Origin of the sequence: Acidovorax sp. A1169 (genome assembly GCF_030704685.1) — a bacterium.
In the GTDB taxonomy this organism is placed as follows: domain Bacteria; phylum Pseudomonadota; class Gammaproteobacteria; order Burkholderiales; family Burkholderiaceae_C; genus Acidovorax.
Genome location: NZ_JAUZDX010000015.1, coordinates 115,343 through 173,013, shown reverse-complemented (window position 1 = coordinate 173,013; position 57,671 = coordinate 115,343). Strand labels below are relative to the sequence as shown.

48 protein-coding genes and 1 pseudogene (2 of these 49 running past the window's edge) are annotated in these 57,671 nt (G+C 66.7%); 31 read left to right on the top strand and 18 right to left on the bottom strand.

From position 1 onward, the window contains the following. From QYL93_RS22380 to QYL93_RS22345, 8 genes are all read left to right on the top strand, one after another. Positions 1-836, top strand: the 3' portion of a protein-coding gene (locus tag QYL93_RS22380; protein ID WP_305745725.1) for a hypothetical protein. It extends 328 nt beyond the left edge of the window; only the last 836 of its 1,164 coding nucleotides appear in the window; its start codon lies beyond the left edge, outside the window; the stop codon is at positions 834-836. A gap of 106 nt (positions 837-942) precedes the next feature. Then, positions 943-2,154, top strand: coding sequence for an N-methyl-L-tryptophan oxidase (solA, locus tag QYL93_RS22375; RefSeq protein ID WP_305745724.1), 1,212 nt, complete (start codon positions 943-945; stop codon positions 2,152-2,154). A gap of 141 nt (positions 2,155-2,295) precedes the next feature. Continuing rightward, entirely contained in the window at positions 2,296-2,787 is a 492-nt protein-coding gene (locus QYL93_RS22370; protein WP_305745723.1) for a rhodanese-like domain-containing protein, read from the top strand. A gap of 58 nt (positions 2,788-2,845) precedes the next feature. Continuing rightward, the gene (gene epsC, locus QYL93_RS22365; protein WP_305745722.1) at positions 2,846-3,781 is read left to right on the top strand and encodes a serine O-acetyltransferase EpsC; all 936 of its coding nucleotides are present in this window, start codon (positions 2,846-2,848) and stop codon (positions 3,779-3,781) included. Beyond that, the gene (locus QYL93_RS22360) at positions 3,778-4,050 is read left to right on the top strand and encodes a helix-turn-helix domain-containing protein (RefSeq protein WP_305745721.1); all 273 of its coding nucleotides are present in this window, start codon (positions 3,778-3,780) and stop codon (positions 4,048-4,050) included. Before epsC ends, QYL93_RS22360 begins: the two co-directional genes overlap by 4 nt. Before the next feature lie 75 nt (positions 4,051-4,125). Then, positions 4,126-5,058, top strand: coding sequence for a family 2A encapsulin nanocompartment shell protein (locus tag QYL93_RS22355; protein WP_057204241.1), 933 nt, complete (start codon positions 4,126-4,128; stop codon positions 5,056-5,058). A gap of 9 nt (positions 5,059-5,067) precedes the next feature. Then, a complete protein-coding gene (locus QYL93_RS22350) occupies positions 5,068-7,173 on the top strand; it encodes a family 2A encapsulin nanocompartment cargo protein cysteine desulfurase (RefSeq protein ID WP_305745720.1) in 2,106 nt (701 codons plus the stop codon). Positions 7,174-7,323: 150 nt separating this feature from the next. Next, a complete protein-coding gene (locus tag QYL93_RS22345) occupies positions 7,324-7,872 on the top strand; it encodes an NADPH-dependent FMN reductase (protein WP_179680155.1) in 549 nt (182 codons plus the stop codon). 72 nt (positions 7,873-7,944) lie between these two features. On the opposite strand, the gene QYL93_RS22340 is transcribed toward QYL93_RS22345, so the two are convergent. Next, entirely contained in the window at positions 7,945-8,589 is a 645-nt protein-coding gene (locus tag QYL93_RS22340) for an FMN-dependent NADH-azoreductase (RefSeq protein WP_305745719.1), read from the bottom strand. 124 nt (positions 8,590-8,713) lie between these two features. On the opposite strand from QYL93_RS22340, the gene QYL93_RS22335 reads away from it, so the two are divergent. From QYL93_RS22335 to QYL93_RS22290, 10 genes are all read left to right on the top strand, one after another. Then, positions 8,714-9,661: a LysR substrate-binding domain-containing protein gene (locus tag QYL93_RS22335; protein WP_305745718.1), complete on the top strand. Its 948-nt coding sequence runs from the start codon at positions 8,714-8,716 to the stop codon at positions 9,659-9,661. 139 nt (positions 9,662-9,800) lie between these two features. After that, positions 9,801-10,670 carry an HDOD domain-containing protein gene (locus tag QYL93_RS22330; protein WP_305745717.1) on the top strand — a complete coding sequence of 290 codons (870 nt, stop codon included), beginning with the start codon at positions 9,801-9,803 and terminating at the stop codon, positions 10,668-10,670. A 29-nt stretch (positions 10,671-10,699) separates the two neighbouring features. Further along, the gene (locus QYL93_RS22325) at positions 10,700-11,434 is read left to right on the top strand and encodes an AAA family ATPase (protein WP_305745716.1); all 735 of its coding nucleotides are present in this window, start codon (positions 10,700-10,702) and stop codon (positions 11,432-11,434) included. Between the two features lie 112 nt (positions 11,435-11,546). Continuing rightward, positions 11,547-12,188 (top strand): peroxiredoxin, encoded by a 642-nt coding sequence (locus QYL93_RS22320; RefSeq protein WP_007857275.1) that lies wholly within the window; start codon positions 11,547-11,549, stop codon positions 12,186-12,188. Between the two features lie 46 nt (positions 12,189-12,234). Next, positions 12,235-12,816, top strand: a complete 582-nt coding sequence (locus tag QYL93_RS22315; RefSeq protein ID WP_305745715.1) for an alpha/beta hydrolase — start codon at positions 12,235-12,237, stop codon at positions 12,814-12,816. A gap of 138 nt (positions 12,817-12,954) precedes the next feature. Continuing rightward, the gene (locus QYL93_RS22310; RefSeq protein ID WP_305745714.1) at positions 12,955-13,959 is read left to right on the top strand and encodes a sulfate ABC transporter substrate-binding protein; all 1,005 of its coding nucleotides are present in this window, start codon (positions 12,955-12,957) and stop codon (positions 13,957-13,959) included. Positions 13,960-13,962: 3 nt separating this feature from the next. Next, positions 13,963-14,853 (top strand): sulfate ABC transporter permease subunit CysT, encoded by an 891-nt coding sequence (gene cysT, locus QYL93_RS22305; protein ID WP_305745713.1) that lies wholly within the window; start codon positions 13,963-13,965, stop codon positions 14,851-14,853. Next, positions 14,850-15,764 carry a sulfate ABC transporter permease subunit CysW gene (gene cysW / locus QYL93_RS22300; RefSeq protein ID WP_305745712.1) on the top strand — a complete coding sequence of 305 codons (915 nt, stop codon included), beginning with the start codon at positions 14,850-14,852 and terminating at the stop codon, positions 15,762-15,764. The genes cysT and cysW overlap by 4 nt, the downstream gene beginning before the upstream one ends. 19 nt (positions 15,765-15,783) lie before the next feature. Continuing rightward, on the top strand, positions 15,784-16,908 hold the full coding sequence (locus QYL93_RS22295) for a sulfate/molybdate ABC transporter ATP-binding protein (RefSeq protein ID WP_057204261.1): 1,125 nt from the start codon (positions 15,784-15,786) through the stop codon (positions 16,906-16,908). Positions 16,909-17,082: 174 nt separating this feature from the next. After that, positions 17,083-17,619 carry a disulfide bond formation protein B gene (locus tag QYL93_RS22290; protein ID WP_305745711.1) on the top strand — a complete coding sequence of 179 codons (537 nt, stop codon included), beginning with the start codon at positions 17,083-17,085 and terminating at the stop codon, positions 17,617-17,619. Positions 17,620-17,679: 60 nt separating this feature from the next. Here the strand turns inward: QYL93_RS22290 and QYL93_RS22285 are convergent, their stop codons facing one another. The 7 genes and pseudogenes from QYL93_RS22285 to QYL93_RS22260 form a co-directional block, all read right to left on the bottom strand. Continuing rightward, positions 17,680-17,949: a hypothetical protein gene (locus QYL93_RS22285; protein WP_305745710.1), complete on the bottom strand. Its 270-nt coding sequence runs from the start codon at positions 17,947-17,949 to the stop codon at positions 17,680-17,682. A gap of 18 nt (positions 17,950-17,967) precedes the next feature. Continuing rightward, positions 17,968-18,092: pseudogene (locus tag QYL93_RS32015) on the bottom strand (LysR family transcriptional regulator); the annotation flags it as partial. Between the two features lie 182 nt (positions 18,093-18,274). Continuing rightward, on the bottom strand, positions 18,275-18,736 hold the full coding sequence (locus tag QYL93_RS22280; protein WP_305745709.1) for a hypothetical protein: 462 nt from the start codon (positions 18,734-18,736) through the stop codon (positions 18,275-18,277). A 52-nt stretch (positions 18,737-18,788) separates the two neighbouring features. Continuing rightward, positions 18,789-19,847: an asparaginase gene (locus tag QYL93_RS22275; protein WP_305745708.1), complete on the bottom strand. Its 1,059-nt coding sequence runs from the start codon at positions 19,845-19,847 to the stop codon at positions 18,789-18,791. A 314-nt stretch (positions 19,848-20,161) separates the two neighbouring features. Continuing rightward, entirely contained in the window at positions 20,162-21,688 is a 1,527-nt protein-coding gene (locus QYL93_RS22270; RefSeq protein WP_305745707.1) for a hypothetical protein, read from the bottom strand. Positions 21,689-21,716: 28 nt separating this feature from the next. Then, positions 21,717-22,391, bottom strand: a complete 675-nt coding sequence (locus QYL93_RS22265) for a glutathione S-transferase (RefSeq protein ID WP_305745706.1) — start codon at positions 22,389-22,391, stop codon at positions 21,717-21,719. Continuing rightward, positions 22,388-23,368, bottom strand: coding sequence for a rhodanese-related sulfurtransferase (locus QYL93_RS22260; protein WP_305745705.1), 981 nt, complete (start codon positions 23,366-23,368; stop codon positions 22,388-22,390). Before QYL93_RS22260 ends, QYL93_RS22265 begins: the two co-directional genes overlap by 4 nt. A gap of 91 nt (positions 23,369-23,459) precedes the next feature. On the opposite strand from QYL93_RS22260, the gene QYL93_RS22255 reads away from it, so the two are divergent. Then, complete coding sequence (locus QYL93_RS22255) at positions 23,460-25,100, top strand: HD family phosphohydrolase (protein WP_305745704.1); 1,641 nt, start codon at positions 23,460-23,462, stop codon at positions 25,098-25,100. Positions 25,101-25,104: 4 nt separating this feature from the next. Here QYL93_RS22255 and QYL93_RS22250 read toward each other — a convergent pair whose 3' ends face one another. Then, on the bottom strand, positions 25,105-25,962 hold the full coding sequence (locus QYL93_RS22250; protein WP_305745703.1) for a LysR family transcriptional regulator: 858 nt from the start codon (positions 25,960-25,962) through the stop codon (positions 25,105-25,107). Between the two features lie 99 nt (positions 25,963-26,061). Here QYL93_RS22250 and bla point away from each other — a divergent pair, with 99 nt between their 5' ends. Then, positions 26,062-26,955 (top strand): class A beta-lactamase, encoded by an 894-nt coding sequence (gene bla / locus QYL93_RS22245; protein ID WP_305745702.1) that lies wholly within the window; start codon positions 26,062-26,064, stop codon positions 26,953-26,955. A gap of 8 nt (positions 26,956-26,963) precedes the next feature. On the opposite strand, the gene QYL93_RS22240 is transcribed toward bla, so the two are convergent. From QYL93_RS22240 to QYL93_RS22215, 6 genes are all read right to left on the bottom strand, one after another. Next, positions 26,964-28,085, bottom strand: a complete 1,122-nt coding sequence (locus QYL93_RS22240) for an acetate/propionate family kinase (RefSeq protein ID WP_305745701.1) — start codon at positions 28,083-28,085, stop codon at positions 26,964-26,966. After that, entirely contained in the window at positions 28,082-29,014 is a 933-nt protein-coding gene (locus QYL93_RS22235) for a bifunctional enoyl-CoA hydratase/phosphate acetyltransferase (protein WP_305745700.1), read from the bottom strand. The genes QYL93_RS22240 and QYL93_RS22235 overlap by 4 nt, the downstream gene beginning before the upstream one ends. A gap of 63 nt (positions 29,015-29,077) precedes the next feature. Next, positions 29,078-30,424 carry an amino-acid N-acetyltransferase gene (argA, locus tag QYL93_RS22230; RefSeq protein ID WP_305745699.1) on the bottom strand — a complete coding sequence of 449 codons (1,347 nt, stop codon included), beginning with the start codon at positions 30,422-30,424 and terminating at the stop codon, positions 29,078-29,080. A gap of 90 nt (positions 30,425-30,514) precedes the next feature. Continuing rightward, complete coding sequence (locus tag QYL93_RS22225) at positions 30,515-32,590, bottom strand: AAA family ATPase (protein WP_305745698.1); 2,076 nt, start codon at positions 32,588-32,590, stop codon at positions 30,515-30,517. Between the two features lie 8 nt (positions 32,591-32,598). Next, a complete protein-coding gene (locus QYL93_RS22220) occupies positions 32,599-32,844 on the bottom strand; it encodes a hypothetical protein (RefSeq protein ID WP_305745697.1) in 246 nt (81 codons plus the stop codon). 316 nt (positions 32,845-33,160) lie between these two features. After that, on the bottom strand, positions 33,161-35,044 hold the full coding sequence (locus QYL93_RS22215) for a serine hydrolase (RefSeq protein ID WP_305745696.1): 1,884 nt from the start codon (positions 35,042-35,044) through the stop codon (positions 33,161-33,163). Between the two features lie 198 nt (positions 35,045-35,242). On the opposite strand from QYL93_RS22215, the gene hrpA reads away from it, so the two are divergent. From hrpA to QYL93_RS22195, 4 genes are all read left to right on the top strand, one after another. Next, complete coding sequence (gene hrpA, locus QYL93_RS22210) at positions 35,243-39,337, top strand: ATP-dependent RNA helicase HrpA (RefSeq protein ID WP_305745695.1); 4,095 nt, start codon at positions 35,243-35,245, stop codon at positions 39,335-39,337. Between the two features lie 100 nt (positions 39,338-39,437). Continuing rightward, positions 39,438-40,004, top strand: a complete 567-nt coding sequence (locus QYL93_RS22205) for a TetR/AcrR family transcriptional regulator (RefSeq protein WP_305745694.1) — start codon at positions 39,438-39,440, stop codon at positions 40,002-40,004. 19 nt (positions 40,005-40,023) lie between these two features. Further along, complete coding sequence (locus tag QYL93_RS22200) at positions 40,024-40,365, top strand: SMR family transporter (protein ID WP_305745693.1); 342 nt, start codon at positions 40,024-40,026, stop codon at positions 40,363-40,365. A gap of 36 nt (positions 40,366-40,401) precedes the next feature. Further along, the gene (locus tag QYL93_RS22195; protein WP_305745692.1) at positions 40,402-41,130 is read left to right on the top strand and encodes a pentapeptide repeat-containing protein; all 729 of its coding nucleotides are present in this window, start codon (positions 40,402-40,404) and stop codon (positions 41,128-41,130) included. Between the two features lie 53 nt (positions 41,131-41,183). Here the strand turns inward: QYL93_RS22195 and QYL93_RS22190 are convergent, their stop codons facing one another. Further along, a complete protein-coding gene (locus QYL93_RS22190; protein WP_305745691.1) occupies positions 41,184-42,251 on the bottom strand; it encodes an AI-2E family transporter in 1,068 nt (355 codons plus the stop codon). A gap of 259 nt (positions 42,252-42,510) precedes the next feature. Here QYL93_RS22190 and QYL93_RS22185 point away from each other — a divergent pair, with 259 nt between their 5' ends. From QYL93_RS22185 to QYL93_RS22165, 5 genes are all read left to right on the top strand, one after another. Then, on the top strand, positions 42,511-45,390 hold the full coding sequence (locus tag QYL93_RS22185) for a 2-oxoglutarate dehydrogenase E1 component (protein ID WP_305745690.1): 2,880 nt from the start codon (positions 42,511-42,513) through the stop codon (positions 45,388-45,390). Between the two features lie 52 nt (positions 45,391-45,442). Next, positions 45,443-46,723: a 2-oxoglutarate dehydrogenase complex dihydrolipoyllysine-residue succinyltransferase gene (odhB, locus tag QYL93_RS22180; RefSeq protein ID WP_305745689.1), complete on the top strand. Its 1,281-nt coding sequence runs from the start codon at positions 45,443-45,445 to the stop codon at positions 46,721-46,723. 90 nt (positions 46,724-46,813) lie between these two features. Further along, on the top strand, positions 46,814-48,241 hold the full coding sequence (gene lpdA, locus QYL93_RS22175) for a dihydrolipoyl dehydrogenase (RefSeq protein ID WP_305745688.1): 1,428 nt from the start codon (positions 46,814-46,816) through the stop codon (positions 48,239-48,241). Positions 48,242-48,334: 93 nt separating this feature from the next. Then, complete coding sequence (gene zapE / locus QYL93_RS22170) at positions 48,335-49,432, top strand: cell division protein ZapE (protein ID WP_305745687.1); 1,098 nt, start codon at positions 48,335-48,337, stop codon at positions 49,430-49,432. Then, on the top strand, positions 49,429-50,121 hold the full coding sequence (locus QYL93_RS22165) for a hypothetical protein (protein WP_305745686.1): 693 nt from the start codon (positions 49,429-49,431) through the stop codon (positions 50,119-50,121). The genes zapE and QYL93_RS22165 overlap by 4 nt, the downstream gene beginning before the upstream one ends. Positions 50,122-50,157: 36 nt before the next feature. Here the strand turns inward: QYL93_RS22165 and QYL93_RS22160 are convergent, their stop codons facing one another. Next, on the bottom strand, positions 50,158-50,991 hold the full coding sequence (locus tag QYL93_RS22160) for a PP2C family serine/threonine-protein phosphatase (RefSeq protein WP_305745685.1): 834 nt from the start codon (positions 50,989-50,991) through the stop codon (positions 50,158-50,160). 190 nt (positions 50,992-51,181) lie between these two features. Between QYL93_RS22160 and QYL93_RS22155 the strand changes: the two genes are divergently transcribed. Further along, the gene (locus tag QYL93_RS22155) at positions 51,182-53,221 is read left to right on the top strand and encodes an ATP-dependent DNA helicase (RefSeq protein WP_305745684.1); all 2,040 of its coding nucleotides are present in this window, start codon (positions 51,182-51,184) and stop codon (positions 53,219-53,221) included. Positions 53,222-53,234: 13 nt separating this feature from the next. Here the strand turns inward: QYL93_RS22155 and QYL93_RS22150 are convergent, their stop codons facing one another. Continuing rightward, the gene (locus tag QYL93_RS22150; protein WP_305745683.1) at positions 53,235-54,032 is read right to left on the bottom strand and encodes an outer membrane protein assembly factor BamD; all 798 of its coding nucleotides are present in this window, start codon (positions 54,030-54,032) and stop codon (positions 53,235-53,237) included. Positions 54,033-54,221: 189 nt separating this feature from the next. On the opposite strand from QYL93_RS22150, the gene dnaE reads away from it, so the two are divergent. Then, positions 54,222-57,671, top strand: partial view of a DNA polymerase III subunit alpha gene (gene dnaE / locus QYL93_RS22145; protein ID WP_305745682.1) — the 5' portion only. It continues 102 nt past the right edge of the window; 3,450 of the gene's 3,552 nt are visible here — the first part of the coding sequence; its start codon is at positions 54,222-54,224; its stop codon lies beyond the right edge, outside the window.

Below are 57,671 nucleotides of genomic sequence, written 5' to 3'. Positions count from 1 at the left end.
ATGCACCCCAGCGGACGCAGTCGGCCTTCGCACTGCGCTACGGCTCGGCGCCGTTGCGCGAGGCGGCCCTGAGCGGTGCGGAATACCAGAAAGCCCAGAGCGGCGAGCGCATCGACAGCGCGTTCTCGCGGCTGGTCAACGATCGCAGCACCGACCAGCTCATTGTGCACGACGGCGGCGGCACCTTGCGCTTCGTGGGTGGCCAGTTCGATGCCAACCGCGGCAGCACCAGCGAAGGCAACTGGCTCTACGTGCGCCAGCTGAGCGGTGCACCGCTGTACGACGTGCAGGGGGGCATCGATGTGGACATGGCCAGGTACGCGGCCGGCTACGCCAGGATCGTCTGGACCACCAGCAACTACCCCGACCCTGTGGACACAGCCAGCCCGGGCGGCTCAGGCACGGGTACAGGCACGGTCACCCCGCCAAACAACGCGACGACCCTGCCGGTTCCGGCCACGGTGGCCACCGCGGTGCTCTCCGCAGCCGGCCAGCCCCTGCGGCTCGACATCAGCATGGCGCAGGCTGCAGCGGATGTCGCGGCCAACCCGAAGATCAGCGCCTGGGTCGCGGCGTTCGTTCCAGCCAATGGCCTGTCGTTCCCGGCGGATGCCTGGTTCTTCCGCCTGGCCAACGGCACCTGGGCCAGCCAGATACCGGCCGACGTGGAGGGCATCGCCTTCGCCAGCCAGGTGGCCAACGCCGCCAGCCTGAAGTTCACGCCCGCGCTGGACTTCACGGACGCCGAGCTGCGCGCGTTCAACGTGCAGGTCCACTTCGGCTACAAGACCGGCACCGGCAGCTTCGTGAGCAAGGGCAAGGTCTGGCCGCAGTGAGGGCCGTGCCTGGGGGTTTCGTCATGAGCTCATGCGCAATGCGGCTTTGGAAGATGGGATGCCGGCCTTTAAGCTGCTGCCTTGACTTTCAGCCCGCGTCTCGCGCATGCCCCCACACTTCGACACCATCGTCATCGGCCTCGGCGCCGTAGGCTCCGCCACCCTCTACCAACTGGCCCGGCGTGGGGCGAATGTGCTTGGGCTGGACCAGTTCCAGCCACCACACAGCCTGGGCTCCTCGCATGGGCAGACGCGCATCACGCGGCTTGCCGTGGGGGAGGGCGACGAATACGTGCCCCTGGTGCGCCGCTCGCACGAGATCTGGCGCGAACTGGAGGCCGCGACCGGCCAGTCGATCTACACCCGCACGCACGGCCTGGTGCTCGGGCCGCGCGATGGCGCGCCGCTGCACCAGGGGCGCCGCCTGGACTTCGTACACAACACCATCGAGATCGCGCGCCGCCATGGCATAGCCCACGAGGTGCTGGACCATGGCGACCTGCGCCGGCGCTACCCGCAGTTCCAGCTCAACTACAACGAATTCGCCTACTGGGAGCGCGACGCCGGCTTCGTGCGGCCCGAGGCCGCCATCAGCGCGCAGCTGCAACAGGCCCAGTTACACGGCGCCAGCCTCCAGACAGGAGTGCGCGTGACCGGCCTTGTGCGCGAAGGCGAGCACCTGCGCGTGGACACCACCCAGGGCAGCTTCCATGCAGGGCAGGTGGTGCTGGCAGCCGGCCCGTGGCTGCCGGGCCTGCTCGGCCAGGAGCTGCAGCATGCCTGGGCACCCCAGCTGGCGGTGTACCGCCAGGTGATGTTCTGGTTCGACGTGGGCGCCGCCACACCATCGTTCGAGCCCGGCGCCTTCCCGGTCTTCATCTGGACCTTCCGTGACGGACCGGACGATTCGATCTATGGCTTTCCGGTTGCGGACCCGGGTGCGCCGGCCTTCAAGGTGGCCACCGCGCAGTACCTTGAGACCACCACGCCCGAGGCAGTGGACAGGGTCGTGGCCGACGCGGAGAGGGATTCCATGCTCCAGCGCCATGTGCTGCCGCGCTTTCAGGCCCCGGGCGCCCGCTGCACGGACGCGCGGGCCTGCCTCTACACCGTGACGCCCGACCATGGCTTCGTCGTGGACCGCCTGCCCGGTTGGCCGGGCGTGCATGTGGCGTCGGCCTGTTCGGGCCATGGCTTCAAGCACTCGGCCGCCCTGGGGGAGGCGCTGGCGCAGCAGGTGCTCGACCTGCCGGAGCGCCTGGATCTGCGACCCTTTGGCCACGCCCTGCACGGGTTGGCCGCCGCCGAGGTGGCCTGAGCCATTGCAAGGATGTTTTGGTTTTATAGAAACCAATTTTTATTCTTTTGGGTTTTATGGGAAGGGTTCTAGAGTGGACCCATTGTTCACAGCAGCCCCGCCAACGAGGCCGTGACAACCCCTCTCCCCAAGGACCCCACCATGTCTTCATCCGCTATTCAGGACACCCAGGACGCTGTGCTCGCACAGGAATTGGAATCTGCCCGCTCGGTCGCACTGGCCTCCGGCCTGCCCTATGCGGGCGGTGTGTCGCCCACCGTGGCGTGGAAACTCGTGTCCGCTGGCGACGCCGTGCTGGTGGACGTGCGCTCTGCCGAAGAGTTGAAGTTCGTTGGCCACGTGCCGGACAGCCTGCATGTACCGTGGGCCACAGGCACCGCCCTGCAGCGCAACCCGCGTTTCGTGCGAGAGCTCGAAGCCCGCCTGGCCAGCCATGGCGGCAAGGAGGCCACGGCCCTGCTGCTGTGCCGCAGCGGCAAGCGCTCGGCCCTGGCAGCCGAAGCGGCGGCCAAGGCCGGCTTCACCCAGGTCTTCAACGTGCTCGAAGGCTTCGAGGGCGAAATCGACGAACGCCAGCAGCGCGGCGGCTCGGATGGCTGGCGTTTTCACGGCCTGCCCTGGATTCAGGATTAGCCTGACCCCTGCTGCCACGGCCGATCCCACGACTGAACCACTGCACCCCACACCCTCCATGGCCGTCTTCAACATCGAACCCATCGTGCAGTCGCTGCATGCCGTGCGCCGCGACTGGCGCAGCCTGCAAAAACGCTCGCAAGAGCCCGGCGGGCGCGAGTTCCCCTCGCGCGATGCGCTGGCCGACATCGTGGAGCAGCTCAAGGGCGTGCTTTTTCCCATGCGCCTGGGCCCGCCCGATCTGCGCCAGGAGAGCGAGGACTTCTACGTGGGCCACACGCTGGACGCGGCCCTGCACGGCCTGCTGGCGCAGATCCGGCTGGAGCTGCGCTATGTGCACCGCCACCAGCCGGTGGAAGAGCAGCACATCGAAAAACGCGCCGTGCAGGCGGCCCGCAGCTTCGCCGCATCGCTGCCCGACATCCGCAGCCTGCTCGACAGCGACGTGCTCGCCGCCTACCACGGCGACCCGGCCGCACGCAGCGTGGACGAGGTGCTGCTGTGCTACCCCGGCATCCTGGCCATGATCCACCACCGCCTGGCACACCGGCTGTACCAGCTGGAGCTGCCGCTGCTGGCGCGCATCGTGGCCGAGCAGGCCCATTCGCTCACCGGCATCGACATCCACCCCGGTGCGCAGATCGGCGCGGGCTTCTTCATCGACCATGGCACGGGCGTCGTGATTGGCGAGACGGCGGTGATCGGCGAGCGCGTGCGCGTGTACCAGGCCGTCACGCTGGGCGCCAAGCGCTTTCCCACCGACGATGACGGGCACCTGCAAAAGGGCCTGCCGCGCCACCCGGTGGTGGAGGACGACGTGGTCATCTATGCCGGTGCCACCGTGCTGGGCCGGGTGACCCTGGGGCGCGGCGCCACCATTGGTGGCAATGTGTGGATCACGCACGACGTGCCTGCGGGCGGCAACGTGACGCAGGCCCTGTCGCGCCACGATGCCAGCCGCAATGGCGAGTCTTCGGGAACGGTGGCGGCATGAGCGACGTGCTGGTACGCAGCTTCGGCACGGCCGTGCGGCGCCTGCGCGAAGCGCGCGGCTGGTCGCAGGAGCTGCTGGCCGAACACGCCGACCTGAACCGGTCCTACGTGGGCGAGATCGAGCGCGGCCGGGCGATTGCCTCGCTGGTCACCATCGACAAGCTCTCGCAGGCCCTGGGCGTGAGCAGCGCGACCTTGCTCGGGCATTGCGACGAATTGAGCAGCGCCAATGCACTGAAAGGCAGGCCTTTGGCGGCTATAGCATGTTGAAGCGCTAGTCCCTGCATCGGACACTGGTCGGGAATCGTTTCTCATCCATCCCACCTTTTCGATACGGAGCCTCACATGACGGCAACAGTGGGCGGCACGACCGCCCTGGGCGACAACGCAGCACGGCAACTCGCCAATGCGACCAAGACCACCGCACAACTCTCGACCATCTCGCCACGCTGGCTCACGCACCTGCTGCAATGGGTGCCGGTCGAGGCGGGCATCTACCGCCTCAACACGGTCAAGAACCCCGAGCTGATCAAGGTCACCTGCACCGCCCGCGAGGAAGAGAACCAGCTGCCCCGCACCTTCGTCGATTACGAAGAGAACCCGCGCGAGTTCTTCCTGAACGCCGTGAGCACCGTGCTCGACGTGCACACCCGCATCTCCGACCTGTACAGCAGCCCGCACGACCAGATCAAGGAGCAGCTGCGCCTGACGATCGAGACGATCAAGGAGAACCAGGAGAGCGAGCTCATCAACAACCCCGACTACGGCCTGCTGGCCCAGGTGACGGAAGAGCAGCGCGTGTTCCCGCTCACGGGTGCGCCCACGCCGGACGACCTCGATGAGCTGCTCACCAAGGTATGGAAGGAGCCCGCCTTCTTCCTGGCGCACCCGCTGGCGATTGCCGCCTTCGGCCGCGAAGCCACGCGCCGCGGCACGCCGCCGCCCACGGTGAGCCTGTTCGGCTCGCAGTTCATCACCTGGCGCGGCATTCCGCTGATCCCCTCGGACAAGGTGCCCGTGGCAGACGGCAAGAGCAAGATTTTGCTGCTGCGCGTGGGCGACAAGCGCCAGGGCGTGGTCGGCCTGTTCCAGCCCGGCCTGCCGGGCGAGCAGAGCCCGGGACTGTCGGTGCGCTTCATGGGCATCAACAACCATGCCATCGCCTCGTACCTGATCTCGCTGTACTGCTCGCTGGCCGTGCTCACGCCCGACGCCCTGGCCGTGCTGGACGACGTGGAGATCAACAAGTACCACGACTATCCCGACACCTACAAGTAAAGCAGCCGCGTGGTGACCACTCCTTCTTTCACCCCTGCCGGCGTGCCCGCCACGCTGCAGCCACCCATCGATACGGCGCTGCTGGCCAGCCTGGCGACGGCGCTGTTTGCCGCCGCCCCCGGCGAGCAACCCCGTTTCGTTGGGCCAGCGGGTGCCTTGCCGTCCACGCCACCAGGCTCGCTGCCTGGTGCAGGGCAGGGTACGCCCTGGCCGCCCGGCGTGCAGGCGCCCGTCAACATCGCGCCGGCCGGCTCGCCACTGGTGAGCCCGGCGGGCTTCGGCCCTGGCGTGCCCGGCACGCCCATACCGCAAGGGCTGGTGCCGGGTGCCAACCTGGTGCCTGCCTCGCCCACGCCGCTGGCATCGCTGGCGCACCGCGCGCCGGCCCTGCTGCCGCATGCTGTGGCGGGCAATGGCGTGCCCGATTCGGTGATCAGCACCTTGCCGGCCTACGAGCCGCGCTTTGGCAGCGCCGTGCTGGGTGTGCCGCAGGCCGCGCACCCGCAAGCGGCCCTGCCTCCGAGTCCATCTGCGGCAGTACCAGCCCAGGGTGCATCGCCGTACTACTTTCTCGGCGATCGCCACGACCATCCGCTGGCGGCAGACCGCGCGCCCAGGCTGACCCCGCCCGACGGGCATGGCGCCGCTCCTGGCGGGCTCGATGCCCTGGCACGCCTGCCGTTCGCGGCGCCCGAAGTGCCGCGCGTGGGCTCGCCCACGGCCGGTACCGGCGTGCCCAGCACCGTGCCATCGACCGAACCCCGGTTCTACTTTGCCGACGCCGTGGTGCTACCGGGTGGTTACACCACGCCCGGCCGTGCCCCAGCCGCCAGCAGCAATGTCCCCCATGCCGACCGCAGCGCCCACCCGGCCTTCGACGTGCATGCGGTGCGCCGCGACTTCCCGGTGCTGCAGGAGCGGGTGAACGGCCGCCAGCTCGTCTGGTTCGACAACGCGGCCACCACGCACAAGCCGCAGTCGGTCATCGACCGCATCAGCCACTTCTACGCGCACGAGAACTCCAACATCCACCGCGCGGCACATGAGCTGGCTGCCCGTGCCACGGACGCCTACGAAGGCGCACGCCAGCGCGTGCAGCGCTTCATCAACGCGCCCGATGTGAACGAGGTGATCTTCGTGCGCGGCACCACCGAGGCCATCAACCTGGTGGCCAAGAGCTGGGGCGCGCAGCATGTGGGCGAGGGCGACGAAATCATCGTCAGCCACCTCGAGCACCATGCCAACATCGTGCCCTGGCAGCAGCTGGCGGCCGCCAAGGGCGCGCGCCTGCGCGTGATTCCGGTAGACGACTCGGGCCAGGTGCTGCTCGATGAGTACCAGAAGCTGCTGAACGACCGCACCAGGATCGTCGCCGTCACCCAGGTCTCCAACGCCCTGGGCACCGTGGTGCCGGTCAAGGAGATCGTGGCGCTGGCCAAGCGGGCGGGCGCCACGACCTTGGTCGATGGCGCGCAGTCGGTCTCGCACATGCGGGTGGACGTGCAGGACCTGGGGGCCGATTTCTTCGTCTTCTCGGGCCACAAGGTTTTCGGGCCCACCGGCATCGGCGTGGTCTGGGGCAAGCGCGCAGTGCTCGAAGACATGCCGCCCTGGCAGGGCGGCGGCAACATGATTGCCGACGTGACCTTCGAGAAGACGGTGTTCCAGCCCATCCCGAACAAGTTCGAGGCCGGCACCGGCAACATCGCCGATGCCGTGGGCCTGGGCGCCGCCATCGACTACGTGAACCGCGTGGGCATCGAGAACATCGCGCGCTACGAGCACGAGCTGCTGGTCTACGGCATGCGCCACCTCTCTGCCATCCGCGGGGTGCGCCTCATCGGCACGGCCGACGACAAGGCCAGCGTGATGTCCTTCGTGCTCGCGGGCTACGCCACCGAAGAGGTGGGCAAGGCGCTCAACGAGGAAGGCATTGCCGTGCGCACCGGCCACCACTGCGCCCAGCCCATCCTGCGCCGCTTTGGCGTGGAGACCACGGTGCGGCCGTCGCTGGCGTTCTACAACACCTTCGACGAGATCGACCGCCTGGTTGGCGTGGTGCAGCGCCTGGCCGGGCAAAGGCGGGCGGGGTCAGCAGGGGGGGTCAGCCCCTAGCGCAATTGCTATACAAAATATAGCAATTGCGCTGAGCCTGCTTCATCCTCAGGCCACGGTCTGTGGCTATCATGGCAAGCGCTTCGTGCTGTGGGGTTGGGAGACCCTGCAGTGCTTTTCTCCGTGTCGTCCCACTCACAAGGAGTTTCCATGAGCAATGTCCAGATCGCCGTCATCGTCGGCAGCCTTCGCAAGGATTCGTTCAACCGCAAGCTGGCCACCGCCATCGAGCGGCTGGCCCCGGCCGATTTCCAATTCACCCACCTGCGCATCGATGACCTGCCCCTGTACAACCAGGACGACGATGGCCAGCAGGCCGCGTCCGTGGTGCGCCTCAAGGGCGAGCTCAAGGCCGCCCAGGGCCTGCTGTTCGTGACACCCGAGTACAACCGCTCCATCCCCGGCGTGCTCAAGAACGCGCTCGACCATGCCTCGCGCCCCTACGGTCAGAGCGCCTGGGGCGGCAAGCCTGCCGGCGTGATCGGTGCCTCGGTCGGCGCCATCGGCACCGCCCTGGCGCAGCAGCACCTGCGCAACGTGCTGGCCTACCTCGACGTGCCCACGCTGGGCCAGCCCGAGGGCTTCATCCATGCCAAGGAAGGCCTGTTCGACGCCGACGGTAACGTGGGCGAGGGCAGCAAGAAATTCCTGCAGGGCTGGGTGGATGCCTATGTTGGCTGGGTCAAGAAGCACATCTGAGCTTCTTCTGAACGCACCATAAAAAACGCCGCCCTTTGAGGCGGCGTTTTGCTGTGTGAACCGTTGGCCGGATCAGGCTGCTTGTGCCACTTGTGGCTGGTTGGCAGGCACGGCGGTTTGTGCGGCGATGTCCTTGTCGGCATTGGCAAAGGCCAGGGCCTTGGCGTCAGGGCCCATGCCCACGCCTTCGGCACGCACAAAGCGCACGTCGGTGATGCCGAAGAAGCCGAAAACGACCTTCAGGTAACTTTCCTGGTGTTCCATGGCCTGGCCACCTTCGCTGGTGGAGTACACGCCGCCGCGGCTCGATGCCACGATCACCGTCTTGCCGCCGGCCAGGCCCACGGGGCCCTTGTCGGTGTACTTGAAGGTGCGGCCGATCTGCGCCACGCGGTCGATCCAGGCCTTAAGCTGGCTGGGGATGGTGAAGTTGTACAGCGGGGCGCCGATCACGATCACGTCGGCCGCCAGGAACTGGCTCACCAGGGCTTCGGACAGGGCGTTTTCAGTGCGTTGCACATCGGTCGAGGCTTCCTGTCCGGTGCGAAAACCCATGGCGTCGGCCGTGAAGTGGGCAGGTGCCTGAGCAGCCACGTCCAGGTACTGCACCGTGGTGTTGGCGTGGCCGGCCTTCCAGGCGGCGACGATGCGCTTGGTGAGTTCGCGCGAAACGGATTGTTCGCCGGTGATGGCCGAGTCGATGTGAAGCAGTTGCATGAGGGAATCTCCTGTGGGTGGTAGCCACAGCGTGTGGCCATGGGTGAATTGTGGAGACGCACTCATTTGTTGATAAGGTATTGAACTTGCGATAGATTGTCCTATCAGTAGAACGATGTATTTTATGCAAGACCTCAACGACATGCTGTATTTCGCCGAGGTGGTCGAGCGCGGTGGCTTTGCCGCCGCCGGCCGCGCCCTGGGCATTCCCAAATCGCGCCTGTCGCGCCGCGTGTCGGACCTGGAGGCACAACTGGGTGTGCGCCTGCTGCAGCGCACCACGCGCAAGCTCTCGCTGACCGAGGTGGGCGAGGCCTACCTGCGGCACTGCCAGGCCATGCGCGAGTCGGCCCAGGCCGCGGCCGACACCGTGGCCCAGGTGCAGACCGTGCCGCGCGGCACCGTGCGCGTGAGCTGCCCGGTGACCCTGGCGCAGACCGTGCTGGCCGAGATGATGCCCTCCTTCCTGGCGCGCTACCCCGAGGTGCGGGTGGACATGATGGTCAGCAACCGCGCCGTGAACGTGGTGGAGGAGGGCATCGACGTGGCCCTGCGCGTGCGCCCCTCGCTGGAGGACAGCGGCAGCATGGTCGTCAAGCGCCTGGACATGACCAGCACCATCCTAGTGGCCAGCCCTGATTTGCTGATACGCCAGGGCACTCCCACCACGCTCGAAGACCTCTCCCGCATGGACAGCGTGGCCATGTCGGCCCCCGATGGCCGCGCCACCCTGAACCTGATGGGGCCCGGCGGCGCGCACCAGGTGGTGCACCACACCCCGCGCTACGTGGCCGACGACCTGCTGACCCTGAAGTTCGCCGTGCTGGCCGGTATCGGCATGGGCTGGATGCCCGACTACATGTGCCACGAGGAGATGCGCGAGCGCCGCCTGGTGCGCGTGCTGCCCGAGTGGGTACCACCGCCGGCCATCGTGCACGCGGTGTTCCCCTCGCGCCGCGGGCTGTCGCCAGCGGTGCGCAGCTTTCTCGACTACCTGGGCGAGGCCATGCCGGGGCGCAACAGCCTGACTGCGCGCGATGGCGGAGCGGGGCTGGACGGCGCAGGTATATAACACTGGCGCAATACGCCATGTGGCGAAGTCCGCCAGGCGCGCGGGTCTCTGCCGAGCGGGCGTTTTCAGGCCACAATGCAACCAGTTGCAACTGACCGGTTGCCTGCGCGCTACCCTGCGCAGGTGCCCAGGGCGCGCCGTGAAAACCTCCCACCCCATCGACACCCACCTCCAGAAGGCCCGCGTCCACCCGTCCGTGCGGGCCATCGTGATACCGCCGTGCCCGGAATCCCTGGTGCGGCTGCAGCAGATCGTGGCCGCGCCCGAGCTCGACTCGGGCGCGCTGGAGCAACTGGCCTCGTCCGACGTGGCCATGGCCGCCGCCCTGATACGCCAGGCCAACAGCCCCTTGTTCGGCCTGGCCCAGCCGGTGCAGACCATCGGCATGGCGCTCACGGTGCTCGGACTGAACCCGGCCGTGGAGCTGCTCTCGGCCTTCATCACGCGCAACGCGCTCATGGTGCGCTCGCCGCTGCTCGAGCATTTCTGGGAAAGCTCGCAGCGCCGCGCCATCGCCTGCGAGCACATCGGGCGCCAGCTCTACAGCTTCGACCCGGGCCTGGGCTACAGCTTCGGCCTGTTCTGCCACGTGGGCATGCCGGTGCTGGTCAAGGCCGTGCGCGGCTATGGCTCCACCGTCACCGAGGCCCTGGCCCGCAAGGACCGCACCTTTACCCAGACCGAAAACGCCAACCACCACACCGACCACGCCGTGATGGGCGCCATCGTGGCCCGCACCTGGCACCTGCCGGGCGACGTGGCCCAGGCCATCTGGCTGCACCACGATTTTGCGGCCCTGCAGGACGAGCGCTTCAACCCCACGGTGCGCCACCTCGTGGCCCTGGGCCTGCTGGCCGAGTACCTGGTCAACCACCACGACAACCTGCAACCCACCCGCGACTGGCTGCAGCACGGCCAGGCCTGCATGGACCACCTGGCGGTGTCGGAGGAAGAGCTGGACCACTGGGTGGACGAATTGCATCCTGCCTTCGAGGCTGTGCGCTTCTGAGCCGTTGCGACCGTTAGCATGGCGGCACCATGCTTGCCGCCAAACCCTATCTCCAGAGCGTCTGCATCCGCCCCGATGCAGAGGTGGATTTCGACAGCTACCCGTACAACATACCCGCCATCCGGGAGATGGGTTTGCTGGAATTCCACGCCGATGTCACCTTCTTCGTGGGAGAGAACGGCTCGGGCAAGTCCACCCTTTTGGAAGCCATTGCGGTGGCCCTGGGTTACAGCCCGCAAGGTGGCACCCGCGATTTCATGGTGGGCACCAAGAAATCCGTATCTCCGCTGCATGAGTCACTCAGGCTGGCGCGGAGCTTTCGCCAACCCAAGGATGGGTACTTTCTGCGGGCCGAAAGCTTCTTCAACGTCGCCACCTTCGTGGACGACAACGGTGTTCCCGACGCCTACGGCACCCATTCGCTGCATGGCATCTCGCACGGCGAGGCCTTCATGTCCTTGCTGGCCCACAAGTTCCGTGGCAAGGGCCTGTACCTGCTGGATGAGCCCGAAGCCGCGCTGTCGCCCAACCGCCAACTGGCCGCGCTCTCGGCCATTCACCAACTGGTGGAGGACAAGTCGCAGTTCATCGTCGCCACGCACTCGCCCATCCTGCTGTCTTACCCGCACGCCAAAATCATCCAGTTCGACGGCACCGGCCTGTCGGAAGTGGCCTTCGAGGACACAGAGCACTACGCCGTGACGCACGACTTCCTCAACAACTACCGCGAACGGCTGGATCGGCTGCTGGGAGACGAAGACTGAGTTTGTCGCGCTTCGATAGACGTTTTTGCGATTAAGTCAGAACAATATATTCGTTTGGGTTTTAAAGACCGGCTCGCAGAATGGCTCCATCAGACATTGAAGGAGCATCTCCATGGCCACTTTGCGACTCGGCGACACCGCCCCCGACTTCACCCAGGAATCCACCGCCGGCCCCATCCACTTCCATGAATGGGCGGGTGACTCGTGGGTAGTGCTGTTCTCGCACCCTGCCGATTTCACGCCGGTGTGCACCACCGAGCTGGGCAAGACGGCCGCTCTGGCCACCGAATTCGCCAAGCGCAAGGTCAAGCCCATCGCTGTGAGCGTGGACCCCGTCGATTCGCACAACCGCTGGGTGGGCGACATCAACGAAACGCAGAACACCACCGTCAACTTCCCCATCCTGGCGGATGCGGACAAGAAGGTCGCCGACCTGTACGACATGATCCACCCCAACGCATCGACCACGGTCACGGTGCGCAGCGTGTTCATCATCGACCCCAAGAAGGTCATCCGCACCACCTTCACCTACCCCGCGAGCACGGGCCGCAATTTCGACGAGATCCTGCGCGTGATCGACTCGCTGCAGCTCACCGACAGCCACAAGGTGGCCACGCCCGCCAACTGGAAGGACGGCGACGACGTGATCATCGTGCCCAGCCTGCAAGACCCGGCCGAGATCGCCCAGCGCTTCCCCAAGGGCTTCAAGGCCGTGCGCCCCTACCTGCGCATCACGCCCCAGCCCAACAAGTAGGCAAGCCCGGCTGCGGCCCGCGAGGGCCGCGCCAGGCGGTACACCTGTGAACCCCACTTCCATCATCATCGTCCCCGGCTGGCGCGACTCCGGCCCCGGCCACTGGCAAAGCCTGTGGACCGAACGGTTGCCGCAGGCGCGCCGCGTGGTGCAGGACGACTGGATCACCCCCACCCGCAACGCCTGGGTCGGCACGCTCGAAAAGACCGTGCTGGCCGCCCCGCACCCGGTGGTGATCGTGGCGCACAGCCTGGGCTGCATCGCCACCACGCACCTGGGGCCCGAAGCAGCGGCGCGCATCCACGGGGCGCTGCTGGTGGCGCCTGCCGACCCGGAGCGCCGCGCCATCCTCAACGACTTTGCACCCGTGCCCTACGCGCAACTGCCTTACCGCAGCGTGGTGGTGGCCAGCAGCAACGACCCGTACTGCCCCATTCGCCTGGCCGGAGCCTACGCCCGCGCCTGGGGAAGCGAGTTCGTGCGCATGCAGCAGGCTGGGCACATCAACGTGGAATCGGGCCATGGCGAATGGCCTCTGGGCTGGGCGCTGCTGCAGTCGCTGACGGGCGAGCAGGGCGGGGTAGGGGCGCCGGCCCCCTCACCAGCTGCCTTGCAGGCCACGGCCTGAGGCTGCGGGCTTGCTGCACGGGCCTTTTCGTTTCTATATTCCAAAAACAGCTTAATTAACAAAAATGTATTCTTTTGAGTTTTAAAGCGCATTGCGCACAATGGGGCATCTCCAGTTTTATCCAACAGGCTACGCCACATGACTTCTTTGAAACTCAAGACTCTTCTGGCCACTCTGGCGCTCACCGCCAGTGGCATGGCGCTGGCCCAGGACTCGCTGCTCAACGTGTCGTACGACGTGGCGCGTGAGTTCTACAAGGACTACAACGCCGCCTTCACCGCGCACTACAAGAAGACCACCGGCAAGGACGTCAAGATCGACCAGTCGCACGCCGGCTCCAGCGCCCAGGCGCGCGCCGTGAACGACGGCCTGGCGGCCGATGTGGTCACCATGAACACCACCACCGACGTGCAGTTCCTCGCCGACAGCGGCGTGGTGGCCAAGGACTGGTCCAAGAAATTCCCCAACGACGCATCGCCCACCACCTCGACCATGCTGTTCCTGGTGCGCAACGGCAACCCCAAGGGCATCAAGGACTGGGAAGACCTGATCAAGCCCGGCGTGCAGGTCATCGTGGTCAACCCCAAGACCGGCGGCAACGGCCGCTATGCCTACCTGGCCGCCTGGGGCGCCATCCGCGAGAAGGGCGGCACCGAAGAGCAGGCCGCCGAGTTCGTGGGCAAGCTGTACAAGAACGTGCCCATCCTGGCCAAGGGCGGGCGCGATGCCACCGCCACCTTCCTGCAGCGCAACCAGGGCGACGTGCTGATCACCTTCGAATCCGAAGTCGTCTCCATCGACCGCGAGTTCGGCGCCGGCAAGGTCGATGCCGTCTACCCGTCGGTGAGCGTGGTGGCCGAGAACCCCATTGCCGTGGTCGAGCGCACCGTGGCGAAGAAGGGCACGGCCGCACTGGCCAAGGCCTACCTCGATTACCTGTACTCCGAAGAAGCCCAGGAGATCGCGGCCAAGCACGCCATCCGCCCCCGTTCTGAAACCGTGCTCAAGAAGTACGCCGCCACCTTCAAGCCCCTGAAGCAGTTCACCGTGGCCAAGTACTTCGGTTCGCTCAGCGATGCACAGAAGGTGCACTTCAACGACGGCGGCCAGTTCGACAAGCTCTACACGCCCGGCGCCAAGTAAGCCATGACCGCTGCGACCTCTGTGGCCGCGCGGGGTGCCATGACGGCCCCTGCGCCGGCCGGCCGGCGTGCGCCCAAGCGGGTGCTGCCCGGCTTTGGCCTGACGCTGGGCTACACGCTCTTCTACCTGAGCATCATCGTGCTGATCCCGCTGTCGGCACTGATCTTCAAGACCTTCACCCTCACCTGGGAGCAGTTCTGGGCCGCCATCAGCGCACCGCGCGTGATGGCCTCGTACCGGCTGACCTTCGGCGCATCGTTCATCGCGGCCCTCGTCAACCTGTTCTTCGGCCTGCTCATCGCCTGGGTGCTGGTGCGCTACAAGTTTCCCGGCAAGAAGATCGTCGATGCGCTGGTGGACCTGCCGTTTGCACTGCCCACGGCCGTGGCCGGCATCTCGCTCACCGCGCTCTTGGCCAGCAACGGCTGGGTGGGGCAGTACCTGGAGCCGCTGGGCATCCAGCTGGCCTTCAAGCCCGCAGGCATTGTGATCGCGCTGATCTTCATCGGCCTGCCCTTTGTGGTGCGCACGGTGCAGCCGGTGCTCGAAGATGCCGAGAAAGAGCTGGAAGAAGCCGCCACCTGCCTGGGCGCCACGCGCCTGCAGACCTTCACCAAGGTCATCCTGCCCTCCATTACCCCCGCGCTGCTCACCGGCTTTGCCATGGCGTTCGCGCGGGCGGTGGGCGAATACGGCTCGGTGATCTTCATCGCCGGCAACATGCCCATGATTTCCGAAATCACGCCCCTCATCATCATCGGCAAGCTCGAACAGTACGACTACGCGGGAGCCACCGCCGTGGCGGTGGTCATGCTGGTGATCTCGTTCATCCTGCTCTTGGTCATCAACGCGCTGCAGGCCTGGCAGCGGCGCCATGCGGGAGCACCATCATGAGCGGTGCGAACTCCCGCACGGTGCGCCGCGCCCGCGCCGGCACGACCGAAGCGCCCTGGGTGCGCTACACGCTGATCACCGTGGCGCTGCTCTTCATGCTGCTGTTCCTGGTGCTGCCGCTGGCCGCGGTGTTCGCCGAAGCGCTGCGCAAGGGCTTTGGCGCCTACCTCGACGGCCTGCGCGAGCCCGATGCCTGGTCAGCCATCAAGCTCACGCTGATCACCGCGCTCATCGCCGTGCCGCTGAACCTGGTGTTCGGCGTGGCGGCCGCTTGGTGCATTGCCAAGTACGAGTTCCGCGGCAAGGCCTTTTTGACCACGCTGGTGGACCTGCCGTTCTCTGTATCGCCCGTGGTGGCCGGCCTGGTCTACGTGCTGATGTTCGGCGCGCAGGGCTGGTTCGGCCCCTGGCTGCAGGCGCACGACATCAAGATCATCTTCGCCGTGCCGGGCATCGTGCTGGCCACCGTGTTCGTGACCTTCCCCTTCATCGCGCGCGAGCTGATCCCGCTGATGCAGGCCCAGGGCAACGACGAGGAGCAGGCCGCCATCGTGCTCGGCGCCACCGGCTGGCAGACCTTCTGGTACGTCACGCTGCCCAACATCAAGTGGGGCCTGCTGTACGGGGTGATTTTGTGCAACGCCCGCGCCATGGGCGAGTTCGGCGCGGTGTCGGTGGTCTCGGGCCACATCCGCGGGCAGACCAACACCATCCCGCTGCATGTGGAAATCCTCTACAACGAGTACCAGTCGGTCGCGGCCTTCGCCGCCGCCTCGCTGCTGGCGCTGCTGGCGCTCGTCACCCTGGTCATCAAGTCGATTGCCGAGTGGCGCAACGAGCAGCAAATGAAGGCCGCAGCCGAGCTGCCGCCCGAGCGCCCCGCGCCCGCCATTGCTCCCTCTGCGCGCTGAAGGAAGAAGAAAGCACACCATGAGTATCGAAATTCGCAACGTCAGCAAGCAGTTCGGCGACTTCCATGCCCTGCGCGACGTGAGCCTGGACATCGCCTCGGGCGAGCTGATCGCGCTGCTCGGCCCCTCGGGCTGCGGCAAGACCACGCTCTTGCGCATCATCGCGGGGCTGGAGACGGCCGATGTGGGCACCATCCACTTCTCGGGCGAGGACACCACCGACGTCCACGTGCGCGAGCGCAACGTGGGCTTCGTGTTCCAGCACTATGCGCTGTTCCGCCACATGACGGTGTTCGAGAACGTGGCCTTCGGCCTGCGCGTCAAGCCCCGCAGCGAACGCCCGAGCGAGGCCCAGATCAAGAAAAAGGTCACCGACCTGCTCAAGCTGGTTCAGCTCGACTGGCTGGCCGAGCGCCACCCCTCGCAGCTGTCGGGCGGCCAGCGCCAGCGCATCGCCCTGGCCCGCGCCCTGGCGGTGGAGCCCAAGGTGCTGCTGCTCGACGAGCCGTTTGGCGCCCTGGACGCCAAGGTGCGCAAAGAGCTGCGCCGCTGGCTGCGCCGCCTGCACGACGAACTGCACGTGACCAGCATCTTCGTGACCCATGACCAGGAAGAAGCGCTCGAAGTGGCCGACCGCGTGGTGGTCATCAACCAGGGCCGCATCGAGCAGAGCGGCTCGCCCCAGCAGGTGTGGGACAACCCGGCCAGCCCATTTGTCTACGGCTTTTTGGGCGACGTGAACCTGTTCCAGGGCCGCGCGCACGAGGGCCTGGTGCACCTGGACGGCATGCAGCTCGACGCCCCCGAGCACGCCGACGCGCAGGACACCAAGGCCTTTGCCTATGTGCGCCCGCACGACCTGGACGTGCAGCGCTACGCCCCCGGCGCCGGCATCGACGCCGCAGGCCGCCCGCGCGGCATCGTGGCGCAACTGAGCCGCGCCATCGTGGTCGGGCCCATCGCGCGGCTGGAACTTATTCCATCCGACGATCACAAACCAGCGGACAATTCGAATCCCGAAATGCTGATCGAGGCGCAGATCCCCGCGCAGCAGTTCCGGGAGATGGGTTTCAAGGAGGGTGAGACGCTGGTGGTGACACCACGCCGCGCCCGGGTTTTTCTGGACCACGCTGCCAACATCTGACGCTTGTAGCCCCATGCCCTTTGCGGCGCCCGGCGCAGGCCGGGTGTCGGGGCTCAAGCGGATTGGCATTCAATCGGATAACTAGGCGGGGAGCCGCAGACAGTGCTGTTGCACGGCAAGGCTCCCCAACGACGTTAGCCGGTTGAATGCAAATTCGCATCAAGGATGACAAGAATGGTGTTGAACTGGATTGATAACGCGCCGCGCCGCATCCTCGGGCTGATCAGCCTGGCCTGCGTGGCCATGCTGGCCTTCGGCATGTACCTGCAGCATGTGGTGGGGCTGGAGCCTTGCCCCATGTGCATCGTGCAGCGCTATGCGCTGATCGGCGTGGCCATCTTCACGGGCCTGGCCGCTGCACGGAATTCGCGCGGCTGGTGGATGTCGCTGGCCGGCGTCGCCGTCCTCATCGCCGGCTTCGGCGCCTTCGTCGCCGCCCGCCAGAGCTGGCTGCAGTGGTACCCGCCCGAGGTCGCCACCTGCGGCCGCGACTTCTACGGCATGATCGAAAACTACCCCATCAGCCGCGCCATCCCCATGATCTTCCGCGGCTCGGGGGACTGCGCGGCGATTGACTGGACGTTTCTGGGTGGCTCGATTGCCAACTGGTCGTTTGTCTGCTTTGTGGGGTTTGGGCTGGTGATGCTGGTGCTGCTGGGGCGGCATCTCAAGGGTGGGCGTCGGGGCGGTTCGGGCTATTCGATGGCTTGAAAAGACTCTGCATCCACGCAAAAGGCGCTCCTCGGAGCGCCTTTTGTTTTTTGCGGGCGGTTAGCGCAACGCAGACCCCCGCTGAGGCGTCTGTGCGTGGTACAGCGCAATCTCCACATCAGGGTTCTCGCGCGAGAAGCGCGCCACGATGTTCGGCACGATGCCGAAGATGGCCGAGCCATACACCCCCACATCCAGCCGCCCCAGCTTGCCGCGCGCAGCCCGGTGCGCCCGGTCCACCGCCTGGTCCACCATGCCGAAGATGGCTTTGGCATCGCGCAGCAGGGTCTCGCCCGCATGGGTCAGCACCATGCCGCGGGGAGTGCGCACGAACAGTTGGGCGCCGACTTCGGCCTCCAGGGCCTTGATCTGGCGGGTGAGCGGTGCTGGGACAGGTGCAGGCGCTCGGCGGCGCGGCCCAGGTGGCGTTCTTCCGCTACTGCTACGAAATAGGTGAGGCGGCTGAGGTCCATGGGGAGTTCAGGCGGCGAGATATTGTTGCATTCTGACTGACCGGGCTGTTCACCAGCGACAAGCGCTATTTCGTATGCACCCGCTTCATGAAGCAGCAGTGCTCTCTGACGGTGAAGTCACTTTTGTATCCGCCACGCCGGATGTAAAGCGGCATGCGAAGCATGCCCGCTTCACGGCAGCATTAGTCACCACGGCGCTCATAGAAGAGAACTTGGTATTCACGCGGATCTTCCGTTGAGCCTTCGATGAATTCCACGGAAAAATGTCGACCCGGAAAATCGATCTTCAGCTTGGTCGCCCATGAAGCCTGAAGCGTTTTACCCAAGAACTTCAGCTGACTTTCGGTTGCTTCCGACCAGATGCCCGGATGCTGAATGTCCAAGATATGAAGGTGGTTGATCATTGCCTCTACAGCCTTTGTTTCATGGGCCGTATGAGCTAACCAACCCTCCACATCTGACTCGGTTACGCCCTCGCGGAACACCATTCCGCGTACCTCTACGAACTGCGGCCAAACAAGACTTGCGTATGCAGTTGCGAGCGAGAAGCTTCCCATGCAAGAAGCCCAGCCCTCCGGGGACTCTTCGCCTCCGTTGTGAGCATCCCATTCTCTGAGTTCTGGAACCAATTCGTAGCGATTCATGATTGATGTCAAATTGAGGCAGTCGGCAATTCGCTTTTGAATCCGCCACAGTTTACCGATCAAATGCCGCCTGCAACTCTGCCTTGCTCGACTTCCCCTGGTGCAGCATCAGCATGAGCAGCAGCCGCGCTTTCTGCGGATTCAGGTCACCGGCCATCACCGCACCCGCCTCGAAAGTCGTCTTGCCGCCGCCCGGAAAGCCATACAGCGGGTACGTGCGGCCGTTGTGCACCCGGGTCGAGATCACCACCGGCACGCCCTTGGACAGCGCGTACTTCACCGCCTCGAACATCGAGACATTCATGTTGCCCATGCCCACGGCCTGCACCACGATACCCTTCGCGCCCTGGTCCACGGCGTAACGCATGAGGCTACCGTCAGCGCCGCCGAACATCGCGAGGATTTCCACGCGGGGCATTTCGGCGGTGCCGATGTCGATGTGCTGGCGGCGCAGCGGGGCGCGCGAGAACACGACCTTGTCGTCCCACACCTCGCCGAGGAAGCCGAAGTCGCCTGACTTGAAGGTCTCCACGTTGCCGGTGTGCGTCTTGGTCACGCTGCGGGCGGCGTTGATCTGGTTGTTCATGGCGACCATCACGCCCTTGCCCGTGGCCTCGGGCGTGGTGGCGATGCGGATGGCGTTGAGCAGGTTGCGCGGGCCGTCGAAGTCGGGGGACGAGGCGTTGCGCTGGGCGCCGATCATGACCACGGGCTTGCTGGACTTGACGGTGAGGTCCAGCCAGTAGGCCGTCTCTTCCATGGTGTCGGTGCCCTGGGCGATCACCACGCCGCTGACTTCGGGCCGGGCCAGCGCGTCGTCCACGGCTTTGGTAAGGCGCGACCACCATTTGGCCTCGACGTAGTTGGCCGACATGGCGGAGAAATTGTTCACCTCGATGGTGGCGTACTTGCCGGCATCGGGCACGGTCTGCATCAGGTCGTCGCCAGAGATCGCGGGCACGACGCCCTTGGTGACGGGGTCGACCTTCATGGCGATGGTGCCGCCGGTGGCGATGAACTGCACCACCGGTTTGGCGGGGGTCTGCGCAAATGCCGCGCCGCAGGCAAGGCACAAGGCGGCGAGGGTGGCGATGGAAGGGCTCAGTGTCATGGTCGTTGTCGCCAGTCTGTTGTGGAAAGCGAGAGGGGTGCCGAGGCGGGGCACCTGCGCAGCAGGGGGGCTGCTGTGATTGTGCCGGGGCAAGGCTTTATCGCAATCGCCGTGCCAGCAGCCCATGCATCGCCGCAAGCAGAGGGCCGCGCAGGCGGCTTCGGGGGGAAAGACCGGTATTTCCGCCGGAACGCGCGGCCTCGGTCGGAACTCCACGGCGATGGCATTGGCCGGAAAACCGGAACAGTGCGGCAACCCTGTGCGGAATTCCGCAACGCCGTCTGCCCGGTTCCGGCGCCTGCGCTGACAGCGCCTCATCGCTTGGCAGAGAGCGGGGCGCTGCAGATGCCGCCCTGGCGCGGTGGCGGTGCTTTGCACAAAAGCACCATGCGGGCTGAAAAGCTGCCGTTACCCACCCCGCTGGACGAGGCGCGCAGCCAGGGCGCCTGCTGGCCGATGCGGGCCAGCGCCGCCTTGGCCTCGGCCTCGCTGGCGCGGCCTTCCAGCAGCACCTCGCCGCCTTCGCGCAGCTGCAGCCGTGTCAGCTCCACCTGCGCTCCCAGCAGGGGCAGCAGCTCGCCGCGGATCTGCTCCTCGGTGTAGGCGCTGCTGCCGCCGTTGCCCGGCAGGCAGACGCTGGGCTCGCCCGGCGCCTGGCAGGCCAGGTCGAACAGCACCCGAAAGGCCACTTGCGCACCCTGGGGGCGGGTGTAGGCCACCTGGGCATAGATTACATCGGGCGAGCGGCCTAGCGATTGCACCAGCGTGCGCACTGCCGCCACATCGGGTGCGGTGCCCTCCATCGCGCCGCCGGCCTTGTGCAAATGCACCAAGGCCAGTTCCACGCCGGGCGGCAGGTAGGGGCGGAACCCGTCGGCCGCCAGCTGGCGCGTTGCGGTGGCTACCGGCGCTCCGGGCGCCAGCGCGGCAGGCCCGGAGGAGGGTAACACCGGCGGCGGGCCGGCGCGGCCCAGCACCTCGTCGCGCAGGGCCTGCGCCTCGCGGCGGATGTCCGGCGTCAGCGCCATGGGGTGCACGCGGCTGGCAGGTATGTCTAGCGCCTCCAGCGGGCCGTCGATCCAGATCGGGTACAGCTCGGCCAGTTTGCCGGGCGCTCGGGCGGGCTGGTAGTAGCCCGCCTTGGTCTCGGGGTCGATGCGGATGGAGTAGCGCGCCCTGGTGGTCAGGCTGCTCACGCCGATGTGCCGGGCCTTCACCTCGTGGAACAGCATCGCGGTGCTGCTTTGGGTACTGCTCAACTGCAGCCACTGCACCTGGCCGGTGCCGCCAACCAGTGCATCGGCGTTGGACTTCAGGCTGAGCAAGCCCATCTTCACATCTTCAAACCACACACGCAGTTGTGAACTGGGGTTGAAGTAGATGCGCATCGCCGGCTGCGCCACCCGGTCGAACAGGTAGGCCGCGTGGTCGCCGCTGAGAATAAGGTCGTCGGCCGTGGCCACCTGGAGCGTGAGGCAGGGCGTGCCACGGGGCTGCTGCGCACCGCCGCGCACGCGCAGCACCACATCGCGCGGCACGGCCTTGTCGCCCGGGTTGTAGCGGTCTTCGCCCACCTCCACCTTGTCGTGGGGGCCGATCAGCCGGTTGTCCGGCCCCGATACCACGCGCACTGTGCAGCCGTCGGCCACGATGCGCAGCTGCCGCAGGTTGCCCAGCCGCCCAGAAGCGGGGTCCCACACTCGGTCGCGTGACTCTCGCACCAGTCGGGACTTCTCGATCAGGGTGTCCGGCATGTCGGGCAGGGGGGCTGCGATGGCGGCCAGGCCGCTGCCCAGGGCCAGTGCCGTCAGGCCGGCGCGCGTGAAGGAAAGGAGAGGCATGCCAGCATTGTGTGCCGTTTCCAGGTGTTCAGACGGGCTGCTCGGTGCCCTCGGGATGCGGAAACACCACACCCTCGGTGCCATCCACCCAGGCGGGCAGCTTGGGCATCACGCTCTCGAACAAGGGGCTTGCCTGCCACTGCGCCAGCCAGGCCTGCAGGCGCGGCCAGGGCTGGGCCGCCCACCAATCGGCGTCGATGCCTGCAAACTGCCGCACAAAGGGGGCAATCGCCATGTCCGCCAGCGCCGCATGGTCGCCAAACAGAAATGGTTGTCCTGTCAGCCGCACCTCCAGCCCCTGCATCCACTCCACAGCCTGCGCACGCGCAAGGGCTGCATCAGCCTCGGGATACCGGCTCGGGTACTTGCAGCGATCCAGCGCCTGCTTGAAGGGACCATCGCACTCGGCGATCAGCTCCTGCATGCCGGCCTCGTCGCCGTGGCTGGGCGTGAGCCAGCCGGCGGGGTCGTTGCGGGCCAGCGCCCAGCTCATGATGTCCAGGCTCTGCTCCAGCACGGTCCCATCGGGCAGCACCAGCACGGGCACCGTGGCCTTGGGCGATGCCTGCAGCAGGCCCTGGGGCTTGGCGCGCAGCACCACCTCGCGCAGTTCGCACACCTGGCCGCTCACGGCCAGGGCCAGTCGGGCGCGCATGGCATAGGGGCAGCGGCGAAACGAGTAGAGGACGGGCAGGGCGCTCATGCAGGCCCGTCCTCACCCCCGCCGCGGGGCGGCGTACCGGGCTGGCGTGCGCCGATGTGCTCCTCGCCGCGCGCCTTGGCTAGCTGCATCTGGCGTTCGCGTTCGGCCAGGGCCTGCTCCTGTTCGGGCGTGCGCGTGCCGTGGCAATAGGGGCAGCTCACGCCGGCCGCATAGTGGGGCGAGGCCAGCTCCACCTCGCCCAGCGGCATGCGGCACGATCGGCACAGCTGGTGGTGGCCGGGCGCCAGGCCATGGCCCACCGATACGCGCTCGTCGAAGACAAAACAGTCGCCATGCCAGAGGCTGTCTTCCTCGGGCACGGTCTCCAGGTACTTGAGGATGCCGCCTTCGAGGTGGTACACCTCGCCGAAGCCCTGCGACTTGAGCAGCGCGGTCGATTTTTCGCAGCGGATGCCGCCAGTGCAGAACATGGCCACGCGCGGCTTGCCTTCGAGCACGCCGCCAGGGGCGGACTGCTGGTCCACCCAGGCCGGAAACTCCGCAAAGCTCTTGGTGTGCGGGTTGATCGCGCGCGCAAAGCTGCCGATGCCCACCTCGTAGTCGTTGCGTGTGTCCACCACCACCACGGCCGGGTCGGCGATCAGGGCGTTCCAGTCCTCGGGCTTCACATAGGTGCCGGCGTTGCGCGCGGGGTTCAGGCCGGGCACGCCCAGGGTCACGATTTCGCGCTTGAGGCGCACGCGCATGCGGTAGAAGGGCTGGCGCTCGCCCAGGGCCTCCTTGTGCTGGAGGGCGGCAAAGCGGGCATCGCTGCGCAGCCAGGCCAGCACCGTGTGCACGCCTTCGGGCGGCCCGGCGATGGTGCCGTTGATGCCTTCGGGCGCCAGCAGCAGCATGCCGCGCACGCTGTGGGCGTCGCACAAGGCCTGCAGTGGGTCGCGCAGGTCCGCAAAGTCGGGCAGGTCGACGAACTGGTACAGGGCGGCGGTGAGGATGGATGGCGTGACGGACTGCACGGAGGCGGGTGTAAAACAGGACAGAAGGGCTGATGATAGCGGTCACTTTTGGTTACGATGGGTGGTCGCCAACGCCGCAGCCAAGGTCGCCATGAGCAAGGAATCCACCGTCCATCTTTTTCGCCGGCTCGAGCAGCTCAACGGCATCGGTGCCGCGCTCTCGCGCGAGCGCGACATCGACCGGCTGCTGGAGAACATTCTGGAGGCCGCCAAGGCCATCACCGGGGCCGATGGCGGCACGCTCTACAGCGTGACCGAGGACCAGACGGCCCTGCGCTTCGAGATCGTGCGCACCGATTCGCTCGACATCCGCCTGGGCGGCACCACGGGCCGGCCCATCGATTTTCCGCAGTTGCCGCTGCGCAGTGCCGATGGCTCGCCCAACGATACGCTGGTGGCGGCCTATGCGGCCATCCACGACCGCACGGTGAATGTGGCCGATGCCTACAGCGAAGAGGGCTTCGACTTCTCGGGCACGCGGCTGTTCGACCAGCGCACCGGCTACCGCTCGCAGTCCTTCCTCACGGTGCCCATGCGCAACCATGACCGCGAGCTCATCGGCGTGCTGCAGCTCATCAATGCGCGTGACCCCGTGACCGGCGAAGTCACCGAATTCTCGACGGCCGACCAGAGCCTGGCCGAGTCGCTGGCCTCGCAGGCAGCGATTGCGCTGACCAACCGGCTGCTGATCACCCAGCTCGAACGCCTGTTCGAGTCGTTCGTGAACCTGATCAACCTGGCCATCGACGAAAAGTCGCCCTACACCGGCGGCCACTGCCAGCGCGTGCCGGCCCTGACCATGATGCTAGCGGAGGCGGTGAACACCACGCAGGAGGGGCCGCTGGCATCCTTCACCATGACCGAGCGCGACCGCTACGAGCTCAAGATGGCCGGCCTGCTGCACGACTGCGGCAAGATCACCACGCCCGTGCATGTGGTGGACAAGGCCACCAAGTTGCAGACCCTGTACGACCGCATCGGCCTGGTGGACACGCGCTTCGAGGTGCTCAAGCGCGATGCAGAGCTGGCGGCCCTGCGCCGCCAGCTGGCGCTGCGCCCGGTGGTGGACGCTGCCGCCGAGGCGCAGGAACTGCAGGGCCTGCAGCACAGCATCCACACGCTGGAGGAGGAGCGCGAGTTCATGCGCCGCTGCAACAAGGGCGCCGAGGCCATGCGGGCCGAAGACCAGCAGCGCGTGCGCGACATCTCGGCCGCGCGCCAGTGGCGCAACCCGCAGGGCGTGCAGACCAGCTTTCTCACGGCCGAGGAGCTGGAGAACCTGACCATCCGCTCGGGCACGCTCACCCAGGCCGAGCGCGACACCGTCAACTACCACATCGTCGCCACCATCAAGATGCTGGAGACGCTGCCCTGGCCGCGCCACCTGAAGAACGTGCCCGAGTACGCGGGCGGCCACCACGAGCGCATGGATGGCAAGGGCTACCCGCGCGGTCTCACGCGCGACCAGATGTCGGTGCAGGCGCGCATGATGGGCATTGCCGACATCTTCGAGGCGCTCACGGCCGCCGACCGGCCCTACAAGAGCGGCATGACGCTGTCGCAGGCGCTGGCCATCATGTGCAAGATGCGCGACAACGGCCACATCGACCCCGACCTGTTCCAGGTGTTTGTGCGCGAGGGTGTGTATGCGCGCTACGGCAAGGAGTTTCTGGAGCCCGCACAGGTGGACGAGATCCCCCCTGAGGTGATTGCCAGGGCACTCGTCGGCTAACGTCTCACGCTACTTGCGCCATCAGCCATTTGTGGAAGGCCTCCATCGCCGGGCTCGGTAAGCGTGATTTCAGCCGTGTGAGCCAGTAGGCGCCACGCTGCAGCTCCAGCGCAAACGGGCGCACCAGCCGGCCCTGCTGCAGCTCGCGCGTGAACATGCTCACCGGCAGCAGCGCCACGCCCGCACCTTGCACGGCTGCCTCGGCCAGGGTCAGGGACGAATCGAACACGGCGCCGCGCACCACGGGGCAGGGCGCACCGGCCGCCTCAAACCAGGCCACCCATTCGTCCACGCGGTAGGTGCGCAGCAGCGGCTGGCGCGCCAGGTCTGCCGGGTGGCGCAGGTGGTGGGCCAGGGCCGGGGCGCACATGGCCGTCATGGGGGCGTGCAATATGCACTGCGCTTCGGTGCCGTGCCAGGCGCCGTCACCGAAGCGGATTGCATAGTCCAGGCCCTCGCCGGCCATGTCAACCCGGTTGTTGTGGGTGAGCAGGCGCAGGTCCACGAAGGGGCAGGCCTGCTGAAAGTCGCGCAGCCGCGGCAGCAGCCAGCCCACGGCAAAGGTGCCGACCACGCCCACCGTGAGCACCTCGCGCGGGCGGGCATCGCTCATGTGCTCCAGTGCGGCCGCAATGCGCTCGAAGGCATCGCTGAGCACGGGCAGCAGCGCCTGGCCTTCGTCCGTGAGCGCCAGGCCCCGGGGCAGGCGGCGAAACAGCGGCTTGCCCAGCCGGTCCTCCAGGTTGCGGATGTGCTGGCTCACAGCCGTCTGGCTCACATTGAGCTCGTCGGCGGCGCGGGTCAGGTTCAGGTGGCGTGCGGACACCTCGAAGGCGCGCAGGGCGTTGAGCGGCAGGTGCATAAGTTTTTCTTGGGTCTCGGGTCGATTATTGTCGATGGTGCTTGGGGCCTGCCACCGGTATCGTTCACCCATTCCGACAACCACCTCACAGGTAAGAAGATGCAACGACGCAACTTTGTGGCCGCCATAGGCTTCCTTCCCCTGGCCAGCTTGGCCCAGACCAGCCCGCAGAAAAACAGTGCCTCTGCGGCCGATGCCGCCTGGCTTGCCGACCTCAAACGCATCGAGGCCAGCATGGGTGGCCGCGTGGGGGTGGCCGCACTCGATACCCACACCGGCCGGCAGATCGCGCACCGGGGGGGAGAGCGCTTTCCCATGGCCAGCACCTTCAAGCTGCTGCTGGCCGCGCAGACCCTGCGCCGCGTGGACCAGGGCCATGACAAGCTGGACCGGCGCATCACCTATGCCAAGAAAGACCTGGTGACCTACTCGCCCGTGACCGAACCGCACGCCGACGGTGCCGGCCTCACGGTGGAGGAGCTCTGCGCCGGTACCATGACCCTGAGCGACAACACCGCCGCCAACCTGCTCTTGGCCAGCAACGGCGGGCCACCCGCGCTCACGGCCTATGTGCGCTCGCTGGGCGACAGCATCACGCGGCTGGACCGCATCGAGCCCGAACTCAATGAGGCCAAGCCTGGCGACCCGCGCGACACCACCACGCCCGTGGCCATGGTGCATTGCATCCAGGCGCTGGCCCTGGGCCAGGCCCTGTCACCGGCCTCGCGCGAAAAGCTGCAGGGTTGGCTGCTGGCCAACAAGACGGGCGACAAGCGCCTGCGCGCCCGCCTGCCCGAGGGCTGGAAGGCAGGGGAGAAGACCGGCACCGCATCGCGCGGCACCAGCAACGACGCGGGCTTGTTCTGGCCCCCCGGGCGCAAGCCCATCGTTGTGAGCTGCTACCTGACCGGGGGCGAGGCGCCGCCCGAGCAGCGCGATGCCGCCATGGCCGAGATTGGGGCGCTGGTGGCGCAGTGGGCCCTGGCTGCGTAGGGGACGGGTCAGCCCTGCAGTGCCAGCAGGCGTTGGGCGTGCAGGGCCATCATCTTCTCTTCGTTGGCAGGGATGACCAGGGTCTCGAAACCGCCCAGCATCGGCAGGCGCGCCAGCACCGCGGCACGCACCGGCTCGGCGTTCTCGCCGATACCGCCAGTGAACACCAGGGCATCCAGCCCGCCCATCGATACTGCCAGCATGGCCGTGTACTGCGCCACCTTCAGCGCGAAGTAGTCGACCGCAAAGGCCGCCTGCGGGTCGGTGCTGGCCAGCAGGGTCTGCATGTCGCTGCTGACACCTGACAGGCCCTTGAGGCCCGATTCCTGGTACAGCATGTGCTCGACCTGCGCGGTATCCATGCCCAGCTCGCGCTGCAGGTAGATGACGGCACCCGCATCGATGGCGCCGCTGCGCGTGCCCATGGGCAGGCCATCGAGCGCGGTCATGCCCATGGTGGTGTCGACGCTGCGGCCTGCGTGCATGGCGCACAGGCTGGCGCCGTTGCCCAGGTGCGCGGCCACCACCCGGGCCTCGCGCAGTTCGGGGCGGGTGCGGGCGATCTCGTGGGCCAGCCATTCGTATGACAGGCCGTGGAAGCCGTAGCGGCGCACGCCCTGGGCGCGCAGCGCCTGGGGCAGGGCGAAGGTCTGGAACAGCGGGTCCATGCGCGCATGGAAGGCGGTGTCGAAGCAGGCGATGTCCAGCGCATGGCTGGCCAGGCGCTCAGATGCCGCAATGCCGGCCAGGTTATGCGGCTGGTGCAGGGGCGCCAGCGGGGCGAGGGCCTGGAGCCGGGCCACGATGTCGGGCGTGACGACCACCGGCTCGCGAAAGTCCGCACCGCCGTGCACCACCCGGTGCACCACGGCCGCCAGCTGCCAGCCGTCATCGTGCTGGTCGATCAGCTCGATCACGGCCGCCATGGCCGTGTCGTGGTCGGCCGCAGGCAGGGACGTGCGCAGCGGGGCGTCGGCCCCGGCCAGTTTTGCAGACAACTGCGCGCTGGTGTCGATGCCGGTCACCTTGCCGGCCATCAGCACGGCGAGCGACTCGCGCTCGAACACCTGGAACTTGATGCTGGACGAGCCGACGTTCAGCACCAGCAGCACGGGCGTGTTCTGCTTCATTTGATCAGCCCCTTGCTGCGGGCATGGGCCAGCAGCAGCGCCACGGCGCACGACAGCAGGCGCGCCCGCTGGCTGTCGGCCCGGCTGGTCAGGATGATGGGCACGCGCGCGCCCAGCACGATGCCGGCGGCCTCCGCCCCGCTCAGAAAGATGAGCTGCTTGGCCAGCATGTTGCCCGCCTCGATATTGGGCACGAGCAGGATGTCGGCGTTGCCCGCGACCGCCGAGACGATGCCCTTGGTACGGGCCGCCTCCACGCTGATGGCATTGTCGAAGGCCAGCGGGCCATCGATCAGGCAGCCCGTGATCTGGCCCCGGTCGGCCATCTTGCACAGGGCGGCGGCATCGAGCGTGGCGATCATCTTGGGGCTGACGGTCTCTACCGCTGCCAGCACCGCCACCTTGGGCAGCACGTCGGCGCCGAACAGCGCATGCCACAGATCGACGGCGTTCTGCACGATGTCGACCTTGGTGGCCAGGTCGGGCGCGATGTTCACCGCGGCGTCGGTGATGATGAAGGCCTTGGAATAGCTTTCCTGGTCGATCAGGAAGGCGTGGGAGATGCGCCGCTCGGTGCGCAGGCCGGCGTCGCTCTTGACCACCGCGCCCATCAGCTCGTCGGAGTGCAGCGAGCCCTTCATCAGCGCATCGACCTCGCGCGCAGCGGCCAGGGCCACGGCCTTCGCAGCCGCGTCGTGGCTGTGCTCGGCGTCGATCACCTGCCAGGCCGAGATGTCCACGCCCGCCGCTTCGGCGGCCTCGCGGGTGCGCGCGGCCGGCCCCACCAGCACGGGCGTGATGAGCCCAGCCTCGTGGGCCTCGCGCGCTGCCTGCAGCACATTGGCGCTGACCGCGTGGACGATGGCAGTTCGCGCTGGCGCCAGCGTGCGGCAACGGGTCAGCAGGGTGTCGGCATCAAAACTGTTCATCGGGAATCACCAGGGTTGGAAGACAAACACGACGCCGGGTTCGGCTCTCAGACTCTCAGCCGCTCAGAGTTTCTTGACCAGCACCTGGCTGCGCCGGTCCCAGTTGTACTTGCGCTTGCGCGCCTCGGGCAGCCAGTCGGGGTCGGCGGGCTGAAAGCCGCGCTTGATGAACCAGTGCATGGTGCGCGTGGTCAGCACGAAGATGCTGTCCAGCCCGGCGGCGCGCGCGCGCTGCTCGATGCGCTTGAGCAGCTTTTCGCCATCGCCCGTTCCCTGGCTTTGCGGCGACACGGTGACGGCGGCCATCTCGGCCGTCTTCGCCTCGGGGTAGGGGTAGAGCGCCGCGCAGCCGAAGATCACGCCATCGTGGTCGATGATGGTGTAGGCAGAGATGTCGCGCTCGATCTCGGTGCGGTCGCGCTTGACCAGGGTGCCGTCCTTCTCGAACGGCTCGATCAGCTGCAGGATACCGCCCACGTCGTCGATGGTGGCCTCGCGCAGCTCTTCGAGCTTTTCGTCGATCACCATGGTGCCGATGCCGTCGTGCACGTACACCTCCAGCAGCAGCGAGCCATCCACCGCAAACGGCAGGATGTGGCTGCGTTCCACGCCGGCCTTGCAGGCCTTCACGCAGTGCTGCAGGTAAAAGCCGGTGTCGGTGGGCTGCTGCGCGGTGGGCAGCGTGGCCAGCAGGGCCTGGGCCGCAGCCAGCGGCAGCTCGGTGTCGATGGGGTTGTCTTCGCCCTCGGGCTCGCCGGGCAGCATGCGGATGCCGGGCACCTCGGTCAAAAAGATCAGCTTGTCTGCGCGCAACTCAATGGCCACGCTGGTGGCGACTTCTTCCATGCTCAGGTTGAAGGCCTCGCCGGTGGGCGAGAAGCCAAAGGGCGACAGCAGCACCATCGCGCCCATGTCCAGCGTGCGCTGGATGCCGGCCACGTCGACCTTGCGCACCAGGCCCGAGTGCTGAAAGTCCACCCCGTCCATGATGCCCACCGGCCGTGCCGTGAGGAAGTTGCCCGAGATCACGCGCACCGTGGCACCGGCCATGGGCGTGTTGGGCAGGCCCTGGCTGAAGGCAGCCTCGATCTCGTAGCGCAGCTGGCCCGCGGCCTCCTGCGCGCAGTCGAGCGCCACCGAGTCGGTGATGCGAATGCCGTGCGAGTATTTGGCCTCATGCCCCTTGGCCGCCAGTTGCTCGTTGACCTGCGGGCGAAAGCCGTGCACCAGCACGATCTTCACCCCCATGGCCTGGATCAGCGCCAGATCCTGCGCAATGTTGTGCAGCTTGCCGGCCGCGATGCCCTCACCCGTCAGCCCGATCACGAAGGTCTGGTTGCGAAACTTGTGGATGTAGGGCGCCACCGAGCGGAACCAGGGGACGAAGGTGAAATTGAAGACGGCGGACATGGGCAGCGAGGGGTGGGGCGACCGAACAATAAGAATGCGTTGGCAGGCCGGCATCATAAGGGCGTACCCCGCCCCACGCTGCAGGCCAGATCACACGGCCTGGCGGAACGCGCCGAGTTTGGCCGCAAACGGCTCCAGCACCAGCCCTTCGTCCGGCAGGCCGCCCTGCACGGGGGCTGCCAGCGCAATGCCGCAGTCCTTAAGCAAAGCCACCATTTCCACCGGGGCGATGGTGCCCTGGTGCAGCAGCGCGTCCACCGTGCGGCCCAGGGCCTCGCGGTGGGTCTGCAGCAGTTCCTGGGCGCGCCGGTACTGCTGCTGCATCAGCGCCTCGATGGCTTCGTTGCTCGGGCCGATGTCGGTGTTGACGTGGTTGTCCATCTCCACCGTCACGTCGGTGCGGGCCAGGCGCGCACCGAAGCCATGGTGGCGGATGTAGCGTGCCGCCTCGGCCGTCACCTGCTTGTAGTCCTGCTCGGCGCCGGTGGTGCAGGCCATTTCGCCGAACACCAGTTCCTCGGCCACGCGGCCGGCCAGGCCCACGCACATCATGTCCAGCGCGTTCTGCCGGGTGGTGGCTTTCAGGCTGGAGAAGCTGTTGTACCCGCCCTCGAACGAGGCGATGTTGATCTTCACCTCCTGCGGGGCGTGGCCGAACAGCACGCAGTACGCCAGGCCATGCCCGGCCTCGTGCACTGCCAGCAGGGCGCGGAAGTCGGCATTGGCGCGCTGCTTGAGGCGGTTGAGCTCCAGCACCACCGGGAAAGTGGTTTCTGCCGGCCCCTGCGGACCCTGGCCCTGCACCAGCAAATGGCGCTTGGCCGGAGCCAGGCTGATGGGGAACTCCTGCGCCAGCGGCAATTGCTCCTGCATGACCCACAGCGCCGCGTTGACCAGGTTGGCGCTCAGGATGGCATGCACCGACGAGAACAGCGGCCGCGTGCCCTGCGCCGGAAAGACGGCATTGGCGTACAGCTCGTCGAGCACGTCCTGCCCGATGGCAAAGCGCACGCCGCACTGCGCGGCGATGTCGTCCACATAGCGCGTGCACAGGTTGCGGATGAGCTGCTCGTAGGTCGCCTTGCTGAACGAGGGGTAGATCACGTGCTCGTTGCCCAGGCGCGCGATCTGCTCGGGCTTGAAGCGTTCGCCCAGGGCCTTCTTCACGTCGATCAGCGAGAGCTTGCGCGTGAGGCGGTGGAAGATGTCGGCGTCGGTATCGCAGTCCTCCACGCGCTGGGCGGTCTCGTGGTACATCTCGTCGAGGTTGCCGCAGACGAAGACCAGCAGCTTGCTGTAGTCGGTCTCCCAGGAGTGGTGCGACTGCTGAAAGCGCGTGAACAGCGCCTGCACCTTGGCAGGCGGCCACTGCATGATCTCGGCCAGCGGCTCTTGCAGCTTGAGCATGCGCTTGAGCTCCTGCCCATCCCAGGCGTCGAGCTGGAAGCGGTAGGGGGCCTTGCCCGCGCGCGCGTCATCGTCGGTTTCGGCGCGCTCGGCCTCGTAGTGGGCATCGGCCAGCTTGCGCTCGATGTTGGACAGTGCGCTCAGCGCAGGCGGCAGGCGCCCGTCGGATAGCAGCGTCCACACGTCCTGGTAGCGCTCGACCTTCACGTCCTCGCCCTTGCGGTCCATGGTGCGAAAGCGCTGGAACTCGTCGAGTACCAGCACGCCCGGCGCCCCCTCGTGGATGCCCGAGTCGCCCAGCATGCCCGAGATGGTGGAGCTGCGGTAGCTGGCGCCATGGCTGAAGCCGTCCATCTGCACTTCCACGAAGCGGTCATAAAAGCCCAGCAGCTGCGCCAGGCGCCGCGTGAGCTGCGTCTTGCCGGTGCCAGTCAGGCCCCATAGGCAGACGATGACCGGGCGGCTGATGAGCTGGGGCAGCACATACCAGGCGCGCACGGCATCGATCACGCGGTCGATCACATCGTCGATGCCGAAGAGCTCGGCCTTGAGCTGTGCCGCCGCCTGGGCCAGTGCCTGCTGGCGCACGGCCAGCTCGGCTGCAGTCACGGCGCCCGCAGGGGCAGGGCCCCCATGCGCATGCACGGGGGCCGGCGCTGCCTGCGCTGCGGTGGTGGGCACCCCGCCCACGGCCAGGGCCACGGTGGGGTGCAGGGGGTGCCGCAGGTGCGGCGGCACGTCGTTGGTGAATGGATTCATGTCGTCAATCAATCGTTCTGTAGCTTGCCTTGGATCGCCTTGCGCAGGGCGACGTTGTCCGCGCGGCGCTGGGCCCCGCGGCTGCGTATGTGCTTGCCTGCCGCGCTGGACAGGCTGCGCTGGGCCAGCGCAGTGGCCACAGGATTTCGGGGCGGGCCCGAGGCTTCGAGCTTCAGCACCAGGGGCTGCTTCATGCGGCGCAGCTTCTTGATTTCACCCTGGGCGTAGGCGCGGGACAATTTTTGGGCACTCATGTGCACTCCACAAACAAAAAACCCCGGCAAGGTAGCCAGGGCTTGTGGAGCGCTGCACTGGGTGCGAGGTGCGCTTGTTTGCCGTGGCTGGACTCGTGAATGCACAGTCCAGCCGGGGCGGTGGACTGTGGTCAGGCAGGAGCGAACAAGGGAACAAACATAGCGGTGACCTCCAGGGCTTTCAGCGGTGGCCGACATGGCCAAGCGTTGCGGAAAGAAGGCGCAATTGTGGCGAGCCGCGCAGCGTGTGGCAAGCTGGGGTGGAGGCAAAAGCAGCCAACTGTCGCGTGAAAGGAACAGTGACGGCGTGCGCCGGTCAATCGCCCTGGCGATAGACCCAGCCTGCTGCGTGCAGCCACTCCTGCTGGTCCTGCGTCCGTACGACCAGTTCGACCAGGTCGCGGCCTTCGTGCAGCGGTACCTGCACCGCCATGCCGGCGCGGTCTGCCGACAGGGGGAGCAGGAACTGGCGGTCATCCCAGAACAGGTAGCCGCGCAGCTCGGGCAACTCCCTCAGGGTGGCGGTGGCCATGCTGCCGGCTGCCAACAGTATCGATTCCGGCGCTTCATTGGCCTGGATCCAGGTGGTGTCCAGGCGGTCGGCCCAGGCAGCGGGCAGCGGGGCGCTCGCGCGGGGCATTTGCTGTGCCATCGGCGTGGTGACCCAGTAGTGCCCGGCGCGGGCCGGCTCGCGCGACAGCAGGTAGCGGCGGCCATCGGCCTGCTCCCAGCGGTAGTGCGTGCCGGGCTTGGCATCCGCCCACCACCAGCCATCGCTGCGCAGGCGCAGGCCCTCGCACAGTGGCTCCCAATCCTTGAGCGCTGCGGACCACACCGAGATATCGACCTGCTGGCTGTCGGGCGAAACCACCTTCAACGGCTTGGACGCACGCCCATAGATGCCAAGCACGGCATCGACGTCGGTGGTGGATGACGTGGCCACCGAAGGCACGGTGGTGCTGACCTTGGCAGGCAGGGCCTGCAGCTGGCCGGTCTCCTGCAGGGCCCGCAGCAAGATGCCTTCGGCGATGGGGCCGGGGCGAAAGCCCGGTGCGTTGCCCGTGAGCAGCAAGGCCATGCCGGCCTGGGGCAGCACGTAGAAGTCGCTTGCGCAGAACACCGTGCTGCCGCTCTTTTGCCAGGCCCGCACGCCTGCGGCGTCCAGGCCCGGCTGCTGCGTGCTGTCCCAGCCCAGGCCCCAGTGCCAGTCGGGGGCGAGGTCGATGCGCATGCCCTGGTTCTGGTCGCGGCCCATCTCCGCCACGCCGGCCTTCGAGACCACGCGCTGGCCATCTTGCTCGCCGCCCTGGATCAGCAGGGCGGCAAGCCGCATCATGTCGCCGGGCGTGGTGCACAGCCCGCTCGTGGCGTAGCCCATCACGAACTCCTGCCCTTGCCGCGCCTGGCCGATGTAGCCCGGCGCGAAGCTGCCTTCGGGCAGCGGCCGCAGCGTGAAGCCTGAGCGGCCCATGCTGAGCGGCGTGAGGATGGCGGTCTGCACGAACGCGGGGTAGCTCTGGCCCGTGACGGCCTGCACGATGCGCTCGATCAGCGTGAAGCCATCGTTGCAGTAGACCGCCATGGCCCCGGGGGCGTGTTTGAGGTGCATGTCGGCCAGCGCGGCCTCCACCCCGGCCGCATACCCTGGAATCGGGGCAAACGCGAACATGTTGTGCAGGTAGGTGCCGGGCAGGCCCGAGGCGTGGCTGAGCAAATGCCGCACGGTGATGTCGCGGTAGCCGGACGACAGCATGCTGAACTGCGGCAGGTAGCGCACCACCGGGGCATCGAGCTGCACCAGTTGGCGGTCCGCGAGGATCATCACGGCCAGCGCCGCGACCACCTTGCTGACCGAGCCCACGTTGAACCGCGTTTCCGGCGTGGCGGGGGCGGCCGGGGTGGCTGGGGTAGCTTGGGTGTCGCGCAGCACCTCGAAGGCCTCCTGCCAGACGATGCGGTCACCGTACATCACCGCGATCGAGGCGGCCCGTGTGTCGCTGGCCTGCATGGCCTGCCGGATCTGGCGGCGACCCCAGGCCATGGTGGCATCCAGGTTGGGCGCGGGGGCACTGCTGCCGCCGCAGCCGGGCAGCCAGGGCGCCAGGGCCGCGGTGCCGGTCCATGCCAGCCAGTCGCGGCGCGATGGGGTTGGGAGGCGTTCGTCCAGGGGAGGCTTGAAAGCAGATGTCTGCGGGGGCATTCGGGATATTCTTCGGTGCGCGCAGCGTGACGACATTGCCGGTTGGTGATGGGGTGATTACATCCTGAAAATCGCCTGCTCCGGCCGTTGTTGCGCACCGAAAAGCTTACCCGATGGGACGGCCACGTGCCCCCTGGCTGCTCGCGCATGGCCGGTGTTGCACAAGGCCAACGCCCAGCCTCGGATAATGCGGGCTTCATGACCGACTCCACGCTTCCCCTTTCCCAGCCCGTCGCGCCTGCCAGGCCCCCCGCCAAGCTGCACATCGAGTTCCCCGAATCCCTGCCCGTATCGGGCAAGCGCGAGGAGATCATGGCGGCCATCCGCCAGCACCAGGTCGTCATCGTCTGCGGCGAAACCGGCTCGGGCAAGACCACGCAGCTGCCCAAGATCGCGCTGGCCCTGGGCCGGGGCAAGTGCAATGCGCCGGCAGGGCAGAAGGGCCAGATGATCGGCCACACCCAGCCGCGCCGCATTGCGGCCAGCAGCGTGGCCAAGCGCATCGCCGAAGAGCTCAAGACCCCGCTGGGCGACGTGGTGGGTTTCAAGGTGCGCTTTCAGGACCGGCTCTCGCGCGATGCCTCGGTCAAGCTCATGACAGACGGCATCTTGCTGGCCGAGACGCAGACCGACCCGCTGCTCAAGGCCTACGACACCATCATCATCGACGAGGCGCACGAGCGCAGCCTGAACATCGACTTCCTGCTGGGCTACATCCGCCAGATCCTGCCGCGCCGGCCGGACCTGAAGGTGGTGGTGACCTCGGCCACCATCGATGCGGACCGGTTTGCCAAGCACTTCGAGTCGGCCAAGGGGCCGGCGCCCATCATCTATGTATCGGGGCGCACCTTTCCGGTAGAGCAGCGCTGGCGGCCCTTCGAGGACACGCGCGACTATGGCCTCAACGAAGCCATTGCCGATGGCGTGGACGAACTCTGGCAGGGCAATGCGGCGGGCGACATCCTGATCTTTCTGCCCGGCGAGCGCGAGATCCGCGAGGCCGCAGACCACCTGCGCAAGCACCTGGCACACCAGCCAGTGATGCGCAACGCCGAGGTGCTGCCCCTGTTCGCGCGCCTGTCGCAGGCCGAGCAGGACCGCATTTTCGACGGCCACACCGGCCGCCGCCTGGTGCTGGCCACCAATGTGGCCGAGACCTCGCTCACGGTGCCGGGCATTCGTTACGTGATCGATGCGGGCACGGCCCGCGTCAAGCGCTACAGCTTTCGCAGCAAGGTGGAGCAGTTGCTGGTGGAGCCCATCAGCCAGGCGGCCGCCAACCAGCGCGCGGGCCGCTGCGGCCGGGTGGCCAACGGCATCTGCATCCGCCTGTACGACGAGGTGGACTTCAACGCCCGCCCGCGCTTCACCGACCCCGAAATCCTGCGCAGCTCGCTCGCGGGTGTCATTCTGCGCATGAAGTCGCTGCACCTGGGTGACGTGGTTCAGTTCCCCTTCATCGAAGCGCCTTCGGGCCGCGCCATTGCCGACGGCTACCAGCTGCTGGGCGAGTTGGGCGCCGTGGACGAGGCCAACGAGCTCACGCCCATGGGCGTGGAACTCTCGCGCCTGCCGCTCGACCCGCGCGTGGGCCGCATGATCCTGGAGGCACGCGACCGCAAGGCGCTGGACGAGGTGCTGGTGATCGCCAGCGCCCTGAGCGTTCAGGATGTGCGCGACCGCCCCCTGGAGGCCCAGCAGCAGGCCGACCAGGCCCACGCCAAGTTCGACGACGAGAAAAGCGAGTTCAGCGGCTACCTCAAGCTTTGGAAGTGGATCAACGAGGCCCGGGGCGGCGCGCCCACACTGCCGTCGGCCCGGGCGCAGAAGGCCATGGCCAACCAGCGCGCGCCATCGCAGGCCTTTTTGCCTGTAGCGCAGCGCATGGTGGCCGCTGCAGCGCCAGCGCCCGCCGTGGCCAGTGCCGACGCGCATGCGCCCACGCACAAGCTGAGCAACCGCCAGTACGAGCAGCTGCTGCGCCAGAACTTCATCAGCATCCGCCGCCTGCGCGAGTGGCGTGATATCCATACCCAGTTGCTCACCGTGGTAGCCGAGCACAAGTGGGCCATCAACAGCCAGCCCGCAAGCTACGAGCAGCTGCACCTGTCGATGCTGGCGGGCCTTTTGGGCAACATCGGCGCGCGCAGCGAAGAGGAAGACTGGTATCTGGGCGCGCGCGGCATCAAGTTCTACAAGCACCCGGGCGCCCACCTGGCCAAGAAGCCCGGCCGCTGGATCGTGGCGGCCGAGTTGGTGGAGACCACGCGCCTCTTCGGGCGGGGCATTGCCGCCATCGAGCCGCAGTGGCTCGAAGAGGTGGGTAGCCACCTGCTCAAGAAGCAGCTGCTCGACCCGCACTGGGAGAAGAAATCTGCCGAAGTTACTGCTCTGGAGCGCGCCACGCTCTACGGCCTGGTAGTCTACAACGGCCGGCGCATCAACTTCGGCAAGATCGACCCGCATGCGGCGCGCGAGATCTTCATCCGCGAAGCGCTGGTGGGCGGCAACTGGGAGAGCAAGCTGCCCTTCCTGGCCGCCAACCAGAAGCTGATCGCCAAGGTGGAGGAGCTCGAACACAAGTCGCGCCGCCAGGACGTGCTGGTGGATGATGAGCTGATCTACGCCTTCTACGACCAGCAGCTGCCGCCCGACGTGTGCAGCGGCCACGGCTTCGAGGCCTGGTACCGCGAGGCCTCGCGCCAGCAGCCCGAGCTGCTCAAGCTCACGCGCGAAGAACTCATGCGCCACGAGGCGGCGGGCATCACCAGCAACGCCTTTCCCAAGACGGTGCGGCTGGGCGGGGTGGACTGCGCCGCCACCTACCTGCACGAGCCGGGCGACGCGCGCGACGGCATCACCGTGACCATCCCGCTGTTCGTGCTCAACCAGGTGAACGACGAGCGCTGCGAATGGCTGGTGCCCGGCATGCTCAAGGACAAGATCCAGGCCCTGCTCAAGAGCCTGCACCAGCGCCCGCGCAGCCGCTTTGTGCCGCTGCCCGAGAACGCGACCCGCCTGGCCGGCCTGCTGGGCACGCCCGAGCGCTTTGGCCAGGGCAGCCTGACCGACGTGCTGCTCAAGCAGGTGCGCGACGAGACCTCGCTCGATGTGAAGCGGGCCGACTTCAAGCTCGACATGCTCAGCCCGCACCTGTTCATGAACTTCCGCGTGGTGGACGAGCATGGCCGCCAGCTAGGCCATGGCCGCAACCTGGGCGCCTTGAAGGCCGAATGGGGCGCCAAGGCGCGCGGCGCCTTCCAGGCGCTGGCCGGGCTCAAGCTGGCCGCAGGCGTGCCGCCGCAGCCAGAAGTCCCGGCGCCTGCAGCCAAAAGCGGGTCTGCTGCGACCCTGGCATCGGGCAAGGGGCAGCCCCCGGTGCCGGCACAGCCGGCAGCCAAGCCCGCTGCACCTGCAGGCCAGCGCTATACGGCGTGGACCTTTGGTGAGCTGCCCGAGCTGATGGAGATCCGAAAGGCCGGGCAGACGCTGATCGGCTTTCCGGCCCTGATCGATGGCGGCGACGCCGTGAGCATCGAGGTCTTCGACGAGCCCGAGGTGGCTGCTGCCAAGCACCGCGCCGGCCTGCGCCGTCTGTTCGCGCTGCAGATCAAGGACGCGCTCAAGTACCTCGAAAAGAACATCCCCGACCTGCAGAAGATGGCCGTGGCCTACATGCAGGTGGGCCGCAACGCCGACGGCACCGGCGGCGGCACGCAGGAGGAGCTGCGCAGCCAGGTCATCGACGTGGCGCTGGACCGTGCCTTTCTGCTCGACCCGCTGCCCACCGACGAGTACGCCTTCAAGCGCCGGCTGGAAGAGGGCAGGGGCCGCCTGACCCTGATCGCCAACGAGGTGGCGCGCCTAGCAAGCACCATTCTCATCGAGTTTGCCGCCGCCGCGCGCAAGATCAAGGACACCAAGAACGCACCCGAGGCCACGCAGGACGCCCAGCAGCAACTGGCGCGCCTGATGCCCAAGAACTTCATCGCCATCGCGCCCTGGACGCAACTGGCCCACTACGCCCGCTACCTCAAGGCCATCACCCTGCGCCTGGACAAATACCGCGCCGACCCCGCGCGCGACGCCGCCAAGCTGGCCGAGGTACGCCCGCAGGAGCAGCGCTACTGGCGCCTGGTGGCCGAACGCAAGGGCCAGGTAGACAGCCGCATGCAGGAACTGCGCTGGCTGCTGGAGGAACTGCGCGTGAGCTTCTTTGCGCAGGAACTGCGCACGCCGCAGCCGGTGAGCGTCAAGCGGCTGGAGAAGCTGTGGACGCAGGTGAATAGCTGACGAAAGGGGACGTGCCGATCCGGTCTTTCGGATCGGCGTTTTTCCGAAGGGCAGGGGCGCGTTATACTAAACATTCCGTCCAGATGGTTTGTTTGTCCGCATGACCGAAGCCCACCGCCGCCAGAAACACCCCGAGCTCGTGCGCAGCCAGTTGCTGGCCGTGGTGCGCACGCTGCTGGTCGAGCAGGGGCCCCATGCGGTCACGCTCGATGCCGTGTCTGCCCGCGCCGGGGTGACCAAGGGCGGGCTGCAGCACCACTTTCGCAGCAAGCAGGCGCTGCTCGATGCCCTGAGCGACCAGCTGTTCGAGGAATTCCAGCAGGGCTATGCCCAGGCGCTGGCCCTGGAAGCGGAGGGCCGGCCAGGCCGCCATGCCCGGGCCTACATCCGCACGGCGTTCGACGAAGGCACCGATTGCAATCGGGTGGAGGCCCAGCGCGCCATCGGCCTGCTGGCGCTGACCTTGCCCCACTGCCGGGAGCAGTGGAGCGCCACGATGCAGGCCGCCTTGGCGCAGGATGGCGATGACCCGCAGGTGGCCGACCGCCTGCTGGCCTGCCGCATGGCGGCCGACGGCTACTGGTTCAGCCAGATGCTCGATGTGTACCCGATGGACGAAGCGCGCAAGGCCCGCGTGCTGAAAACCCTGCTCGATCTGTGCAACTGATTTCAAAAAGCGAGTACCCATGAATCTCACCACTGCCTACCTGTTGCTTGGCATTGCCATCGTCTCCGAGGTGATCGGCACCTCGGCGCTCAAGGCCTCCGAGGGCTTCACCCGCCTGGGTCCCAGCGCCATCACGGTGGTCACCTACAGCCTGTCTTTCTACCTGCTGTCGCTCACGCTAAAGACCCTGCCGGTCGGCATTGCCTATGCCATCTGGTCGGGCGTGGGCATCGTGCTCATCTCGGCCGTGGGCTGGGTGGTCTACGGGCAGAAGCTCGACCTGCCGGCGGTGATCGGCCTGGGCATGATCATTGCCGGGGTGCTGGCCGTGAACCTGTTTTCCAAGAGCGTCGGCCACTGAGCACGCTCTCTTTCTTCCGCTTTTCCTGGTGATGCCATGACCGCCTCCTATACCTGCTCTTCGTCGTCCGCCACATTGCCGGCGGTCGCACCCATCACGGGCCAGACCCTGTCGCGCACGGATGTGCTGGCCCTGCTGGAGCGGGGGGCCGGCCCACTGCACTTCGAGCAATGCGACTTCGAAGGGGCAGACCTGTCGCGGCTGGAGTTGCGCGGGGTGCAGTTCACCGAGTGCGTGCTGGCCGAGGCGTCTTTTGAAAAGTCGAACCTCGCCGACAGCCGCTGGCTGGGCTGCCGGGCCGGGCTGGCCAACTTCCACCTGGCGGACCTGACCGATGCGCGCTGGTACCGCTGCGACCTGAACAACACCAGTTGGGCACGCAGCAAGCTGGGCTCTGCCGTGTTCGCCGAGGTCAAGCTCACCGGCGCAGGCTTTCGCGAGGCGCACACGCTGGGCCTCGCGTTTCACGATTCGCTGCTGGTGGGGGCGGACCTGCGCGGCATGTCGTTTCGCAAGCAGACCATTGGCCAGTTGGACATGAGTGACGCCGACCTGGGCGGCTGCGATTTTCGCGATGCGGTGTTCGAGGGCGGCAGCCTGCGCGATGCCAACCTCAAGAACGCCCGCTTCGACGGCGCCGACCTGCGCGCGGTGGACCTGGCGGGGCTGCGCATCGCCAATGTCGCGCAGTTCTTCAAGGGGGCAGTGATATCGCAGGACCAGGCGGCTGCGCTGGTCAGCGAGCTGGGCGTGCGGGTGATGTGAGTTCTTCATGCACTGTCGCCTTGAGGCGACAGTGCCAATGCGCGGCAAAGGGGCTATTTGGCGGTGTGGTGGATCTGGTCAGGCTCTGGAGAGAACAGATCCCAGGTCGCCATGAACAGCGCCGCGATCACGGGGCCGATGACGAAGCCCGTGAGCCCGAACAACCCAAGCCCGCCCAGGGTGGAGATCAGCACCACGTAGTCCGGCATCTTGGTGTCCTTGCCGACCAGGATGGGGCGCAGGACGTTGTCCACCAGGCCGATGACGCCGATGCCGTAGGCGATCAGCACCACGCCTTGCCATACGGCGCCGGTGGCCAGGAAGTAGATGGCCACGGGCAGCCAGATCAGGCCGGCGCCCACGGCGGGCAGCAGCGACAGAAAGGCCATCAGCACGCCCCAGAGCACGGGGCCCTGGATGCCCAGGATCCAGAAGATCAGCCCGCCCAGGGCGCCCTGCGAGGCAGCGACCACGATGTTGCCCTTGACGGTGGCGCGGATCACGGTGGTGAACTTGGTGACCAGCTGGCGCTTGTGCTCGGTCTCGAGCGGAATGGCGCGGCCGATGCGCGCGCCCAGTGCGGCGCCGTCGCGCAGCAAAAAGAACAGCAGGTACAGCATGATGCCGAAGCCTACGAGGAACTCGAGCGTGTTCTGGCCGATGTTGACCGCCTGGGTGGCGATGAACTGGCTGGCCTGCACGGCAACCGACGACAGGCGCTCCTGGATCTGCGCCACCGAGGTCAGGTTGAAGCGGTCCAGCAGGTTCACGGCCCACTGGGGCAGGGCGGCGATGACCTGCTGGAAGTACAGGCCGAAGTTGAGCTGCCCCGTGCGCGTGCGCTCATAAATGGCCGTGGCTTCCTGGACCAGCGAGACGGTGAGGAAGGCCACCGGCAGGATCACGATCACCAGACACAGCCCCAGCGTGATCAACGCGGCCAGGTTGGTGCGCGGGCGCAGGCGCCGCAGCACCTTGCGGTGCAGCGGTGCGAACAGGATGGCCAGCACCATGCCCCAGAACACCGCACCGTGGAACTGCCAGAGGATGGCGCCGAAGGCCACGGTGACCAGCACCAGTAGCAGCAGGAAAGTCTTGTCTTGGAGTGTGTTGGGGCTCATTGGAACCTGTTGAGAACGTATACCCGCCCTATCGCGTGTACCCGCAATGTACGCGAGGTGCTGCGGCACCCTGCATTTCCATGGCACGCAGATACATATGGGCCGCGCTTTTTGGGCTTGATGCAGATCAGTGGCACAATGCAGCCCGTACCAAGGCCCTTCCCCAGCCACAGTCGCATCCGCCAACCGGTCCAGCCGTGTCGCGGAAGGTTTCTCAACCAGCTAATGCTTCCCTCAGGGAAGCGGAGGTCAGCGGAATATGAGCGATACGACATCCGTCTATCAAGCCTACCAAGGCAACACCTACCTCTTCGGCGGCAATGCGCCCTATGTCGAAGAGATGTACGAGAACTACCTCGCCAACCCCGGCAGCGTGCCTGATACCTGGCGCGAGTATTTCGACGCATTGCAGCATGTGCCTGCCGTCGATGGCTCCAATGCCAAGGACGTTCCCCACCTTCCCGTCGTCAATGCCTTCGCCGAGCGCGCAAAGCAGGGCGGCACCAAGGTCGTCGTCGCCACCGGTGCCGATTCGGAACTGGGCCGCAAGCGCACCGCCGTACAGCAGCTGATTGCCGCCTACCGCAACGTGGGCCAGCGCTGGGCCGACCTCGATCCCCTGAAACGCACCGAGCGCCCTGCGATCCCCGAACTCGAAGCCTCGTTCTACGGCTTCAGCGACGCGGACCAGGAAACCGTCTTCAACATCAGCAACACGTTTTTCGGCAAGGAATCCCTGCCGCTGCGAGAGCTGATCAATGCCCTGCGCGAAACCTACTGCGGCTCCATCGGTGTCGAGTACATGTACGCGACCGACCAGAACCAGAAGCGCTGGTGGCAGGAAAAGCTGGAAACCATCCGCAGCAAGCCCAGCTTCGGTGCCGAGAAGAAGAAGCACATCCTCGACCGCCTGACGGCCGCCGAAGGCCTGGAGCGCTTCCTGCACACCAAGTACGTCGGCCAAAAGCGCTTCTCCCTTGAAGGGGGCGAAAGCTTCATCGCTGCGATGGACGAGTTGATCCAGTCCGCCGGTACCAAGGGCGTGCAGGAAATCGTGATCGGAATGGCCCACCGCGGCCGCCTGAATGTGCTGGTGAACTCCATGGGCAAGATGCCTGCGGACCTGTTCGCCGAGTTCGACCACACCGCCCCCGAAGACCTGCCATCGGGTGACGTGAAGTACCACCAGGGCTTCAGCTCCGATGTGACCACCCCTGGCGGCCCGGTCCACCTGTCGCTGGCATTCAACCCATCGCACCTGGAAATCGTGAACCCCGTGGTCGAAGGCTCGGTGCGCGCCCGAATGGACCGCCGCGCCGACCCGCTTGGCAAGCAGGTGCTGCCCGTGCTGGTGCACGGCGACGCGGCCTTTGCCGGCCAGGGCGTGAACCAGGAAACCCTGGCGCTGGCGCAGACCCGTGGCTACTCCACGGGTGGCACGGTGCACATCATCATCAACAACCAGATCGGCTTCACCACCTCCGATCCGCGCGACGCACGCTCGACGCTGTACTGCACCGACATCGTGAAGATGATCGAGTCGCCCGTGCTGCACGTGAACGGCGACGATCCTGAAGCCGTGGTGCTGGCCACCCAGCTCGCCCTTGAATTCCGCATGGAATTCCAGAAGGACGTGGTCGTGGATATCATCTGCTTCCGCAAGCTGGGCCACAACGAGCAGGATACCCCCGCGCTGACCCAGCCGCTGATGTACAAGAAGATCGGCCAGCACCCCGGCACGCGCAAGCTGTATGCCGACAAGCTGGCCACGCAAGGTCTGGGTGAGACCTTGGGCGACGACATGGCCAAGGCCTACCGTGCTGCCATGGACGCGGGCAAGCACACGGTCGATCCGGTGCTGACCAACTTCAAGAGCAAGTACGCTGTTGACTGGAGCCCGTTCCTGGGCAAGAAGTGGACCGATGCGGGCGACACCGCGATCCCTCTGGCCGAGTGGAAGCGCCTGTCCGAGAAGATCACCACCATCCCCGAAGGCGTGACGCCGCACCAACTGGTCAAGAAGGTGTACGACGACCGCGCCGCCATGGGCCGTGGCGACATCCCTGTGGACTGGGGCATGGGCGAGCACATGGCATTCGCCTCGCTGGTGGCCAGCGGCTTCCCCGTGCGCCTGTCCGGTGAAGACTGCGGCCGCGGCACGTTCACCCACCGCCACTCGGTCATCCATGACCAAAAGCGCGAGAAGTGGGACATCGGCACCTACGTGCCGCTGCAGAACGTGAGCGAGAACCAGGCTCCGTTCGTCGTGATCGACTCCATCCTGTCCGAAGAGGCGGTGCTGGGCTTCGAATACGGCTATGCATCGAACGACCCCAACACCCTGGTGATCTGGGAAGCCCAGTTCGGCGACTTCGCCAACGGCGCGCAGGTCGTGATCGACCAGTTCATCGCCTCGGGTGAAGTCAAGTGGGGCCGTGTCAACGGCATCACGCTGATGCTGCCGCACGGCTACGAAGGCCAGGGCCCCGAGCACAGCTCGGCCCGCCTGGAGCGCTTCATGCAGCTGTCGGCCGACGCCAACATGCAGGTGGTGCAGCCCACGACGGCCAGCCAGATCTTCCACATCCTGCGCCGCCAGATGGTGCGTGATCTGCGCAAGCCGCTGATCATCATGACGCCCAAGTCGCTGCTGCGCAACAAGGATGCCACGTCGCCCCTGTCCGAGTTCACCAAGGGCAGCTTCCAGACGGTGATCCCGGAGCAGAACGAAGCCATCGTGAAGAAGGCCGCCAAGGTCAAGCGCGTGATCGCCTGCTCGGGCAAGGTCTACTACGACCTGGTCAAAAAGCGCACCGAGCGCGAAGACGACGACGTGGCCATCATCCGCGTCGAGCAGCTCTACCCCTTCCCGCACAAGGCGTTCGCCAACGAGCTCAAGCGCTTCCCCAACGCCACCGACGTGGTGTGGTGCCAGGACGAGCCACAGAACCAGGGCGCCTGGTTCTTCGTGCAGCACTACATCCACGAGAACATGCTCGATGGCCAGAAGCTGGGTTACTCCGGCCGTGCGGCATCGGCATCGCCTGCCGTGGGCTACTCGCACCTGCACCAGGAACAGCAAAAGGCACTGGTGGACGGCGCGTTTGGCAAGCTCAAGGGTTTTGTCCTGACCAAGTAAGGCCGGCAACCCCCGATTACACAGAACAGAACCCCATTCCGAAAGAATTGATATGGCTATCGTAGAAGTCAAAGTCCCCCAGCTGTCCGAGTCCGTGGCAGAAGCCACCATGCTCACCTGGAAGAAAAAGGCCGGTGAAGCGGTCGCAGTGGACGAGATCCTGATCGAGATCGAAACCGACAAGGTCGTGCTCGAAGTGCCCGCCCCCTCTGCTGGCGTTCTGGTTGAAATCGTGCAGGGCGACGGCGCCACCGTGGTGGCCGAGCAGCTCATCGCCAAGATCGACACCGAAGGCAAGGCCGGCGCCGCTGCGGCCGCTGCCGTAGCAGCACCTGCTGCTGCGACCGCATCGGCCCCTGCTGCCGCACCAGCGGCTGCCGGTGGTTCCAAGGGCGACGTGGCGATGCCTGCGGCTGCCAAGCTGCTGGCCGAGAACAACCTCTCCGCATCGGACGTGGCCGGTTCGGGCAAGGATGGCCGCGTGACCAAGGGCGACGTGCTCGGCGCAGTCGCCGGTGGCGCTGGCGGTGCCGCCAAGGCCGCCGTGGCAGCCCCCAGTGCCATTCCCACGGGCGTGCCTACCAAGGCACTGCCCCAGGTGTCGGCACCGGCTGGCAAGGAAGACCTGAGCGGCCGCCCCGAGCAGCGCGTTCCCATGAGCCGCCTGCGTGCCCGCGTGGCCGAGCGCCTGCTGCAATCACAATCGACCAACGCCATCCTGACCACGTTCAACGAAGTGAACATGGCGCCGGTGATGGACATGCGCAAGAAGTTCCAGGACGCGTTCACCAAGGAACACGGCGTGAAGATCGGCTTCATGAGCTTCTTCGTGAAGGCGGCCGTGCATGCCCTGAAGAAGTACCCCGTGCTCAACGCCTCGGTCGATGGCAACGACATCGTCTACCACGGCTACTTCGACATCGGTATCGCCGTGGGTTCGCCCCGTGGCCTGGTGGTGCCCATCCTGCGCAACGCAGACCAGATGAGCTTTGCCGAGATCGAGAAGAAGATCGCCGAATACGGCCAGAAGGCCAAGGACGGCAAGCTGGGCATTGAAGAAATGACCGGCGGTACGTTCTCGATCAGCAACGGCGGCACCTTCGGCTCCATGCTGTCCACGCCCATCATCAACCCGCCGCAGTCGGCCATCCTGGGCGTGCACGCCACGAAGGACCGCGCCGTGGTGGAGAACGGCCAGATCGTGATCCGCCCGATGAACTACCTGGCCATGTCCTATGACCACCGCATCATCGATGGCCGCGAAGCCGTGCTGGGCCTGGTGGCGATGAAGGAAGCGCTGGAAGACCCATCGCGCCTGCTGTTCGACATCTGATAGCACCCGAATCGACCCACCCGCGTGGCCGGCCCCTGGCCGTGCCCGCCGGTGGGTCTTTTTTCCAATGAACAAGTGATTGAGACCGACATGAGCAAACAATTCGACGTGATCGTCATCGGTGGCGGCCCCGGCGGCTACATCGCCGCCATCCGAGCCGCCCAGCTGGGCTTCAACGTGGCCTGCATCGACGAGTGGAAGAACGACAAGGGCGGCCCCGCACCGGGCGGCACCTGCACCAACGTGGGGTGCATCCCCTCCAAGGCGCTGCTGCAATCGTCCGAGCATTTCGAGCACGCCAACAAGCACTTTGCCGAGCACGGCATCACGGCCACCGGCGTGAAGATGGACGTGGCGAAGATGCTGGCCCGCAAGGACACCGTCGTCAAGCAGAACAACGACGGCATCCTGTACCTGTTCAAGAAAAACAAGGTCAGCTTCTTCCACGGCCGCGGCTCGTTCGTGAAGGCCACCGAAGGTGGCTACGAGCTCAAGGTGGCGGGCGTCGCCGAAGAGTCGATCACGGGCAAGCAGATCATCATCGCCACCGGCTCCAACGCCCGTGCGCTGCCCGGCACGCCGTTCGACGAAGAATTCGTGCTGTCCAACGACGGCGCGCTGCGCGTGGGCGCCGTGCCCAAGAAGCTGGGCCTCATCGGCTCGGGCGTGATCGGCCTGGAAATGGGCTCGGTGTGGCGCCGCCTGGGTGCCGAAGTCACCATCCTCGAAGGCCTGCCCACCTTCCTGGGCGCGGTGGACGAGCAGATCGCCAAGGAAGCCAAGAAGGCCTTCGACAAGCAGGGCCTGAAGATCGAGCTGGGCGTGAAGGTCGGCGAAATCAAGACCGGCAAGAAGGGCGTGAGCATCGCCTACACCAACGCCAAGGGCGAAGCCCAGGCGCTGGAAGTGGACAGGCTCATCGTCTCCATCGGCCGCGTGCCCAACACCATCGGCCTGAACACCGAAGCAGTGGGCCTGGCCCTGGACGAGCGTGGCGCCATCGTGGTCGATGCCGACTGCAAGACCAACCTGCCCGGCGTGTGGGCGGTAGGCGACGTGGTGCGCGGCCCGATGCTGGCGCACAAGGCCGAGGAAGAAGGCGTTGCCGTGGCCGAGCGCATTGCCGGCCAGCATGGCCACGTGAACTTCAACACTGTGCCCTGGGTCATCTACACCAGCCCCGAGATCGCCTGGGTGGGCCGCACCGAGCAGCAGCTCAAGGCCGATGGCGTCAAGTACAAGGCCGGTACCTTCCCGTTCCTGGCCAACGGCCGCGCACGCGCACTGGGCGACACCACCGGCATGGTGAAGATGCTGGCCGATGCCGACACCGATGAAATTCTGGGCGTGCACATCGTGGGCCCGCAGGCCAGCGAGCTGATCTCCGAGGCCGTCGTCGCCATGGAGTTCAAGGCCAGCAGCGAAGACATCGCGCGCATCTGCCACGCCCACCCCAGCCTGAGCGAAGCCACCAAGGAAGCAGCCCTGGCCGTGGACAAGCGCACGCTGAACTTCTGATCTCCTCCCACGGGAGATAGATGGCGCCGTCGCCCTGTGAAGGGCGGCGGCGCTTTATGCCTTATTCATTCCTAGCACCAGGGCGAGCGCACCGTGACTGTCAAACAGACCTACCTGGCCGAACTCGAAGCCAAGGGCTTCCAGAGCGACCCTGCACAGCTGCGCGCCGTGGACGCGCTGCAGCGTTGCGCCGACGAGTGGGCTACCTATAAAGAGCGCCGCTCCAACGCCTTCAAGAAGCTCATCAACCGCCCGGACATCCCGCGCGGCGTCTACATGTACGGCGGGGTGGGGCGTGGCAAGAGCTTCCTCATGGAATGCTTTTTCGACGCCGTGCCGCTCAAGCGCAAGGTGCGGCTGCATTTTCACGAGTTCATGCGCGAGGTGCACCGCGAACTGGCGGGCCTGCAGGGCACGCAGAACCCGCTCGATGTGCTGGGTGAGCGCATCTCCAAGCGCTACAAGCTCATCTGCTTCGACGAATTCCACGTGGCCGACATCACCGACGCGATGATCCTGCACCGCCTGCTGGCGTCGCTGTTCGAGAACGGTGTGGGCTTCGTCACCACCTCCAACTTCAAGCCCGACGACCTGTACCCGGACGGCCTGCACCGCGACCGCATCCTTCCCGCCATCGCGCTGCTCAATGAGCGCCTGGAGGTGGTGAATGTGGACAATGGCACCGACTACCGCCGCCGCACCATGGAACAGGTCAAGCTCTACCACATGCCCCTGGGGCCGGATGCAGATGCGCAGATGAACGAGGCCTTCAACCAGCTGGCCGAGGTGCACGACGAAGATCCGGTGCTGCACATCGAGGCGCGCGAGATCCGCGCCAAGCGCAAGGCCGGCGGGGTGGTATGGTTCGACTTCCGTGAACTGTGCGGCGGGCCGCGTTCGCAGAACGACTACCTGGAGATCGCCACGCAGTTCCACACCGTACTGCTGTCCGATGTACCCTACCTGCCGGTGGCCATGGCCTCGCCCGCGCGGCGCTTCACCTGGCTGGTGGACGTGCTGTACGACCGGCGCGTGAAGCTCATCATGTCGGCCGCCGTGCCGCCCGAGGCGTTGTACACGGAAGGCCCCCTGGCACACGAGTTCCCGCGCACCGTATCGCGCCTGAACGAGATGCAGTCCAAGGAATTTCTGGCGCTTGAGCGCCGCATGGTGGATACAGGCTTGACATGAAGACCAGGACAATGCGGCAGTTCATCATCATCCCGGCGCTGTGCCTGCTGGTGCAGATGGGCATGGCCTCGCTCGCCCTGGCCCAGGCCGCAGCAGAGCCCGAATCGGCAGAGCGCAAGGCGGCCCATGCCCACCGGGCTGCCGAACGCGCGCACATCGCGCAGGAGCGCAAGGCCGTGGCCGCCCGGCGCCTGGCGGCCGAGACCGAGTGCTACAAGCTCTTTGCGGTGGAAGACTGCCTGCGCGTGGAACGCAACCGGGCCCGCGAGGCCGAAGCCGGCCTGCGCTCGCGCGAGATGCAGATCAACGATGCCGAGCGCAAGGAAAAAGCCGCCGAGCGGCGGCGCAGCATCGCGGAAAAGCAGGCTGCCCAGCCAAGCCCGCCGGGTGAAGCCCCTGAAGTGGGGATCGGCGTGCGTGGCCAGCCGCACGTGCAGGCCCCGCGCACGCCGCGCACACCCAAGACCCCCGTGGTACCCACCCCGCGCGCGCAGAACATCGAGCAGCGCGAAGCCGAGCAGGCCCAGCGCGCCGCCGAAGCCGCCCAGCGCGCGGGCCGTGCCCGCGAGCGCCATGCCGAGGAATTGAAGGCGGCCGAAACGCGCCGCGCCCGCGTGGCCCGCGACCAAGCCACTGCCGCAGCCTCTGGCCGCAAGCCGGCTGCGCCACTGCCCGTGCCTGCGCCCTGAAGCGCAGGGTGGGGTAGGGGGCGGCCTCTCAGCCTCTCAGACCTTGCTGGTCGCGCCTGCTGGAACGGAGGGATGGGTGCCCATGCCCATGCCCTGCACGGTCTTCTTCTCTTCGACCAGTGCCTCGATCTTCACGATGACCAGCGACAGGTTGTCGCCACCCCCACGGGCCCGCGTGCGGGCCTTTTCGATCAGGAACTCCGTGGCTTCACGCGGCGAGAGCGATTCGACCACCGAGGCCAGCTCGGTGGGTGAGAAGTAGTGCCACACGCCGTCGCTGCAGGCCAGGAGCGTGTCGCCCGGGTGCAGCTGGGAAATCATGTGCGTGGTGATGGGCGGATCGCTCTCGGTGCCCAGGCAGCCCACCAGGATGTTGGAGTGCGGGTGGTTGTTGGCCTCGGCCTCGGTCAGCTCGCCCCGGTCCACCAGGGCCTGTACGTAGGAGTGGTCGCTGGTGCGGTGCGCCAGGCGCCCGCCCTGGAAGTGGTAGATGCGCGAGTCGCCTGCATGCACCCAGTGGCAGTCTCCACGCGGGTTGATCAGGAAGGCGGCGATGGTGCTGTGCGGCTCCTGCTCGGCCGAGATGGCCGTGAGGCGGATGACGATGTGGGCCTCTTCCACCATGCTCTTGAGCATGGCGGCCGGGTCGTCGGTCTCGGGCGAATAGCGCTCGAACAGCTGGCGGGCCGTCATCATGACCTGGTCGGAGGCCTTGCGGCCGCCGCTGCGGCCCCCCATGCCGTCGGCCACGACACCCAGGACACAGCCGTTGTGCCGTTCATGCGAGATCAGGGCCACCTGGTCTTGCTGGTACTCGCGGTCACCCTTGTGGATGCCGGTGGAGGCGATGAGGCGAAACGCTTTGGTCATGCTGGTGATTGTGGTGTGCCGACGGGCCTGGCTGTCGTTTGGGTGCTCCGGAGCGCGTATTATCCGCCCGCCTGTGGCATTTTTGCCATGACTGCCGTGCGCCCCCTTTGAAATCCACCCACCCCTCGCCCCTGCGGCCACCGATCGCGCTGCGCATGGAGCGCTTGCTACAAACCCGGGAGCCCGCCTGATGCCGTTGGCCGAGGTGGTGCAGGAGGTGTTTGCGCCTGGCGGCCTGCTGGCACGGGCCGATGCCCAGTTTCGCCCGCGCGAAGGCCAGACCCGCATGGCCGCCGCCGTGGCCCGCACCATGGAAGAGGGCGGCATGCTGGTGGTAGAGGCAGGCACCGGCGTGGGCAAGACCTTTTCCTACCTGGTTCCCGCCTTGCTCAGTGGCGAGCGCGTGCTGCTCTCCACGGCCACCAAGGCGCTGCAGGACCAGCTGTTCGCGCGCGACCTGCCGCTCCTGGCCGAGGTGCTGGGCGTGCCGGTGCGCGCCGCCCTGCTCAAGGGCCGTGCCAGCTACCTGTGCCTGCACCGCATGGTGCAGGCCCGCCAGGACAGCGCGGTAACAGATCGTAATGTGGTGCGCGTGCTGGCCAAGGTCGAAGACTGGTCGCGCAGCACGCGCAGTGGCGACCTGGCCGAACTGACGGGCCTGGACGAGCGCTCCCCCGTCATTCCGCTGGTGACCTCCACGCGCGAGAACTGCCTGGGTGCGAGTTGCCCGCGCGCGCGCGAATGCCATGTGAACATCGCCCGGCGCGAGGCCCTGGCGGCCGATATCGTGGTCATCAACCACCACCTGTTCTTTGCCGACATGGCCGTGCGCGAATCGGGCGTGGCCGAGCTGCTGCCCACCGTGCGCGTGGTGGTGTTCGACGAGGCCCACCAGATCAGCGAGACTGGCGTGCAGTTTCTGGGCCTGCAACTGTCCTCGGGCCAATTGCTCGACTTTGCGCGCGACCTGTTGGCCGCAGGCCTTCACCACGCGCGGGGCCTGGCCGACTGGCTGGCGCTGGCCGGCCGGGTGGAGCAGGCGGTGGGCGAGCTGAGGCTGGCCGGCGGCAGTGCCAGCGCCCAGGGCAAGCGCGGCTGGACAGAGGCCGCACCCGAGGGCGCTGAAGTACAGGCCTGGGACGCCGCGCTGCGCCGGCTGTCCACGGCCTGCGCCCAGGCCCAGGAGGCGCTCGATCAACTGAGCGAGACTGCCCCGGACCTGGAACGCCTGTACGAACGCAGCACCGAGCTGCTGGCCCGCCTGGCCCGGTTCGTCGGGCCCTGCAGCCAGGATGCGGTGCGCTGGATCGACCTCGGGAGCACCCAGGTGCGCCTGGTCGAATCTCCGCTGGACATATCGCACGCCATGCGCACCCGGCTGCTCACGCAGCCCACGCACAGCGCACGCGACGATGAGTGGCCCGACCCCGAAGGCGAGCGCCCGCGCGCCTGGATCTTCACCTCGGCCACGCTGGGGACGGATGAGGGGCTGACCTGGTTCGTGGAGCGCTGTGGCCTGGAAGGCGCAGAAATTCTGCGCGTGGACAGCCCGTTCGACTACGCCACGCAGGCCGCGCTGTATGTGCCGCGCCACCTGCCCAAGCCGGCCGACCCGGCCCACAGCGCCGCCATTGCGCGCCTGGCCGGCGATGCTGCCGCGCGCATTGGCGGGCGCACCCTGGTGCTGACCACCACGCTCAAGGCCCTGGCCACCATTGGTGATGCCTTGCACCGCCGGTTTGGCGATGGCCAGTCGCTGTCGGTGCTGGTGCAGGGCGAATGGCCCAAGCGCCGCCTGATGGAGCGCTTTCGCGAAGGCAGCGGGCACGGCGCCCCGGGCTGCATCCTGGTGGCGTCGGCCACGTTCTGGGAGGGGTTCGACGTGCCGGGCGATGCGCTGCAACTGGTCATCATCGACAAGCTGCCGTTTCCGCCGCCCGGCGATCCGCTGGTGGAGGCGCGCAGCCAGCGCATCGAGGAGGCAGGGGGCAGTTCGTTCCAGCAGGTTTCGGTGCCCGAGGCGGCGGTGGCGCTCAAGCAGGGGGCCGGGCGGTTGATACGGCGCGAATCGGACCAGGGGGTGCTGGTGGTCGGCGATACGCGCCTGGCCACCATGGGCTATGGCAAGCGGCTGCTGCGTGCCCTGCCGCCCATGCGGCGCCTGGAAACCCCCGAGGATTTCGACGCCGCGCTGGATGATTTGCTGGTAGCCCGTTCAGACGCGGGCTGAACCGTTCAGGCACTTACCAGAACTTCCACCACGGATCCGCCTTGCCCTTGAGCCCGGCGCGCACGTACTCGCTTTTCGGGTACGAGGCATCCATCACGCGGCGGGTGTCGTCGCGCAGCTGGTCCATGCCCAGGGCATCGTAGGACTGCATCAGGATGTACAGCGCTTCTTCCACGGCGGGCACGCCCTGGTAGTCGGCCACGGCCACCTGGGCGCGGCTGATGGCGGCCACGTAGGCGCCGCGCTGGTAGTAGTAGCGTGCCACGTGCACTTCGTACTGGGCCAGCGAATTGACGATGTAGGTCATGCGCTGGCGCGCATCCTGGGCGTAGCGCGAATCGGGGAAGCGCGTGGTCAGCTCGCTGAAGGACTCGAACGAATCCTTGGCCGCCTTCTGGTCACGCTCGGACAGGTCCTGGCGCGACAGCCACGAGAACAGGCCCAGGTTGTCGTTGAAGTTGACCAGGCCCTTCAGGTACAGGGCGTAGTCGAGCGCAGGGCTGGCGGGGTGCAGCTTCATGAAGCGGTCGAGCGTGGCCACGGCCTGGGCTTTTTCGCCCGCCTTGAAGTGGGCATAGGCCTTGTCCAGCTGGGCCTGCTGGGCCAGCGGCGTGCCGGCGGCACGGCCTTCGAGCTTTTCGAACAAGGGCACGGCCTTGTCGTAGCCGCCGGAGTTCATTTCATCCTTGGCTTCGGAGTAGATGCGGTTCGGGCTCCAGTTGGCGGTCTTGTCTTCGGTGGTGGTCGAGCACCCGGCGAGGACACCTGCAGCCAGCAGGGCGGAGATAAACGGCAGTGGGGCACGAAGCATCGCAAGCAGCTTTCAGGCAAAAAGAGGAAACGGGATGTTCCAGGGGCTGGCGGCGGAGAGTGGGTCCCCGCAGGCGTGCACCCAAGCGGACACCTGACGGCGCATTGTACCGGCGGCATCCGGCTCCTGAATCCCCCTGTCGCAAACGTTTCGGTTACGGGATGCAGTGGGCTTTCTACAATGGAGCCCATGTTTGTCCACTTGCGCCTGCACACCGAATATTCCGTCGTCGACGGTACCAACCGCATCGACGAGGTGGCCAAGGCCGCCGCCGTCGATGGCCAGCCCGCCCTGGCCATCACCGATCTCAACAACCTTTTCGGCGCCATCAAGTTCTACAAGGAAGCCCGGGGCAAGGGCGTCAAGCCCCTGCTGGGCGCCGAGATCTTCCTGGAGGGTGAGGGCACGGCCCCGCCGTCGCGCATGATCGTGCTGGTGCAGAACCGCCAGGGCTACCTGAGCCTGTCGGAACTGCTGGCCCGCGCCTGGACGCGCAATATCGTCAAGAACCTGGCCGTCTGCACCTGGGAGTGGCTGCAGGAGCTGTCCGAGGGGCTGATCGTTCTCTCGGGCGCCCAGGCCGGCCCCGTGGGGCAGGCCCTGCTCAAGGGCGATGACGCGGGCGCCGCCGACCTGGCGCTGCGCCTGGCGGGCCTTTTTCCGCACCGCTTCTACATGGAGCTGCAGCGCGCCGGCCGCCCCGACGACGAGGCCCACGTAGTCGCTGCGGCCCAGCTGGCTGCGCGCCTGCACCTGCCGGTGGTGGCCACCCACCCGGTGCAGTTCGCCGATGCCGAAGGCTACGAGGCCCACGAGGCGCGCGTGTGCATCGCCGAGGGCGAGATCCTGGCCAACCCGCGCCGGGTGCGCCGCTTCACGCGCGAGCAGTATTTCAAGTCCTCGGCCCAGATGGAGGAACTCTTCGCCGACATCCCCTCGGCCATCGCCAACACGGTGGAGATCGCCCAGCGCTGCAACCTGACGCTGGTGCTGGGCAAGCCGCAGCTGCCCGACTTTCCCACGCCCAACGGCATGCCGATCGACGAGTTCTTCCGCTTTGCCTCGTTCGAGGGGCTGGAGGAGCGGCTGAAGATGCTCTTCAAGAAAGAGGCCGACCGCGATGCGCAGCGCCCGCGCTACGTGGAGCGGCTCGAATTCGAGATCGGCACCATCCTCAAGATGGGCTTCCCGGGCTACTTCCTGATCGTGGGCGACTTCATCAAATGGGCCAAGGAAAACGGCTGCCCGGTGGGGCCGGGCCGGGGGTCGGGTGCGGGCTCGCTGGTGGCCTATGCGCTCAAGATCACCGACCTGGATCCGCTCGAGTACAACCTGCTGTTCGAGCGCTTTTTGAACCCCGAGCGGGTGTCCATGCCCGACTTCGACATCGATTTTTGCCAGTCCAACCGCGACCGGGTGATCGACTACGTGAAGGACAAGTACGGCAAGAACGCCGTGAGCCAGATCGCCACCTTCGGAACGCTGGCGGCCAAGGCCGCCATCCGCGACGTGGGCCGGGTGATGGACATGAGCTACATGTTCTGCGACGGCATCTCCAAGCTCGTGCCGGGCAAGCCCGGCATGTCCTACACGCTGCAGTACCCGCCCGCCGTCAAGAAGGAGGGCGACAAGAACAACTATGCGCTGGAGCTCGAACCCCTGCTGGCCGAGCGCGTGGCCAAGGAAGAGGACGTCCGGACCGTCATCGAGATGGCGCAAAAGCTCGAAGGCATGACGCGCAACATCGGCATGCATGCCGGGGGCGTGCTGATCGCACCGGGCAAGCTCACCGACTTCTGCCCGCTGTACCAGCAGCCCGGCAGCGAATCGGCCGTGAGCCAGTACGACAAGGACGACGTGGAGGCCATCGGCCTGGTGAAGTTCGACTTTCTGGGCCTGGCCACGCTGACCATTCTGGAAATCGCGCGCGAGTTCATCATGAAGCGCCACAAGGGCCAGGAGAACTTCACCTTCGAAGCCATCCCGCTCGACGACGGCCCCACCTACACCCTGTTCTCCGACGGCAAGACCGAAGCCGTGTTCCAGTTTGAAAGCCGCGGCATGCAGGGCATGCTGCGCGAGGCGCGCCCGAGCCGGCTGGAAGACCTGATCGCGCTGAACGCCCTGTACCGCCCGGGCCCCATGGACCTGATCCCCAGCTTCGTGAACCGCAAGCACGGCAAGGAAGTGGTGGAGTACCCGCACCCGCTGGTCGAAAAAGTGCTGGCCGAGACCTACGGCATCATGGTCTACCAGGAGCAGGTGATGCAGACCGCCCAGGTGCTGGGCGGCTACAGCCTGGGCGGCGCCGACATGTTGCGCCGGGCCATGGGCAAGAAGAAGGCTGAGGAGATGGCCGAGCACCGCCTGATCTTCCGCGCCGGCGCGGCCAAGCAGGACATCAGCGAGGCCAAGGCCGACGAGGTGTTCGACCTGATGGAGAAGTTCGCGGGCTACGGCTTCAACAAGTCGCACGCCGCCGCCTACTCGCTGCTGGCCTACCACACCGGCTGGCTCAAGGTGCATTACACGGCCGAGTTCTTCTGCGCCAACATGACGGTGGAAATGGACGACACCGACAAGCTCAAGGTGCTGTTCGAGGACGCGCGCAAGAACTTCGGCATTACCTTCGAGCTACCCGACGTGAACCGCGGCATGTACCGCTTCGAGCCGGTGACGGACAAGGTCATTCGCTACGGCCTGGGCGCCGTCAAGGGCGGTGGGCAGGCGGCCATCGAGGCCATCGTGGCGGCACGCGAAGGGCGCGGCGAGGGCCCCAACGGCTCCACCAAGGGCCCCTTCAAGAGCCTGTTCGACTTCTGCCTGCGCGTGGACCGCGCGCGCATGAACAAGCGCACGGTGGAGGCGCTGATCAAGGCCGGCGCCTTCGACTCGCTCAACCTCAACCGGGCCTCGCTGGTGGCGTCGATCGACCGTGCGTTCGACTTCGCCGCTGCTTCGCTGGCCAACGTGAACCAGGGCGGCCTGTTCGACATGATGGGCGACGACTCCCACGGATCGAGCACGCAGGAGCCCGAGCTGGTGGACGTTACGCCCTGGGGCATCAAGGAGCGCCTGACGCTGGAGAAGACGGCGGTGGGCTTCTACCTCTCGGGCCACCTGTTCGACGAGGTGGCCACCGAGGTGCGCCGCTTCGTGCGCACGCAGATCGACGAGCTGCTGGACAGCCGCGAGCCGCAGATCCTGGCCGGCATCATCAGCGATTTGCGCGTCATCAACGGCCAGCGCGGCAAGCTCGCGCTGTTCAAGCTCGACGACAAGTCGGCCGTGATCGAGGCCTCGGCCGACGAGGCGCTGATCAACACCTACAAGAACCAGCTCAAGGAGGACGAGTTCGTGGTGATGATGGGCCGCCTGCAGCTGGACCGCTTCAGCGGCGGCCTGCGCGTGAAGGTGCAGCAGGTGTGGGACCTGGCGGGTGCGCGCGCGCGCTTTGGCAAATACCTGCACGTGGTGGTGAGCGACAAGGCCCCCGAGGTGCAGAAACTGCTGCGCGAGTTTCCGCCCCGGCGGGAGGAAGCGCCCGAGGGCGACCTGCTGCACGGCCTGCGCGTGCGCATGGGGCTGCGCTGCACGGGCAGCGTGGGTGGGGCCGCCAGGACCTCGGCGGTCGCCGAG

Bases quoted from the DNA above. Each gene is read 5' to 3' on its own strand.
- QYL93_RS22335 (WP_305745718.1), top strand. From the start codon at position 8,714: ATGCAAGACCTCAACGACATGCTGTATTTCGCCGAGGTGGTCGAGCGC.
- QYL93_RS22310 (WP_305745714.1), top strand. From the start codon at position 12,955: ATGACTTCTTTGAAACTCAAGACTCTTCTGGCCACTCTGGCGCTCACC.
- QYL93_RS22280 (WP_305745709.1), bottom strand. From the start codon at position 18,736: ATGAATCGCTACGAATTGGTTCCAGAACTCAGAGAATGGGATGCTCAC.
- QYL93_RS22160 (WP_305745685.1), bottom strand. From the start codon at position 50,991: ATGACCAAAGCGTTTCGCCTCATCGCCTCCACCGGCATCCACAAGGGT.
- QYL93_RS22200 (WP_305745693.1), top strand. From the start codon at position 40,024: ATGAATCTCACCACTGCCTACCTGTTGCTTGGCATTGCCATCGTCTCC.
- QYL93_RS22195 (WP_305745692.1), top strand. From the start codon at position 40,402: ATGACCGCCTCCTATACCTGCTCTTCGTCGTCCGCCACATTGCCGGCG.
- QYL93_RS22265 (WP_305745706.1), bottom strand. From the start codon at position 22,391: ATGAGCGCCCTGCCCGTCCTCTACTCGTTTCGCCGCTGCCCCTATGCC.
- QYL93_RS22165 (WP_305745686.1), top strand. From the start codon at position 49,429: ATGAAGACCAGGACAATGCGGCAGTTCATCATCATCCCGGCGCTGTGC.
- QYL93_RS22240 (WP_305745701.1), bottom strand. From the start codon at position 28,085: ATGAAGCAGAACACGCCCGTGCTGCTGGTGCTGAACGTCGGCTCGTCC.
- QYL93_RS22215 (WP_305745696.1), bottom strand. From the start codon at position 35,044: ATGCCCCCGCAGACATCTGCTTTCAAGCCTCCCCTGGACGAACGCCTC.
- QYL93_RS22225 (WP_305745698.1), bottom strand. From the start codon at position 32,590: ATGAATCCATTCACCAACGACGTGCCGCCGCACCTGCGGCACCCCCTG.
- QYL93_RS22205 (WP_305745694.1), top strand. From the start codon at position 39,438: ATGACCGAAGCCCACCGCCGCCAGAAACACCCCGAGCTCGTGCGCAGC.
- solA (WP_305745724.1), top strand. From the start codon at position 943: ATGCCCCCACACTTCGACACCATCGTCATCGGCCTCGGCGCCGTAGGC.
- QYL93_RS22270 (WP_305745707.1), bottom strand. From the start codon at position 21,688: ATGCCTCTCCTTTCCTTCACGCGCGCCGGCCTGACGGCACTGGCCCTG.
- QYL93_RS22370 (WP_305745723.1), top strand. From the start codon at position 2,296: ATGTCTTCATCCGCTATTCAGGACACCCAGGACGCTGTGCTCGCACAG.
- QYL93_RS22360 (WP_305745721.1), top strand. From the start codon at position 3,778: ATGAGCGACGTGCTGGTACGCAGCTTCGGCACGGCCGTGCGGCGCCTG.
- QYL93_RS22290 (WP_305745711.1), top strand. From the start codon at position 17,083: ATGGTGTTGAACTGGATTGATAACGCGCCGCGCCGCATCCTCGGGCTG.
- hrpA (WP_305745695.1), top strand. From the start codon at position 35,243: ATGACCGACTCCACGCTTCCCCTTTCCCAGCCCGTCGCGCCTGCCAGG.
- cysT (WP_305745713.1), top strand. From the start codon at position 13,963: ATGACCGCTGCGACCTCTGTGGCCGCGCGGGGTGCCATGACGGCCCCT.
- QYL93_RS22340 (WP_305745719.1), bottom strand. From the start codon at position 8,589: ATGCAACTGCTTCACATCGACTCGGCCATCACCGGCGAACAATCCGTT.
- QYL93_RS22250 (WP_305745703.1), bottom strand. From the start codon at position 25,962: ATGCACCTGCCGCTCAACGCCCTGCGCGCCTTCGAGGTGTCCGCACGC.
- odhB (WP_305745689.1), top strand. From the start codon at position 45,443: ATGGCTATCGTAGAAGTCAAAGTCCCCCAGCTGTCCGAGTCCGTGGCA.
- QYL93_RS22345 (WP_179680155.1), top strand. From the start codon at position 7,324: ATGAGCAATGTCCAGATCGCCGTCATCGTCGGCAGCCTTCGCAAGGAT.
- epsC (WP_305745722.1), top strand. From the start codon at position 2,846: ATGGCCGTCTTCAACATCGAACCCATCGTGCAGTCGCTGCATGCCGTG.
- QYL93_RS22295 (WP_057204261.1), top strand. From the start codon at position 15,784: ATGAGTATCGAAATTCGCAACGTCAGCAAGCAGTTCGGCGACTTCCAT.
- QYL93_RS22275 (WP_305745708.1), bottom strand. From the start codon at position 19,847: ATGACACTGAGCCCTTCCATCGCCACCCTCGCCGCCTTGTGCCTTGCC.
- cysW (WP_305745712.1), top strand. From the start codon at position 14,850: ATGAGCGGTGCGAACTCCCGCACGGTGCGCCGCGCCCGCGCCGGCACG.
- QYL93_RS22185 (WP_305745690.1), top strand. From the start codon at position 42,511: ATGAGCGATACGACATCCGTCTATCAAGCCTACCAAGGCAACACCTAC.
- QYL93_RS22255 (WP_305745704.1), top strand. From the start codon at position 23,460: ATGAGCAAGGAATCCACCGTCCATCTTTTTCGCCGGCTCGAGCAGCTC.
- QYL93_RS22155 (WP_305745684.1), top strand. From the start codon at position 51,182: ATGCCGTTGGCCGAGGTGGTGCAGGAGGTGTTTGCGCCTGGCGGCCTG.
- argA (WP_305745699.1), bottom strand. From the start codon at position 30,424: ATGTCCGCCGTCTTCAATTTCACCTTCGTCCCCTGGTTCCGCTCGGTG.
- QYL93_RS22190 (WP_305745691.1), bottom strand. From the start codon at position 42,251: ATGAGCCCCAACACACTCCAAGACAAGACTTTCCTGCTGCTACTGGTG.
- QYL93_RS22325 (WP_305745716.1), top strand. From the start codon at position 10,700: ATGCTTGCCGCCAAACCCTATCTCCAGAGCGTCTGCATCCGCCCCGAT.
- QYL93_RS22220 (WP_305745697.1), bottom strand. From the start codon at position 32,844: ATGAGTGCCCAAAAATTGTCCCGCGCCTACGCCCAGGGTGAAATCAAG.
- bla (WP_305745702.1), top strand. From the start codon at position 26,062: ATGCAACGACGCAACTTTGTGGCCGCCATAGGCTTCCTTCCCCTGGCC.
- lpdA (WP_305745688.1), top strand. From the start codon at position 46,814: ATGAGCAAACAATTCGACGTGATCGTCATCGGTGGCGGCCCCGGCGGC.
- QYL93_RS22235 (WP_305745700.1), bottom strand. From the start codon at position 29,014: ATGAACAGTTTTGATGCCGACACCCTGCTGACCCGTTGCCGCACGCTG.
- QYL93_RS22320 (WP_007857275.1), top strand. From the start codon at position 11,547: ATGGCCACTTTGCGACTCGGCGACACCGCCCCCGACTTCACCCAGGAA.
- QYL93_RS22355 (WP_057204241.1), top strand. From the start codon at position 4,126: ATGACGGCAACAGTGGGCGGCACGACCGCCCTGGGCGACAACGCAGCA.
- QYL93_RS22150 (WP_305745683.1), bottom strand. From the start codon at position 54,032: ATGCTTCGTGCCCCACTGCCGTTTATCTCCGCCCTGCTGGCTGCAGGT.